We start from the raw sequence: 57,671 nt of genomic DNA, 5'->3' as shown, positions 1-57,671 counted from the left end.
CGACGGTGGTGTCGCTATTGGCGGGAAGTGAGGTTAGTGGCAGTGCGATAGTGACGTAGGTGTCGCTAATAGCGGGGGCAGCATTGAGCGCCCTAATTGGTTTGCACGCCCGATAGGGCGCGCAGCGCGCAGCTCCTCTTGATTTGTGCCCGCCCCCAGCCATTAGTCTTGGGACGGATTTCGAATTTGGTAAAGTGTGGTAACATATGGGAGGTGAACAGCGTCTGGTATATGATGGCGCAAGTGACGCTGATCAATCGAGTGCTGAAAAGGCAAGGAGGAATATTACGATGCGAAAGGCATTGCTGCTGGTAGCACTAGCCTGTATGCTGGCCGGCTGCGCCGCGAATAACGAGAGCGCGGACCCGCCGGCAGCGCAGCAGAATGGGCAAGCGGAAGGAGCGGACGCCGATTCCGCGGACCCGCCTGCCGGAGAAGAGGCGGTTGGAGGCTCGGACGAAGGTAGCGATTCGGAGGTTCCGGCCAGCACGGTGATGAGCAGGGAGAAGCTTGGCCAAGGGGCGTTCGCCTTCGCGGACGAGAGCGGCAAGCGGCTCATCACGATCGGCGACACGGAAGCGAAGCAGGATCATTATGATTTGGCGGTGGGCAGCAACGGTAACGTGCTGAAAGTGAAATTCGAGAAGAAGCAAGAATCGGATGCGAAGGATACGAGCAGGCAGAACATGTACAATTTCGACCATATCGCCGGACATGTCTATACCGTGGCCGAAGGGGAGGCGAAGGCGGACGATACGTACCTGATGACGACGTCGGACGTGTGGCCGCCGGGAGCAGGGCTTGCGATCAACACGGAAGGACGCGGACAGCCCGTGGACGAGAAGGTCGTGCAAGCGGTGGAAGCGAAGAAACAGCGAGGCGTGCTCCAAGGCAAGAAAATCGCGGAAATCGGCACCGTAGGCGCTTTGTACCTGATTCAGTTCGAGCGGCAGGAGGACGATATGCTGGCGAGTCTCGTGCTGACGCGCGGCGAGGAGCTGTTGTTTTGCGACTTTCCCGCGACGTATGAACCGAACTCGACATGGCGGGTGGACGACGGCGGCGAGATTAGCGCCGATCAGTTCGAGATGATGTTCGCGGCGAATACGGACAAAGGCCTCGTCTTATCGGTGAACTGGTATGGCGCGGAAGGCATCACGAGCTTCTTCGTCGGCGAAGAAGGCGAAAGCGGCTTGAAGCGGCTGGATTCGGGCGTTGCGCGTTATACGGCACCCTTGTAAACCAGGCATCCTTGTGCAAAAGAAGGCTCGGCAGCAATCGGCTGCCGAGCCTTTATTATGGTAGTCGCGTTAAGACCCGCGCAAGCTATGCGAGTTCCCGTCCTTCGATCCAATTCAAGCGGCTGATCTTCATGCCGGCCAGCTGCGATTCCGCCGTGGCATGCGCCGTCTCGGTTCGGCCGATCATCGCACGGACGCCGTATAGGACGCGGTGCGTTTCTTCAATGGCGTTCTGCATGCGCCCGTTAGCCACCCAGTCATGAATCAAGGCGTCGATCCAATCATCGGTCATTCGCAGCAGGCTGCTCAAATCGAGCTCAAGGTCTGACGTGCGTTTTACTTCGACGAGTTCATCCCGGAAGGCGGCGAGCAGATGCTGCACGTGATGAATGTGGCTTTTCGCCTCGTCGATAGGCGCATAGAGATGCGGTTTGCCGCCGAATCCGCCGCTTGCAGGCGTATCCCATCCGCCCCAATGATCTGTCTTCCCGAGCATGCGAGCGACGTCTTCCAGAGAGGCGGCTGCACGGCGTCCTGCGGTGCAAGCTTCCTGCAGCTCTTTGGCCAATGCCGCCTGTGTGGCGATCGATTCGTCCATCTCGGCCAATTCGTACGTAAAGGTGGGCGAGGTGCGAAGCAGCGACTCCTTCTCCGCCATCAGTTCATCGTATTCGCGCGCAGCGTTGCGATAGTGGCTTAAGTCGACGCCGACCTGGTGCAAATCCGACTCCGTATCCGCATGCAGCTGCCGAGCGGCTTGAAGGCGCAGCGCGGCCGTCAGCGTCTGCCGGCGTTCCGGCTTATGCTGCTCCACTTCGCTGCGCAGCAGCGTTCGGAACAGGTGCGCGACTGGCAGGCGCAGGAGCTTGCCGTACTCGGGCGTCTCGGCTTCAAGCGTCATCTCGTGCTGCATGATCAGCCTCTCCTGCTCCCGAATTCGCTTCTGGAGCTCCTCTTTTCTGCGCTGCGCTTTCTGCAGCCGAAAGACGCGTTCTTTCGCGCCGATCAGTCGTTGATGCACGGAATCCGACATGATGATCCCTCCCACACTAGACTTGGACTAACGATGTTTCCGATAGATGCTGCGATAGTCGGGCTTCGCGAAGCCCGCATATAGGTAAGTTTCCGCGCCGGGTTGCCGCTTTCCTTCTGCCTGGTGCCAAAATAGGAAGCATCTCCCGGATGCAGCTGCGGCCAAACAGGACTTGCCGCCTACGCGAGGGGCGGATCGTTCGATCGCGGAGCTGGCATACAGTTCGACTCGAAGGGATCTCCCCGACGTCAAATGAAGCACCTTTCATGGTTTCAAGCGGCGGAGAATCGAGGGCAGTCTTGATTAACGAGGAGAACGATTAGGGAGATAAGAGGTTTGCGGGAGAGCCACGTCGTGATCGTCTTTGGGGGGAGGATAGTAGAGAGGCAACGCCGTTTGATAGTCATCCGGCCCGGCAGGCCAGTTAGGCATTATGGCAGCGCGACCTTGCTAAGCATGCGATTTGGGCGGCCTGTCGAGGCCTGGCGGCCTAATTGTAACGCGACGATCGTTTCTCGTGAAAGTCGATAGCTTGGCCCATCTTAGAAGCCTCACACGTTCGAGAAACGCGTCTGCGCCGCCAAAAAGGAAGCGCTTTCTCCATTGGTCGTGCGAGAAACCAAGCATCGTGGCGAAATGGGACATGTATAGGTAAACCCCTGTCAGGAGCGCGGAATGATTTTGTCATTTGGGGCATTATTTCCCCGGAAATAGACAGCGTTCGTTCATTTTATCTTCATGTTCGCGTGATACGATGGTGGCAACACTATTTTCGACTCGAAGGGGACGGAGCATGAGACCGATCAAATTGCTTACAATCGACGACGACGAGCATGTATGCGAGCTGATTCGGCTGTACGCGGAGCTCGAGGGATACGAAGTGCTTGCCGCTCATGACGGTGCGGGGGGCTTGGAACTGGTCTATGACGAATCGCCCGATATGATCGTGCTCGACATTATGATGCCGGAGATGGACGGCTGGGCGGCATGCGAGCGGTTAAGGAAGGATTTCGCCACGCCGGTCATCATGTTGTCGGGCAAAGGCGAGAGCTACGACAAATTGCGGGGGTTCGAGCTGGGCGTCGACGATTACATCGTGAAGCCGTTCGATCCGAAGGAGCTGATGGCCCGCATCCGCGCAGTGCTGCGCCGCACGAACCCGTCGCTGTACCACGAGGAGATCGTCAAGCTGGACGAGCTGTTGTTCGACATGCGTCATTTGCAGCTGACGGTGAACGGGGAGAACGCGATGTTCGCGCCGAAGGAGATCGAGCTGCTTTATTTTCTGGCGTCCAACCGCAATCGCGTCTTCACCCGCCAGCAGCTGCTCGACCAGGTGTGGGGCTTCGATTACGACGGCGACCCGCGGACGGTGGACGTGCATGTGAAGCGGATTCGCGAGAAGCTGCGCCAATTCGGCATCGACTGCAAGGTCGAGACGATCCGGGGCATCGGCTATAAGTACGGGGAGGGCGGCGCATGAAGGTGAGGACGATTTTCGCCAAAATGTTTCTCAGCTTCCTGCTCATCACCTTCATCTCGTTCGGCTTGTCGAGCCTGCTGTCGGCGACGATCTTCAAGAGCAATCTGCGCAGCTTCATCCGCGCCGGCTCGGAGCAGATGCAGGATCGCGTCATTGATCGTATCAAATACGGCTACTCGAAAGGCTGGGACCAGGAGACGCTTGTCGAATCGCTGCAGTGGGGGATGGGCGGTCCGGAGCGAACGTACCAACTATACGGCGCGGATGGAAGGCTGCTGTATACGCTTGGCAATCATGGCAAGGCGATTCCGCTTGAAGCGGATATTGTAAGCGATGCGCTGAGCGGGACACCGGTGGCGGAGGAGACGTATTCCGATCAGACGCGCGTGCTGCTCACCGCGAAGGCGATTCCGGGGGCGGAAGGCATGGAGGAGAAAGCGATCGTGAGTCTTTCCTTCGAATTCGAGCGCGACGTGAATCGGTTCGTCCAGCCGTATTTGCTCAGTATGCTGGTGACGATCCCGCTCGCGGTAGCCATTTATTTCGTCCTCGGGCGGAGGCTGGCCAGGCCGCTGCGCGAAATGAGCCAGACAGCGCTGCAGTATGCGAAAGGGGATTTCTCTCGCAAGGTCGAGGTGCGCACAGAGGATGAGATCGGCCAACTCGGCGAAGCGCTCAACTACATGGCCGTCGAGCTGGGGTCGCTGGAGAACCAGCGGCGGGAGTTTCTGGCGAATGTGTCGCATGATTTGCGGGCGCCGCTAACATCTATCAACGGATTTCTGACCGCGCTCACCGACGGGGCGATTCCACAGGAGAAGCAGCGCCGCTATTTGGAGTTAATGAAGGAGTCGTCGGACCGGATGATGAAGCTGGTCGGCGATCTGCTCGACATGGCGCGAATCGAGGCCGGGCAGTTCCGGCTCGAGAAGGTCCGCTTCAATCTGTCGGAGCAGACGCGTAAGACGATCGCCCGCATGGAGCCGCTGTTCGCGCAGCACCGCGTGAGCGTCGGTCTCGACAATCCGGCAGAGGATTTGTTCGTGTTGGCGGATCCCGACCGGATTGATCAGGTGCTGGCCAATTTGCTGCAGAACGCGATCTTCTACTCCCCGTCAGGTAGCCGGGTTGATGTGTCGCTGCGTGAGGAAGAAGGCGCCGCGCGCATCGTCGTTCGCGATTACGGCATCGGCATCGCCCCGGAGGAACTGACGCGGATTTGGGAACGGTTCTATAAAGGCGACAAATCGCGCAGCCGCAAGGTGGGAACGGGCATCGGCCTGTCGATCGTCAAACATATCCTGGATCTGCATGACGCCCTGATCGAGGTGGAGAGCGAAGTCGGCCGCGGGACGACGTTCACGATCACGATTAGCGCTTAAGCATCCGAAAGGAAGCCGTCCTGCTGGGACAATGTCATTGAGTGAAATCTAAACTTCATGACATTGCCCGTCTGGAACGGCTTTTTGGCATGAACGCGCTCGATACCGGCCAAGGCAGCGCTGTCAGGTTAAGCGAATAGGGACAGGTGAAAGTGAAGGCCCACACCAACCGAAGGCTGCGCATTCTTCACCCGTACGACTACGCTTAACCTAACGACATTGCCCGCCAAGGAACGCGTAAGCATAGCTAGCTCTTGCCCAATCGACATGCGGCGAGGCAACGCTATGTTCACTGATCGTTCATATTGCCCTGCTATGCTAGGGACATAAATTCAGAGCGAGAGGTGGACATGCGCAAGTGGCGATACGAATGAAATGGACAAGCGTCGGGGCGGCGTTCGTGCTGACCGCCCTGCTCGCTGGCTGCGGTAGCGGGGATAGCCAGGCGGCTGGCACGAATACGGTGAACGAAGCCGGCATATCCGCGACGGCGGCAAGCGGTACGAAGGAAGCGGGCATGCCGGAGCGGGCGGGCGATCTGATGGGCAAAATCGTCAGCGTCACGGCCGATTCCGTTGTTATCCAGAAATCGAACATGCAGCCGTCGGATATGCCGGGCGGGGGCATGGGCGGAGGACGCCGCCCGAACGGGCAAGCCCCGGATGGCGCGGCTTCGGAAGGAAGCGGGACTGGCGCAACGGCTCCTTCCGGGCAGGAAGGAAATTCCGGGGCTGATGCTCCTACGGGGGACGGCGCGCAAGAACGGCCAAGCGGCGGTCCGAACGGCGAACCGCCGACGGATGGTCAAGGCCAGCGGCCGCAGGGCGGTCGCGGCGGCTTCGGCCAGATGGAATTCACCGATGAGCAGGTAACGGTAACGCTGAACTCCGAGACTTCGATTACCGCGATGAGCTTTGGTCCGGGCGGCATGTCGAATGCGCCGGTAGAGGCTTCGGCGCTCAAAGCGGGCGACATCGTGACCGTATGGCTGAATCCGGACCAAACGACAGCGCAATCGCTGCAAGTCCGGTCGATGCCGGCCAATAATGGAGAGGCGGGAGATCAGCAATGAGAAAGTGGTGGCTGCTAGGCATCGGCGTCGTCCTCGTGGGCGGGGCGGTAACGGCCTATTTCGTCATGAATAAGGAAGAGCAAGTCGTAGCGGCGCCCGTGGCGACGACGAAAGTGTTCAAAGGCTCCATTGAAGTAACGGTGTCAGGCTCGGGCAGCATCTCGCTGGCGAACCGGGAGACGGTGAAGGCCGGCAAGTCCGGGACGGTGACCGAGGTTAAGGTAAAAGAAGGCGACAAGGTGAAAGCCGGCGACGTGCTCGTCGTGCTGGCGGGCCAAGATAACGCCGATTCCATCAAGTCGAAGGAAGTCGACCTCGAGAAGAAGCTGATGGAGCTTACCAGCCTGCAGGAAAGTTACAAAACGGCGGCGGATGAAGCCGCGCAGCAGAAAATCGACCTGCAGATGAAGCAGCAGAAGCTGGATATCGAGCTTGCGCGTTCGTCGATCGCCGAGCTGAAGGAGAAGAGCGCGTCGGCGACGATTACGGCGCCGATCGGCGGCACGGTCGCGACGATGAACGTCGCCGTGGACGACGAGTTGAACAATACGGCGGAGATCGGCGAGATTGTCGATTACGACAACATGGAACTGGTCGTCTCTGTCGACGAGCTGGACATCCCGCAGGTAGAGCTCGGGCAGACCGCCGCGGTAGCGGTCGAGGCGCTGGAGGACGAGACCTTCACCGGCAAAGTAACGGATATCGCGAAAGAAGGTACCAGCAGCAATGGCGTCGCGTCGTTCGATGTCACCATCACGGTCGATAAAGGCAAAAGCACGACCATTAAGGCGGGAATGTCAGCGGAAGCCAGCATTACGATCGACAAGAAAGACGACGCGCTGCTGCTGCCGATCGACGCGGTTCAATCGATGGGCGACCGGTATATGGTTATCCTGCCGACGGCCGAGCAGTCGGCTGCCGCGGAAGCGGCCGCGGCTGGACGCCGCCAATGGGCGGGCCAAGGCGGCGCAGCAGGCGGTGCACCGACAGTTGGCCAAGGAGGCGCAGCGGGCGGAGCGCAAGCAGGCGGCCAAGGAGGCGCAGCGGGCGGAGCGCAAGCAGGCGGCCAAGGCGGCGCGGCAGGCGGAGCGCAAGCAGGCGGCCAAGGCGGTGCAGCAGGCGGAGCGCAAGCAGGTGGCCAAGGAGGCGCTGCGGGCGGAGCGCAATCAGGCGTTCAAGGTACTGGCGGACGCGGCAATCAGCAAGGCGGTCGGGGCAATATGCAGCTCATCGAAGTCGGACTGCATAATGAAGACTATATCGAGATCGTATCCGGGCTCAGCGAAGGCGACTCGGTCGTCGTTCCGACCGTCGTGACGAGCACATCTTCCAACCAGCAGCAAATGCAAGGCGGCATGGGCATCATGGGCGGCATGACGGGCGGCTTCCCTGGCGGGGGCGGCGGTTTCCAAGGCGGCGGAGGCGGCTTCCAGCGTCCATCCGGCGGTACTGGCGGCGGAGGCGGAGGAGGTCGGAACTAGATGGGTGCAGAGCAGAACGGGAACCAACCGCTCATTCGGATCGAACAGTTGAATAAGCAGTATAAAATGGGCGGCGAGATCGTCCACGCGCTCAGCGACATTTCGCTGGAAATCGCGTATGGCGACATGCTCGCGATCATCGGGCCGTCCGGTTCGGGCAAATCGACGCTGATGAATGTCATTGGCTGTCTCGACGGCCCGACTTCCGGCAGCTACTGGATGGACGGAGAGGAGGTCAGCCGGCTTCGGGAGAACCGGCTGGCCGAGATCCGTAATCGCAAGATCGGTTTTATCTTCCAAAATTTTAATCTGCTTAACAAATTGAGCGCGCTCGAGAACGTGGAACTTCCCTTGATCTATCGTGGCGTCCCGGCGAAGCAGCGCAAGGAAGCGGCAATGGAGGCGCTGGCGAAGGTCGGTCTCGATTCGCGCAGCAAGCACCGCCCGAACGAGCTGTCCGGCGGTCAACAGCAGCGCGTTGCCATCGCGCGTGCGCTGGCGGGCAATCCGCCGATATTGCTCGCGGACGAACCGACGGGGGCGCTCGATACGAAGACGGGCGTCGAGGTAATGGCGCTGATCAAGGAACTGAACGCGTCCGGACATACGATCATTTTGATTACGCATGATTTGTCGATCGCCCAGCAGGCGGGGCGCGTCGTTCGCATCCAGGATGGCCGGATCAGCGAGGAAGGCGGTGACGCGGGTGCATATCGGGCAAGCGTTTAGAATGGCCGCCAAGAGCATTCTTGGCAACAAAATGCGCGCGCTCCTGACGATGCTCGGCATCATTATCGGGGTGACGGCAGTCATTTCGCTCGTATCGCTCGGGCAAGGGGCGACGAAGTCCGTCACGGATTCCGTCGCCGCGCTCGGCACGAACTCGCTGACGGTCAACATCAGCGGGCGGGGCAGCACGACGACGATTGATTATACGGAAGCGACGGCGTTCGCGGACCTTGACGGCATCGAGCATTCCGCGCCGGCGAACCGGCAGAACGGCACGGTCAAGTTCGGCACGACGAGCGTGAACGTCAGCGTGCTCGGCGTGACGCCGGATTATACGAGCGCGCAGGATTATCAGGTATCGGCAGGACGGTTCATTTCCCAGATCGACCTGGACTTCTATCAGCGCATTGCGGTCATCGGATCGGGTACGGCGGAGGATCTGTTCGGCACGGAGAACGCGGTCGGCCAGCGGATCCTGATTAATGGCATCCGGTATAAGGTCGTCGGGCTGCTCGCGTCGAAGGGCTCCTCGCTGAGCGGGTCGAACGACGATATCGTCATGATTCCGATCACGAACTCCGAGCGGCTGTTCAAGTCGAAAGGCGTCAGCACAGTCTACGTTAAGGTCGAGGACGGCGCAGACATGGACGCGGTGACGCTGGAGCTCGAGAACGCGTTGTACAAGAAGTTCCGCGGCAACGAGAACGCCTACAACGTCTTCAACCAGGCGGACGTGCTCGAGACGTTCAGCAGCATATCGGATACGCTGTCGATCGCGCTCGGCGGCATCGCGGGCATCTCGCTGCTCGTCGGCGGGATCGGCATCATGAACATCATGCTCGTGTCGGTGACGGAGCGGACGCGCGAGATCGGCATTCGGAAGGCGATCGGCGCGAAGAAGAAAGATATTATGATTCAATTCCTCATCGAATCGGTCGCGCTCAGCGGGCTGGGCGGGCTGCTCGGCGTCGGCTTCGGCGTCGGCATCGCGCTCCTCGTCTCGAAGACGACGACGCTCGGCGTAGAGCTGTCGTATCCGATCATGGGCTTGGCCTTCGGCTTCTCGGTCTTCATCGGCATTATCTTCGGCATGTTCCCGGCCAACAAGGCCGCGAATTTAAAGCCGATCGACGCGCTGCGGTTCGAATAGCGACGGAGCCGGCATAGGGTATTGAATGGCATAGGTATTGAATAGCATTAGTTATGAATGGCATAAGTTGTGAAACACACCCCGGTCGGAAGATCGGGGTGTGTTTTTGCGTCGGGGGAAAGAACTGTGCAGGTTGGACGTTTGGGGACGAGAAGTGAAAATTGCGGGCTGAGCGCGGCTGCAGCCGATTGCTTAGCGGATGAGGGACTCAAAAGAGGGCTTGGTAACGCTATTAGCGGCGTTTTGATGGGTAAGGAGAGAAGTAGTGGGCTGAGCGCGACTATTGGAGGTGTCTGAGCGGATGAGGGACTCAGTAGTGGATTGAGCGCGACTATTCGAGGTGCTTGAGCGGATGAGGGACTCAGTAGTGGGCTGAGCCGGAAATTGGAGGTGTTTGAGTGGGTTGGACGTGACTAATGGCGATGTATCGACGGGTAAGGAGAACAATAATGAGTGGAGTGCAGCTGCTGGCGCGATTCAGCGAATGCGCGGCTCAACATGGGCTGCGGCCTGTCCGCCGCTAACGAGCAGCCGCAGCACGAGCAATAGCCCCTCACGTTCGACCCTAGGGGACGTCACGATGAGGGGCGGTTGCTTCGCGTTATGATTCGTCTACCGCGCTTCCGCCGGGGCGACAGCCGTCTGCCGAGCGCGCTGGCGCTTCAACATGATGGCCGAGCAGATAAGCAGGATGCCGTTGATGATGAACACCCAACGAATCGGGATGGAGCGCCCGAGCACGCCGCCGATCATCGGCCCGAGCATGGTGCCGACCTGGTTGGCGGACTGTCCAAGGCTGAAGGCGCGTCCGCGGAACTGCGGCTCGGTTACCTTGACGATCGTGGCGTTCAGCGATGGATAGACGCCAGCGAAGAACAGGCCGTACACGAAGCGCAGCACGCCGAATTGGGCATAATGCGTGACGAAGAACTGCAGCATGTTGCCGATCCCGCCGCCAAGCAGGCCGATGTAGAGCACCTTCTGGTAGCCGATCCGGTTGCCGATCTTGCCCCACTGCGGCGCAGCGATGAGCGTCGCGATGCCGACGGCCGAGAATACGATCCCTGAGGTGAGCGATGCCTCGCCTTGTCCGACGCCGAGCTGCAGCATGTATACGGTGAGCAGCGGCTCGAGAATCATGACCGAGAACGTCGTGATGGCCAGCAGCGCGAGCGTGCTCATGAACAGGCTGTTCTCCATCGCATGGCGCATGTCATCGCGAATGCTCGAGCGTACGGCGGAACGGTTGAACGTCTGCTCTTTCGCGAAGAAGGTCGCGATGAGCGCCGCGACGAGAACGACCGCGCCCGAGATCAGGAACGATTCGCGGTTGCCCATGTAGTGGCTGGCGACGCCGCCGACGAGCGGGCCCAGAATCCCGCCGGTCGCGCTGGCCGTCGCCATAATGCCGAGCGCATAGCCGGTCTTATGCTCGGGCGTGTTCGTGCCGACCAGCGCAATCGCAGCCGGCACGTAACCGGCCAGCAGCCCCTGAAAGATCCGCAGGATCAGGAACAAATACGGGTCGTGGATGAAATACGTTAACACGTACAGCGCCGCAAGCGAAAATCCGGAGCGGATGAGCATCGGTTTGCGCCCGTATTTGTCCGCGAGCGAGCCCCAGTAAGGCGCGATCAAGGCGCTGGCGAGAAAGGTGATACCAAACGCGAAGCCCGACCACAGCTCCAAATTCCGCTCGATGCCGAGGTCGTGATTAAGAAACAGCGGGATAAACGGGATGGAAATCGAATAAGCCGTACTGCAAAAGAACACGCCGGTCCATAACACGATGAGGTTGCGTTTCCACGAATATTCCATGCAGTCATCTCCTTATTTCCATCATACACCCCGAATGCAAGCGGGAAGAATGGACGTCTCTTCCGATTAACGCGATAAAATCCCGCGTATGCTCGTTTAAGCTGAGTTTGCTGCGGGATAATGATGCTTATGGAATCTTGCTTCATTGACGATTGGTTGAATTGGAAACGAAAGGGTGATTTTGCATGACTTATGACTGCATCATCGTCGGAGGCGGGTTGGCCGGGCTTCAGGCGGCGATCCAGCTGGGGCGTTATAACCGCAGCACGCTCGTTGTGGACGCGGGCGACGGACGATCTACGCTGTGCAGACGGTACAACAATATTTTGGGCTGGCCGGAAGGAGTCAGCGGGAAGTCGCTTCGGGAAGCGGGCAGAGAGCAGGCGCTTGCGCACGGCGTCCGCTTCGTGCAAGGCAAGGCGGCCCGCGCGGAACAAACGCAAGACGGCTTCCGCATCATGACCGAAGCCGGCGACATCGCGATTGGCCGTCGGCTGCTGCTGGCGACAGGCGTGGTCGATCGGCTGCCCGATCTGCCCGGGCTCGCGGAGTGTCTGGGCACCAGTATCTACGTGTGTCCGGATTGCGATGGGTACGAGGCAACCGGTCAGCCCTCGCTCATCCTCGGCGCCGGCGACGCGGGGGCGTCTATGGCGCTGACGGTTCGGTATTGGACGGACAAGCTGACCTATGTTAACCATGAGCGCAGCCCGGTGGATGCGGCGCTGCGGGAACGTATGGAGGAGCAAGGCATCCACTGCATTGAGGAGCCGATCGCGCGCATCGAGACGTCCGGCGCGGATGGTTCGGTCATGACGGGAATTACGCTGCAGGATGGCCGGCAGCTGCAAGCGTCAACCGGGTTCACAGCTTTCGGCGGCAATGAGGTGCGCGCCGAGCTTGCAGAGCAGCTCGGCGTTCAGCTGTTCAAGAACCGGCATATTCTGGTCGATGCCCGGACGAGAATGACGAGCGTGCCCGGCGTGTGGGCGGCCGGCGATATCGTCGCGCATTCGGAGCAGACGGTTATCGCAATGGGAGACGGGTCGCAAGCCGCGATCTGGATGCACAAAACGCTGCTGCATGAAGAGCTGCTGGCGCGTATTCCGCAGCCTGAGCCATTCGTTGACCTTCGAATCTAAGACGCTGCTCGCAAGGACAACCGCAGCTGGCGGTACTTGCCGATCAGCAGGTAAGCGCGTGCTCGCATGGCTTCATGATGCTAGCGAGGCGGGTTCTACCGACATGACGACGTATGTGAGGAGGCTTCCAACCCGCCAGGGAAGGAAGCCTCTTTGATCTAAAGCCGGGACGAAGGAAGCCGATTCCGGGCCTATTCGCAGCAGGCGGAGATACGCGAATCGTTGCCGCGCATAACAGTTGCCGCAGCTCGCGGAGGAATTGCCTGCCGCCCTTTGTGGAGATAACGCGGCTTCTCGCCTTCCGAGATGTTATTGCGGCGAGGATGAAAAGGTGCTAGGGTGAAACCAGCGAGTTTCACTAAACCAAGCGAAACAGGGGGATTGGACCGTGCTGCGGCGTTTTGCATCTTACTACTTTCCGTACAAAAAACTATTCCTGATCGACTTCGGCTGCGCCGTCGTCGCCGCGCTGCTGGAGCTGGCTTACCCGCTTGCGGTGCAGTGGATGGTCGACGATCTGCTGCCGCAGGGCAACTGGTCGATGATAGCCGCGGCGGGCGCCGCGCTGCTGCTCGTCTATCTCATGAGCATGGGCCTGCAGTTCGTCGTCAACTATTGGGGCCATAAGCTTGGCATCAACATCGAGACCGACATGCGCCAGCAGCTGTTCAACCACGTGCAGAAGCTATCGTTCCGCTTCTTCGACAACAACAAGACCGGCACGATCATGTCGCGGATGACGAACGATCTGTTCGAGATCGGCGAGATGTCCCACCACGGCCCGGAGGATGCGTTCATCGCGGTAATGACGTTCGTTGGCGCGTTCTCGATCATGCTAACGGTCAACTGGCAGCTGGCGCTCATCACGTTCGTCGTGGTGCCGTTCCTCATCTGGATCATCGTGTACTTCAACCGGAAGCTGGACCGCGCCGCGACGAACATGTTCGAACGCATCGCCGAAGTGAACAGCCGGGTTGAAGACAGCGTCTCCGGGATTCGCGTCGTGCAGTCGTTCACGAACGAGCCGTACGAGCAGGAGCAGTTCCGCATCAACAATCAGTTGTTCCGCGCGGCGAAGCTGCGCTCGTACCTGGCGATCTCGTTCAGCTCGTCGGGCATCTATATGATGACGAAGCTGATCTCGCTCGTTGTGCTTGTCTGCGGCGCCTGGTTCGCGCACGAAGGCAAATTGACCAGCGGGGAGCTGGTGGCGTTCTTGTTATACGTCAACATCTTCCTGAAGCCGATCGACAAAATCAACGCGCTGATGGAGTCGTACCCTAAAGGGATGGCGGGCTTCAAACGGTTCCTCCAGCTGCTGGACACCGAGCCTGACGTCAAGGACGCTCCGAACGCCAAAGCGGTGAAAGGTCTGCGCGGCGACATCGCCTTCCATAACGTGACATTCCGCTACGAAGGCCATGCCGACGTCCTGAGCGGCATTAACCTGAACATACGTGCGGGCGAGACGGTGGCGCTCGTCGGTCCGTCCGGGGCGGGCAAATCCACGCTATGCAGCTTGATCCCGCGATTCTACGAAGTAGACGGCGGAGAGATTGCCATCGACGGCATTCCGATTCGCGACATGCAGCTTCAATCGCTTCGCGCCCACATCGGGATCGTCCAGCAGGACGTGTTCCTGTTCGCGGGCACGATTCGCGAGAATATCGCGTACGGACGTCTTGGCGCTGGCGAGGAAGAGATCCGCGACGCGGCGCGGCGTGCGCATTTGCTGGAGATGATCGACGGACTGCCCGAAGGGATGGACACGGTGATCGGGGAGCGGGGGCTGAAGCTCTCCGGCGGTCAGCGGCAGCGGCTGGCGATCGCGCGGATGTTCCTGAAGAATCCGCCGATCCTCATTCTCGACGAAGCGACGTCCGCGCTGGACACGCAGACCGAGACGATCATCCAGCAGGCGTTGACGGAGCTCGCGCATAACCGCACGACGCTCGTGATTGCGCACCGGCTGGCGACGATCCGCCATGCGGACCGCATTCTCGTCGTGAACGAGAACGGGATCGCCGAGAGCGGCAAGCATGATGAGCTGCTGGCGAAGGACGGCGCTTACGCCAAGCTGCACCGCGCGCAATTTGGCCAGACCGTTACGGTCTAAGATGCAAAGACGGTCCAACAGACCTGCACCGGCAGATAAGCCGGATGCAGGTCTTCTTGTCGTACCGCAAATTAGCCAGGCACGATTCATCGCGGCATGCATGCGAATTATCAAATATTGACATACTATCCATAATTAAATGAACCTGATTTTACCAAGCGACGAAGGAATGATCACGATTTGAGCCGGGCTACTGCTATTCGCCGTCCGCAGACGTTAATTACCTCCAACGGGATCACGATGCTAACCCGCCATAATCCCTATGTTATTTTATGGTGGTCGGCATCGTTTCCGGGCTTTGGGCATTTCGTGCTTAATATGTACCTGCGCGGCGCGCTGTTGTCCCTCGGCGAGGTCATTACCAATACGCTCGCGCATGTGAACGAGGCGATGGTGCTGTCGTTCTGTGGACAGTTCGAACAGGCTAAGGCGGTCATCGATCCCACCTGGATATACGGGTATCTGATGATCTATTTCTGGGCCATGTACGACAGTTACCGCAGCACCTCCGAGGTGAATAAGCTGACCCGCCTGGCGGAGCTGGAGAACGCGCCGGTCCGCCCTTTTCATATCAGCCGGTGGAGCTTGCAATACATTGAGATCAAAAAACCGAACGTGGCCGCCTTCTGTTCGCTGATTTTCCCGGGTCTCGGTCAGCTCTATAATCATCGGCTCGATCTAGGGTTTTGGGGCATTATGTGGTGGTGGATTTACGTAGGCAAGTCCCACTTCTATGACGCTGTGCTTGCGCTCATTAACGGCAGTCTGCGTCATTCCACGGCGGTACTGAGCCCGCATTGGCTGTTATTTATGCCATCCGTGCTGGGAGGGGCCATTTATCACGCCCATGTTCAGGCCGGAGACCATAATCGGCTGTTCCGGATGGAGCAGCGCCAGTTTTTGACCAATCGTTATCAGGAGGCCGCTATCGAACGAATTTGGGAGGGGGAGTGAGCATGTTGGTGATCGGTTCATTTCAAATCACGACCGAGCTGGAACAGGTGCTTGCTCTACTGGAGAACACGGGGATCGGGCGGGATCGAATAATGGCCGTGCCGATGGATATCGACGAGACGAACGATGCCCTGGAGCCGATTCAATCCCGGGACCGCAGGGCGGGCGGGTTCGAGATGGCGATGGCTTGCGCCACCGCGTTCGCCGTCATCGGAACGAGCCGGGGATTCATTTGGGCGTGGGGGCCGATTATCTGGGGGATCCTATCGGCGATCATCGGCTTTGGTTTCGGCTTGCTGCTGCATATAGCGATCACGATGATCAAGGGCGGAAGACCGAGAAAGCCGGGGCAACTGCCGGAAGTCACGCTGCTCGTTCGCTGCCAGCCGGAAAGCGTAGAGGCGGTCAGACGCCTGCTGTGGCAGCATCAGGCGCTCAGCGTAGGCGTCGTGCATCAGCGGGAGAAGTTCCAACCATCGTCCTGATGAACGCGATACTATTATCCCGCCAAGCTTTTCCTATCTCCGCTCGACGAATCGGTTGCCGCCGCGTCTGGTTACGTAGTCGGTGAACGCTTTGACCATGCACGCCTGCAAGATGTATCCCAGGAAAGAATAATAGTGCTGCCACCTATACGCGTTATAGATGTCCAGCCAGATCAGAATAGGTTCCAGTACGAAAGCGAGGATGGCCGCCGCGCACACCGAGGCAGCAGCGAACCCTTTCCATGACTTGAAATACTGATAAAGCAAGCTAAGAATAATGCCCAGCCCCAAGTCCGCGCAGAACAGCCGGGCGCCCCAGGGCAGCAACATGTAAGGATAATCCCACAGCATTAATTCGGCGCCCGCCACGTCCAGCGAAACCGCAATCAGCAGCGTGATGCTGCCGTAAATCAGCAGCACCGGCTTCTCGTTCTTGCGCGCCAGCTTCAGCCATATCGCAATCATGATGAGCGAAATGGTCAGCAGCATCCACCACCGCCATGAAAAGACAACCTCCTGCCGCCAGTAGTTCCAGCGCAGATCGCTCAATTTCTCCTGGGCGTCATAAATATCTGCCATCGTGACTTCTTTCACGGCCAATGCCTCCAAATCCACGTCTCCACACGCGCCTTATGTTTCCCAAGGACCGCCCGATTTAGACGAAAAGCGACGTATCTGCAAGCGCCCGGCGTTTTCCATAACATGGATTGTCACGCTCGGCGGAGTGTGTTATCGTTGCTGTTATATTTTAGGGGAGCTTTCATGGAGGCGAGCCATGGAGGCGGGAAGGTGGCTGGCGGTAACATGAATACGTCTTTATCTTCTGCAAAAGGCAGCGTCATTCAAACCGGCATGGTGTACACGGTTTTACTTGCAATTAGTTCGGTTCATCTGCTGAACGATACGATGCAGGCTGTCGTGACGGCGATGTTCCCGGTCGTGCGCGAATCGCTGCATTTGACGCTCGGCCAGATCGGCTGGATTACATTCGCGCTCAATATGACCTCGTCGGTCATGCAGCCGGTCGTCGGATTGATCTCCGACAAACGCCCGGCGCCTTGGATGCTTCCGGCCGGTATGGGACTTAGTCTCGTAGGTGTCGCGGGGCTTAGCATCGCGCCGTCCTTCTTGACGCTTATGCTGGCTGTTGTGTTCATCGGACTCGGGTCGGCGATTTTCCATCCGGAAGGGTCGCGCGTCGTGTATTTCGCGGCCGGCGGACGTCGAGGATTCGCGCAATCGATCTACCAGGTCGGCGGCAATGCGGGCAGCGCCCTCGCGCCGCTCATGACGATGTTCATCTTCGAACCGCTTGGCCAGCCTGGCGCCATCTGGGGCACGCTGCTGGCAGTTACCGCCATCCTCATTCTGCTGCGGGTCGTACCTTGGTATCGTCAACAGCTCGCGGCGAACGGCAAGCCGGTCAAGAAGAAGGCCGCCGCGGCGGCAAGCGGCGAGACCAAGCCGCTAAGCCGGAATGTCATCGTATTCGCCATGACGCTGCTTGTCCTGCTCGTCTTCGCGCGTTCATGGTACTTCACGAGTCTTGGCACGTTCTATCAGATGTATTTGCATGACTTCAAAGGCTTGTCGGTCAAAGCGGCACAGCTGCCGATCTTCTTGTTCATGGCGGCCGGCGTGCTCGGCACGTTCTTCGGCGGGATGCTGGCGGATCGGTTCGGACGCAAGCGGATGATCCTCTTCTCCATCGCCGGGGCGGCGCCCTTCGCGCTCGCGCTGCCGCATTTGCCGCTGGGCTTCGTATATCCGGTCATCTTCATCCTTGGCTTCGTGCTTCTCTCCGGCTTCTCGGTCAGCGTCGTCTACGCGCAAGAGCTGGTGCCGGGCAAGGTGGGGATGGTATCGGGCCTCATTACGGGGCTTGCTTTCGGCATGGGTGCGCTTGGCGCGGTCGCGATCGGCAATGCCGGCGACCACTGGGGATTAGACCGCGTGCTTGTCTGGGCCAGCTTCCTGCCGCTGGCGGGCGTGCTCGCGGTGCTGCTGCCCGCGGATCGACAAGACTAGAGAAGCGGGCTTTGCCATCCGCCGGATGCACGCGGGTGTTGGCGCGTCAGCGGACTGTATAAGCGGGCTGCGGCAAGCCGAGCCAGCGCAGCGCGGACCATATGCCATGATCGGAAGAGGAAGCGGTGACATAGTTCGCCGCTTCTTTCGCTTCCGGGCATCCGTTGCCCATCGCGATGCCGATGCCGACGAACGACAGCATCTCCAGATCGTTCAGGCCGTCTCCGAACGCGGCGCATTCCTCGGCGGTCACGCCGAACGCCTGCAGCAGATAAGCGATGCCAGCGGCCTTGGAGCTTCCGACCGGCAAATAGTCGACCGCCTGTTCATGCCACCGGATGAAACGCAGCGACGGGAACCGGGTTATATAGAGCGCTTCTTCCTCGGCGGTCATGAAGATATTGCCTTGATAGACCGGCGAATGGCGATAATAATCGGGATCGACTTTCGGATGCGGCAAATTGACGGAGCTGAAGCTGACCGCCAGATGGGGTTCGGCGTGACGGCTGACGCATACTTCGCCTGAGCCGCAGTAGGCTGTCATATGGCCGGAAGCATCCGCGAATGCCGACAATTCGCGAAGAAGCTCGACCGGAATGCGGTTTTCATAGATGACTTCTCCTTCATGGACCACGTATTGGCCGTTGATCGAAACATAGGATCGGATGCCGAGCTCATCGCATACCCAGGTGAAATCGGAGGGACTGCGTCCGGTCGCGATCGCGGTATGGACGCCGGCGGCTTGCAGCAGCGCGACCGCTTCTTTCGTCGAAGCGGGAATTTGGTGGCTTCGATCAAGCAGCGTGCCGTCGATGTCGAAGAGAACAAGCTTAGGTAGGGATTGCATGCGTGAAATCCGCCTTTCGTGTTGGAGTCAAGCAGCGTCACGCCCTCTGATAAGAGGTAACGCCGCTGCTTGTGAGCAAGCGCATCCGAGCTTGAATCGCCTTTGCGATTAGCTCCTAGGAGCGCTTGCAAGACAAACGTAAATGATGAAACGCGTTTCAGGTCAAGCGGACGACGCAAAAAAAATCGAGAGGGGGATCGAACGTGGCGAACATCCGGCAGATCGCCAAGGAGGCAGGCGTATCGGTAAGCACGGTGTCGAGGGTGCTGAACGGCCATCCGTACGTATCCGCGGAGAAACGCCGGGCGGTGGAGGATGTCATGGCGAAGCTCAATTACTCGCGCAACATTAATGCCGTGCATCTGTTCCGCGGACGAACGGACATGGTTGGGATTATGCTGCCTTCCATTAATCATCCGTATTTCTCTCGGCTTGTCGAAGGCATGTCGGACGAAGCGCTGGATCTGGGGCTGCGGCTCGTTCTCTGCCAGACGGGGTATGACGAGAACGAGGAGCGCCGAGCGCTCGCGCTGGTGAAGGAGAAACAAATCGACGGCTTGATCGTCTGCTCCAAATCGCTTGGCTGGTCCGAGATCGCGGCGTATCGTTCGTTCGGGGCGCTCCTCTCGTGCGGCGAGGATGCGGGGGACCGGATCTCGTCCGTCTACATCGATCATTATCGTTCGTTCGAGACAGGGATTCGGCATCTCTTGAGCAAGGGCCATCGTAAAATCGGGCTGTGCATGAGCCGGTATGTCAGCAGCAGCAGCGAACGGCGGCGGGCCGCGTATATGGATGCGCTGCAGAAGATCGGGGAGCCCTATCGCGAAGCATGGACGTTCTACGATTGCTACGGGATCGAGAGCGGTGCGGACGTCATGCGCCAATTGAAAGCCATGGAGGACCGGCCAACCGCAATGATCGTAACGGGCGATCAGGTGGCCGTCGGCATGATGGCCGAGGCGGGCAAACACGGCTGGCGCGTGCCGGAGGACTTGGCACTGATGGGATTAGATAATCAGCCGATCGCGGAGGTGCTCGGATTGACGACGATTGACAATCATCTGTACGAGATGGGGCGCGAGGCGCTGCGAATGCTGCGGGTTGCCATGACCGGGCCGGAGGGCGGCGGCGAAGCGGGGATCCGACGTCAGGAGGTTGTGTACGAGTTGATCGCGAGATCGTCGGTTTGAAGATGAGCGTTGATAATCAGTTGATTATAAAGACCGAACAATATCGATTATCGTTTGGTTTTAATGGAGATTGTATTGAGCCGCAACAGCCGTTAGCCATAGAGGGCGAACGGCTTTTTTGTGCATTCCAGAAAAACAGTTGATTAATTTATATAGATGTTTTATTATTACGTCTATAATTAAACTAAACAATAAGTAAAAACATCTAATTAAAATGAAGTGAGGAGGTCTCCGGATGGAACAGTAGAAAAGAGCTTCAAAATGCTAAGTAGCTAGCGCAATTGCAGAACTGCGAGCCGGAAGGTTACAACCGTCGCAGAAGAGGCACGTGATCGCATTTTAATTCATGTTTAAGGAAGGGAGTTCTTTACGGTGTCAAACCCAGTTGTAGCTAAAAAAGGACCCGGTGTTCTGAGCAATCCATTCATCCGGACGGCCATGCTGTCGCATATGATGCTGCAAATCGGCATTTGGGTGCGGAACTTCGCCATCTTGCTATATGTGACGGAGCGGACGAATCATGATCCGGTCGCCATCTCGCTTATCTCCGTGGCGGAGTTCGCGCCAATCTTCGTCTTCTCCTTCGTCGGCGGCACCTTCGCGGACCGTTGGCGTCCCAAGTGGACGATGGTCAGGTGCGACCTGTTGTCCGCGATATCGGTCTGCGCGGTCTTGCTGACCTTGACATTCGAAGTTTGGGAAGCCGTATATTTCGCAACTTTCGTCTCGGCGGTGCTGTCGCAATTCTCGCAGCCGTCGATGATGAAATTGTTCAAGCGTCAAGTGCCGCCGGAGCAGCAGCAGGGCGCGATGGCGATGACGCAGACGCTGACCGGCGTGTTCATGGTGCTTGGACCCGCGCTCGGCGGGGCAATCTACGGCGCCTTCGGGATTGAGTCGTCGCTCGGCTTTACCGCTGTGGCTTTCCTGGCGTCCGCGCTTATCTTGATGCGTCTGCCGAAGGACGACGCGCCCTTGTCATCGGGCGGGGATCGGCGCCGGTTCGTGGCGGAGCTCGGCGACGGATTCCGGTACGTGATGCGCAGCAAAGTGCTTCGGACGCTTAGCATCACGTTCGCAATGGTCGGTCTATCGAGCGGCATCGCGAACACGCTCGGCATATTCGTCGTCACCGAGTTGCTCGGCAAGCCGGAGTCGTTCATGCAGTACTTCCAGATGGTGAACGGGGCGGCGGTGCTGGCCGGCGGGATTTCCGTGGCGCTCCTGGCCAAGAGAATGTCGCCGCCGCAGATGCTAATGCTCGCCCTCGTGTTCGATACGGCTGCCTTGATCGGCATGGGCTATTCGACGAACACCGCGCTCACGCTCGCGTTGAATGCCGTCGCGGGGTTCTTCTTCCCCGTCATTCAAGTGGCCATCAGCACGATGATGCTTCGGTGGACGGAAGGGGCTTTCATGGGGCGCGTCGGCGGTGTCATGATGCCGATGTTCACCGGCACGATGGTGCTCATGATGGCGGTCAGCGGGCCGATGCTCCATGTGTTCTCGCTGGGCACGATGGCGATTATTTCGGGTGCGTTCATGTTGATCGGCGGACTGCTGCAAGTGGTGATTATGAAAGAGCGCGAGCCTTCATTCGCGCAGCCGCCCCAGCCTTCGCAAGCATCGTCATCGGCCGTTTGAATGTTGCATCAAACGCCATCTAGGAAGACAAGGGCTAAGGGCTATCCTCCGGGATAGCCTTTTTTTGCTAATCCAATGGCAAAAGCTGTTTCTAAACAGAAGCTGGGAATCAACCGATATTTTATCCATCATCCAGAACATTCATCCAGAAGAGGAGATAAGCGATTATGAAACGTGTACGCCATATCGTAGTCCTGGCCTGCATCGCGCTGCTGCTGATTGCGTCGGGGTGCTCCGGCGGAGCGAATACCCCGTCCGCGCACGAGCAGAAGCAGTTGATCGGCCTTTCATTCCACAATCTGATCGACGAGCGCTGGCAGCGCGACCGCGACATGTTCGAAAGCAAGGCGGCCGGCCTTAGCGCGGACGTCATCACGGTCGAGGCGGGCGGCGACGAGCAGAAGCAGTTAAGCCAGATCGATCAGCTGCTCGAGCAGAATATCGACGTGCTGGTCGTCGTGGCCCAGAATACCGAGAACATGAAGCCCGCCGTCGACAAGGCGCGCGCCAAAGGCGTGAAGGTACTCTCCTACGCGCGCCTCATGAAGAACGCCGACGTTGATTTTTACGTGTCGATCGACAACGTGAAGGCCGGCGAAATGCAGGCGGAAGAGATTCTGAAGCTGGCGCCGTCGGGGAATTACGCTTACATCGGCGGCGGCGATACGGATAACAATGCCGTGCTGCTGCGCGATGGATCGATGAAAGTACTGAAAGCAAGCAGCGGCATTACGCTCGTTGGCGACGAATATTCGAAGGATTGGAACCCGGACGAGGCGCTCAAGCATATGCGGGAGATGCTCGCGAAGACGGGCGGCAATATCCAAGGCGTTGTCGCGGCTAACGATGGCACGGCCGGAGCGGCGATTCAGGCGCTCTCGGAGTATGGTCTGGACGGTAAGGTTCCGGTATCCGGCCAAGACGCCGAGCTGGCGGCGCTGCAGCGCATCGCGGCCGGCAAGCAGGCGATGACCATTTATCTCCCGATCGAGAAGATGGTCACCGCGACGGTAGAGGCGGCGGTCGAGCTGGCGCAGGGCAAGGAGCCAAAGGCGAACAACAAGGTGCCGAACGGGCTCAAGGACGTGCCGTCCAATCTGCTTGAGCCGGTCGTCGTCACGAAGGCCAATTTGAAGGAGACGGTTATCGATTCCGGATTTGCGCAGCTGGAAGACGTCTACAAGGATATCCCGAAGGATCAGTGGCCGGCTTCGTAACATCCGGCTTGCATCATTACACAGACAGGAGCTGACAACTTATGAGATTCACCATCCGGGCCAAATTGTTCAGCGGCTTCCTTGCCTGCGTCTGCTTGCTTCTGATCGGAAGCGTAACGGGGCTCTTGCAGATGAACGGTCTTGGCGCCACAGTATCAAAAGTAACCGGCACGAACTTGCAAAGCGTCATCCTCATCAACGATATGGGCCTGACCATGAAAAGCATGGAGAACAGCCTCCTTCAAATGATGAGCAGCACGAAATACAGCGAGCTTCAGGCGCTCAAGGCGTCTGTGCTCGAAGAGCAGAAGAAGATGGAATCGTTGCAGAGCCAGTACGCCGGATTCGCGCAGGACGAGACGATGAAGCGCGACTACTTCCAATTCAGCAGCGACTGGGAAGCATTCTCGGCTCAGCTGCCGTCGCTGCTGACGAGCCTTGCGTCGACGAACAAAGCCGACATCCCGGTGAGAACCGTCAACTACATGAAGTACTTGAGCAAAAAGGCGGGCGAATCGGTAAAGAGCCTCGTCGAGGTGAACCGCGCCCAGGCCTCGTCCGACGCGGATGCCGCGCAGAAGACGCTTAGCTCCGGCAAAACGATCGTGCTGATCATGGCCATCGCGGGCCTCGCGCTCGCCATGGTCGTCGCGACGTGGATCTCGATGCTGATCGGCGGCGCGATCCGGAAGATGAGAGCTTACGTCTCCCAGGTCTCGCAAGGCGATCTGACGGCGGTGCCGCCGGTAATTAAGACGCGCGACGAAATCAGCGACTTGGCCGAGTCTATGCAGATGCTCTCGACGAGCCTGCGCGAGAAGCTCTCGGATGTCATCATGGGCTCCCAACAGCTGGCCGCAACTTCGGAGCAGCTCACCGCATCGGCGGAGCAGACGGCCAAATCGACCGAAGTGATCACTCTTGCGGTGCAGGAGATCGCGCAGGGTGCCGAGCAGCAGGTGGGCACGATTCTGAAGTCGATCGGCTCTTCGGAGCAGCTGGCCGGCAGCGTCGATCATGTCAACGAATCGCTCGGCGCCGTATCCGAGAGGTCGACCCAGGCGATCAAGATGACCGAACGCGGCAATACGGTAATCGCGCAGTCGGTCGCCCAGATTGACGTCATCGCAAGCAAAGTGACGTCCTCCTCGGAGTATGTGTTCTCGCTCGGCCAGAAATCTGAACAAATCGGCAACATTGTCACGGTTATCTCCGGCATCGCCGGCCAGACGAACATGCTCGCGCTCAACGCGGCCATCGAAGCGGCGCGCTCCGGCGAGCACGGGCGCGGATTCGCGGTCGTAGCGGAAGAAGTTCGCAAGCTGGCGGTCCAATCCAGCGGCGCAGCCAGTCAAATCGCGGGCTTGATCCAGGAAATTCAAACCCAGATCCATCAAGCCATTCGCGCGATGGAGGAAGGCAATGACGCGGTGAAGGAAGGCATGGTCATCATCGGCGACGCCGGCTCCGCGTTCGAACAGATTCGCGCGTCCATCGTCGCGATGGACGGACGTTCGCAAGAGGCCGTGCGCGATGCGCATGCGATCCGCGCCGAGACGAATCAGGTCGCATCCGATCTGACCACGATCTCCAAGGTGGCGCAGGATGCTTCCCGCCATACGCAGGGCGTCGCGGCATCCGCGGAAGAGCAGAACGCTACAATGGAAGAGATCGCGGCAGCTTCGGCGATGCTCGCGCGGCTGGCCGAAGATCTGCAGGAGGCGCTCTCCACGTTCAAGCTGTAGATGGACGCGGGTGGTTGTCGCCGCGCAAGAACCGAGAATATCCATCAGGAAGTCCTCTTGTCCATCGAGACAGGCGGACTTTTTGTCGCTGCGTGAAGGGAGCGCGCTTTGCTGTTCGTGGAGGGACAAACATGTGCGTAGCGCGAAAGAAGGGTATTGTGCGAATGATGCAGGTTTGCGCCGATGGGGGCGTACTTGCTGCGGGATGCCGCACGTTGGCGATACACGCCATTTCGGCAAGCGGCTGCATCCCGTCTCCTCTTCGTGCTCAGGCCACTTTCAATATACCCAAATTCTACCATGAAACTGCATATTCCCTGTGCGATAATGACATCAAACGGAAGCGATTCCATCATAAAGGAGAAGATAGATGCCAACATTTACGATTCGAAAAATGCGCCAGCCCGAAGATTTCGCGGCCGCGGCGAAGCTGCTTAATTACGTCAACTCGGAGCCGACGACCGCCGAGCGGCTGGAAGAAGAAGAGAACCAAATCCCGCCGGGTCAGCTTCATTACGACGAAGAGGGCAAGTTGAAGGGATGGGATCGCCCGCAATGGGTAGCCGAGGATGAACAGGGAACGGTCATTGCTTATGCGATCGCATGGCGGGCGCCGTGGACCGAACCGGGCAGCCTTATTCATACGTTGGTCGTGCATCCCGATCATCGCAACGAAGGCGTAGGCGGCGCGCTATATGACACGGTGCGCGGATGGTCCGAAGAAGTGAAAGCTTCCCGCTTGATCGACTTCGGCATCCGGGAGACGGACGAGGTTTCGATCGCGTTCGCCGAACGCCGGGGATACGCGAAGGATCGGCATTCGTTCGAGTCCGTGCTGGAGCTGGCTTCGTTCGACGACGGACGGTTCGACGAAGCGATTCAAGCGGCGGAGCAGAGCGGCATCCGCTTCATTACGCTGGCCGACGAGCCGGGAGAGGCGAGCGAGCGGGAACTATACGAGCTATATAAGGTGACGCATCCGGACATCCCGGGCTATATCGGCGACTACCCATGGTTCGAGGAATGGAAGAAATGGAGTCTCGATCCGCCGGGCTTCCGTCCGGAATGGATTCACATCGCGAAGGACGGCGACCGCTACGTCGGCGTCGTCACGCTGCACCAGAACGAGCAGACGCAGGCGATGTATCACGACTACACATGCGTGCTGCCGGCGTATCGCGGGCGGCGCCTCGGACTCGCCTTGAAGGTGCTTGCCGCAAGGACGGCCCGCGCCCATGGCGTCCCTTACTTGCGGACGCATAACGATTCACTGAATGCGCCAATGCTGCGGATCAACCGGGATCTGCTGGGCTTCCGGGCGGAGCCTGGTTTGTACCGGATGGTGAGGGAGCTGCGTTCTTAGGCTCACCGCGAGGCGTTTGCGTTGAACGGATGGTTTTGCACGATGACCAAATGGAGCTTGCGATACACGGATGGACGGCGGCACACGACGACCATGGATGTTGGCATCGCACGGCATGATCGGCTGAACGTAAACGAACCGTCGGGCTTATTGCAGCTCGGCGGTGCGATTATGCGAAGCGGATTATCGGTACGACGAATTAGCAGAGAGCACCGGAAGCAGCGGGAAATCAGCAGGCTGAAGGAGAGTATAGGTAGCGAGAACACGGACTGGTCACCGCGAAAGACGCGGAGGGCGGTCCGTGTTTTTCGTCTTGAGTCGGTCGGCAGCGTCAGGATAAAATGGAATCTATGTCCAAATGGTAGATTCGTTGGAAGACTAGTGAGCAAAAAAATTTCGGGTAGAAGGGAACTATTTTCCACTCCACTCGTCTACTTGCCGAGGTGAACGAGTTGCAATTCGATTTTTTGAAGCATGTCACGGGCGGGCTGGACCGCGATGCCGTGCTGGGCGAGCTGATGCGAGAATACGGCAAGGACGTATGGAATTTCGCGTTCTTCCTGACGCGCAAGCGCGAGCTGGCCGATGACATCGCGCAGGACGTATTCGTGAAAGTATACGAGCGGCTGTATGATTTTCGCGGCCAATCTTCCGTGCGAACGTGGCTGCTGGCCATTACGCGCAATACGGCAATCGACGCGCTCCGCTCTTCGTGGCTAAAACGGGTGATTCTGCAGCCCGTCCGGATCGAACGGTCTGCCTCCCCGTCCGCTGAGGAGGAGACGATGCGGCGGCTTGCGGCGGACGAGCTGTGGGACACGGTGCTGAAATTGCCGCGCAAGCTGCGGGAGGTGCTGCTGCTTAGCAGCCACTACGGGCAGTCGATGCGCGAGATTGCCGAGCTGCTCGGCATCTCGGAAGGCACGGTTAAGTCGCGCTTGCACCGGGCCCGGGCGGCGGTCAACCGGAAGCTGGCGCGCGGCGCCGGCGGGGCTGCGGAGCGCGCGGGAGACCTTTCAGGAGAGGAGACGTGGACATGACCGAGCGGACGCTGGATTGGGAGAAGCGGCTCCGGGGAGAGCCGCCGATCGAGAACGGATTCACCTCGCAATCGGAACGAAAGGTGGGGGAGAAGATTCGCATGAAGACGAAAGAGCGGCGTTCGCCGTTTCGGATGGTCGCGGCCGCGATGAGCATCGCGCTGCTCGCTGGCGGCGGCTGGTATTTCAAGGACGATCTGCAGAAGTTGACGGCGCAGGAGGCCGCGCTGGATGTACCGGCCGCGCTTCGGAACGACCCGCTTGCGGATACGGCTGTGGAGCTGAAGGTGCAGCAAGATTCCATGTCAAGCTACCTGTTCGATATTTACGGGAAGAAGATGTTCATCATTCGCCACCCTTCGGTGAGCTTTCAGTCGCTAGAACCGCCGGCCACGGATGCATCGGGCGATGTGGCGAAGTGGGCCGAAGCTTTCGAGACATGGATGGATCAAGCCCGGCCGGACGTGCTCCAGCTGCCGTACAATCTGTATGCCGAGCTGGCGGCCAAAGGAAAGCTGCTATCCCTCGAATCGCGTATCCAGCGCACGGACGTCGATCTGGATGCTTATTACGAGCCGGTCACCGAGCTGCTGCGGTTGGGCGGAGGCGGCGAATTGTACGGACTGTCCGCCCGGTTCGATACGAACGTCGTCTACGTCAACAAGAAGCTATTCGCCTCTCGCGGCGTCGCGCTTCCTTCCGAGGACGGCATGACGGTGGATGAGATCTTGGCGACGGCGGCTCGATTCAGCGGGACGGGGGAAGCCGGCTTGTACGGACAGAACGGCAATCAGACGTATCAAATCGTGAATTTCTTGGGCGAGACGTCGGGTCTGCAATCGGTCGCGTACCAAGACGGCGCTTGGCGGGCGACGGTCGGCACCGATGCCTGGCAGGACCTATGGCGGAAGATGGCCGAAGGCGCCAAGGCGGGATGGCTGCAGCATGCGAAGCCGCTCGGGGACAATTACACGTTCGATGATCGAATGAAGCAGGATGCGTTCGCGCAGGGACAAGCGGCGATGACGATCGGCGGCGCGGCTTATGCGCATCTGCTGGAGGAATACAAGCAGCTGGTTCAAATTCAGGACGATTGGATCGCCGTGCCGATCAAGATCGCTTCCGGCGCGCCCAACGAAGATACCTTCCTTGAGCCGGGCACCGTCTATGCGGTGAACGCGGCTTCCCCGAACCAAGAGGCGGCTTGGGAGGTCGTGAAGTTCATGACCGGCCGGGAGTTCGGCAAGAAGCTGCTGTCGACGGGCGTCCAATCGGATCTGCTCAGCAGCCGGCTGGATGTGCTGGACGCCGCCGATCAGAAGCGTTGGGAGGCGTTCTATGCAGACTCGGCAGATCCGGCTCAAGCCTACAAGCAGCTGACCGCCGCGAAGCCGGGTTACTGGAGCGCGGCTGGCTTGCTCGCAGAGGCAGGCGCCAAGTATATGAAAGCCGTGGCGGATGACGAGCTGACGGTGGAGGAAGCGCTCAGACGCATGCAGGCCGAGTTGGATTCGGCGCTCGTCTCGCTCGGCGGGAAGGGTGCCATCCGATGACGGATGCGAAGCGGAGACGATCCAGTGCCGGCGCGTTACTCGCGATGCTGCTGGCGGCTGCGCTGCTCGGGGGTTGTGTAGAAGAGCGCGCGCCGGCGACGAAGGCGCCGATTAAGATCGCGGTCAAGAACGAGAGCTGGTATAGCTATCTCTACGGGGACTACATCGAAGCCGCGTTTCCCGACCAGCCAATCGAACTGATCGTGACGGAGCCGGACGACAGGCAACCGCCGACCTATGAGCAGTACAAGCGGCTGCTTGCGGAAGCGCAGCCGGATTTGATCATGGACGACCGGGATTTCTACCGAAGGCTGGCCGAGGATGGATTGTTGGCGGATTTATCGGCCCGGATGAAGGCGGACGGCATGGACGAAGCGCGGTATTTTCGCGGCATGACCGAGGGCATGCGGATCGGCGGCCAGCTTTACGGGCTGTCGCCTTGGTTCGATGCGTCGTTCCTGACGTACAACGAGGAGCTGTTCCGCCGGTACGGCATCGATCCGCCGCGAAGCGGGATGACGATGGCGGAGGTGCTGGCGCTCGCGGACGAATTCTCGCGGGCGGGCAGTGCGAAGGACGGGATCTACGGGTATCACGAGAATTTGCAGAGCATGCCCTATGATCACCTCTTCCTGTTTGCCTTCTGGGAAGGAATTCGGATGTACAATGTCGACTCGGGACAGGTGACGCTGAACACGCCGGCCTGGCAGCGCATTGCCGAAAGCATTGTCGACGCCTACCGTTCGGGGACGTTCTTCATGCAGAACATCGAGGGACGGGTGGAGGACGGCCGTACGTATTTTGATAAAGAGATGATGGAGGCGGGCGATCTGTTCGGACAGGGCAAGGCGGCGATGACGATCGGCAGTTACCGTTCGAGCGGGGCGTCGTTCAAGATCGGACAGGTCGCGGGACCGGTCAGCTCGGCGAATCCCGGACAATCGTCGACGATTACGCTGCATCAGTTCATGGGCGTCTCCTCATCGGCGGAGCAGCCCGATCGCGCGTGGGAGATGATCCGGTTCATGATGAGCGATTACGTCGCCAAGGCGAGCGCCGCCGTTGACGAGGACCGATTGTCGTCTAACCGGGCGTATTTGAACTACCGGCCCGATCCGGTCTTGTCGGCGGCGTACGAGCTGCTGCCCATGCCTTACGTCGAGACGAACCGTGAGGCGATGGACCGCTATGATTGGAGCTCGTTCGAAAAGTCCTTCGAGACGCTGATCGATGAGGAGTTCGCGAAGGCGATCAACGGCGAGCGGACAGCCGCGCAAGCGATGGCTACCATTCAGAAGGAGGGCCAGGCGCTGCTCGACGGCGCACGGCGCGACTAAAGGGATGGCTGGCGTCGGTCGGGAGTACCTGTTGGCGGGGCGGTGGGAAGTAGGGTTGATGCCGTACCGCGGCAGGACAAAAGAAGCATCCCCCAGGAGCGGCTATTAACGGAAGAACGGGCGGAGTTGAGGGGGATTGGGCTTGACGCTGCTGCGCGGCAGGACACAAAGTGATGCCGCCCGGGAGCGACTACTAGCGAAAGATCGGGCGGAATCGAGGGGGACTCGAGGTTAGGCGGATGGGCGAATGGAGCTGGAGAAGGAGTAACAGGGATGCGGACAAGCTGGCGATTGAACGAATATAGAGGGGTGAGCGGCTCGAAGGCATGGTTGCCTTTATGCGGAAGAGCGGCGCTGACCGCAGTCATGAGCGCGCTGCTGCTCATGCTCGCGACCGGATGCACCGAACAAGCGGCCATGCGGGAGCGGCCCGTGCTCAAGGTAGTTGCCGCGAGCCAACAAGAGTACGACCAATATTACGGGGATTACGTCGCAGCGGCTTTTCCGGAGCTCGAGGTGAAGATCATCGAGACGGCAGCGGCGTATCCGGACGGCATAACCGAGGCGCAGTATGAGCAGCTCCTTCAAGCCGAGCAGCCGGATTTGCTCTGTCTGTGGTTTAATCCGGCGATGTACCGGAGTCTGGCGGAGAACGGCGTGCTCGCCGATCTATCGGCGAGGATGCGAGCGGATGGCCTTGCGGAATCGGATTATTACGGCGGCATGATCGAAGAACTTCAGGTCGCCGGAACGCTGTATGGCTTCGCGCCGACGTTTCAGACCTCTTCGCTGGTGTACAATGAGGAGCTCTTTCAGCGGTATGGCGTAACCCCGCCGCGGGACGGCATCACGTCGGAGGAGATGTACGCGCTGGCGAACGAGTTCGCGATGGCAGGTAGCGGTAAGGATGACGTGACTGGGCTGCATTTGGATCATGTGGGCCAGCCGTTCGACCATCTGTGGAACTTCGGCATGCGGGAGGGCATGACGCTCTACAACATGAAGACCGGGAAGGTGACGATTGATACGCCGCACTGGGAACGTTTCGTTGGGACGCTGCTGCAAAGCTATAAGCTCGGTACGTTCTCGCTGTTGCCGGATGAAAATGGCATCGGCCTCGATCAGACTTTTAACGAAGGGCGGGCTGCGATGTCGATCGAGGTGTTCAACACGTCGGAGCTGTACACGTTCGCAGGCGTGGGAGCGGAGCGGGCTTTTCACGTCGGGAAGGCGGTAGGGCCGCTCAGTATGGACAGCCCGAATCGGAGCGACGACGTTTATTTCCCTGGCGTGGTGGCGATACCGGCATCCGCGAAGGAGCCGGAACTGGCCTGGACGGTGATGAAATTCCTGATGAGCGACTATATGGCGAAGGTGTGGAACGCCCTCTCGAACTCGAATCTTCCGACGAATCGCGCCTATATGAAGTATAACGACGACCCCGTGCTGCCGGCGCTGTACGAGCTGCTGCCGAAGCAGGCTTTCCCGCTGGATACGCTCAATGGCGATTATGATCCGAAGTTCTTGACGCGCTTCGGCGAATTGATTAATCGCGAATTCGAGAAGGCGGTCGCTAAGGGAAGTGGCGCGAAGGAAGTGGTGCAGACGCTCCAATCGGAGGGGCAGAAGCTGATGGATGCGCATAAGCTGGCGCCTGGAGCGCGAAAGAGCGGGGGATAGCGACTGAAGGGAGCGAGAAAGAGGGCTAGAGGTGCGATAGTGGCGCTAAGCCCTCTACAGGTTGCAAGCCCCCTAATGGCCGCACGATGAGAAAAAGCTGTACCGTAGGCGCAAACGTCCCGGGTACAGCTTTTATTCGTATTTTTGCTATAGGAGCGGTCGGTTCCGGGCCAAACGCCCGTCCCTATCAAAGCGGCTAACCGCCGGCATGTCCGCCTTTCATCCGCGCGATGAATCCGCTAATCGCGTAATAAGCCGCGCCTCGGACGGCCGATTGATCACGCAGGTCCGCGAACAGAATGCGCATCCGCTCCCGATGGAACGAGAGCGTGCGTGCGTTGACGGTCTCGGTCAGCGCATCCTCGATCCAGCGCTGCGCCCGGCTCATCCGGTTGCCGATAATGACCGCTTCCGGATTGAAGACGTTGACGATGTTGGCGATGCCGATGCCGAGCGATTCGCCGATTCCGCGGAACAGGCGAAGCACATCGGCGTCACCCGCTTCCGCGGCGCGGAGCAAGGCGCCCAAGTCGGCGTGTCCGAGCGCGGCGGCCTGCTCGAGCAGCGCGTTCTCCGAGGCATACAGCTCCCAGCAGCCGTGATTGCCGCAGCGGCAAGGCTTGCCGCCGCGTTCGATGGACAGGTGGCCGAGCTCGCCGGAGAAGCCGGAAGCGCCTTTGTACAGATCTTTGTGCAAAATGATGCCCGTGCCGATGCCGATGCCGACGCTTACGTAAATCTGATGCGCGATGCCGCGGCCTGCGCCGTATTTCTGTTCGCCCTGCGCGCCGGCGTTCGCTTCGTTGTCGATTGTCACCGGCACTCCGAAGCGGTCCGCCAGCCGGCGCTGCAGCGGCATATCCCGCCAGCCGAGGTTCGGCGCGAACAGGATGGCTCCCGCATCGTCCACGACGCCAGGGACGCCGACGCCAATGCCGACCAGACCATAAGGGCAGGCGGGGATGCGGCTTCGGAGGCTGTCGATGCAGTCCTCCAGCTGGCGAACGACGGTTGCTTCGTCCTTCGTGTCGACCGCCTGCTCGTGCTCGGCGACCACCGTTCCTTCGAGATCGGTCAGCACGCCGCGGATATAATTGACGCCGAGGTCGATCCCGACGGCGAAACCGGCCCTGGCGTTGAAGAGAAGAATGACGGGTTTGCGGCCGCCGCTCGATTCACCGGGCCCGGTCTCCACGACGAGACTCGCATCGATCAGATCCTGTACGAGGCTGGAGACGGTTGCTTTGTTCAATCCGGTCCGCTCCGAGATTTGCGCGCGAGAGAGCGGCGCATGCTTGAGCACGGCTTCAAGCACGATAGCGGTATTTATTTTTTTGATCATGGCGAGATCGCCGGTAGCTTTGGCTTTCATATTCGAAACACGCTCCATCGTTTATGACGCAAGGATGACCTAATGAAAGATTTGATGAAAAATCGAACGCTTGCGATCGAACATTACTAGTCGTATCGCGTACGGCAGCCTTATCGGCCATGCCGCTCATTGTAACATAGATTCAGCATAAAAAAAGTGTAACATAAACTTAGTTTGTTTAATAGACAAACTAAGTTGGTTCATGCTATGCTAAGTGCAGATCATAGAAAGACAGCGTTTTCAACAACGAGCAAAATACGCAAGCTTACCCGATCATTCCATCATCCCAAGGAGGCTATTCAAGATGTCGTACTTCAAAAATATCAACAAAATTCAATACGAAGGCAAAGGAACGGACAATCCTTTCGCGTTCCAACGTTATAATCCGAAGGAAGTCGTGCTCGGCAAAACGATGGAAGAGCATCTTCGTTTCGCGGTCGCTTACTGGCACACGTTCACGTACGGCGGCGCGGATCCGTTCGGCGTAAGCACATCGGTGCGCGGCTGGGATTACAGCGACGCGATGGACCAAGCGAAAGCCCGCGTCGAAGCCAACTTCGAATTCCTCGAGAAAATCGACATTCCGTTCTACGCCTTCCATGACCGCGACATCGCGCCGGAAGGCGAGACGCTGCAGGAGACGAACAAGAACCTGGACGTCATCGCGGATCTGCTGGAATCCAATATGAAATCCACGGGCAAGAAGCTGCTCTGGAACACGGCGAACATGTTCACCAATCCGCGGTTCGTCCATGGCGCGGGCACGACTTCCAATGCCGACGTATACGCATATGCCGGCGCGCAGCTGAAGAAGTCGCTTGAGATCGGCAAACGCCTTGGCGCAGAGAACTATGTATTCTGGGGCGGCCGCGAAGGCTACGAGACGCTGCTTAACACGGACATGGCCCTTGAGCTCGACAACCTGGCGCGCCTGCTCCACATGGCGGTAGCTTATTCGAAGGAAATCGGCTTCGACGCCCAATTCCTGATCGAGCCGAAGCCGAAAGAGCCGACCAAGCACCAATACGACTTCGACGCGGCGACGACGATCGCGTTCCTGCAGAAGTATGGCCTGAAAGACTACTTCAAGCTGAACCTCGAAGCGAACCACGCGACGCTCGCAGGCCATACATTCGAGCACGAGATCCGCACAGCCGCGATTAACGGCATGCTTGGCTCGCTCGACGCGAACCAAGGCGACCTGCTGCTCGGCTGGGATACCGACGAGTTCCCGACTGACCTGTATGCGACGACGCTCACAATGTTCGAAGTGCTCAAAGCCGGCGGTATCGGCCGCGGCGGCGTCAACTTCGACGCGAAAGTTCGCCGCGGTTCGTTCGAGAACGAGGATCTGTTCCTTGCGCATATCGCGGGCATGGATTCGTACGCGTGGGGCCTCAAAGCCGCTGCCAAGCTGATCGAAGAGAAGGTGCTCGACAATATCGTCGACAACCGCTACCGCAGCTTCAAGGAAGGCATCGGCGCGGACATCGTCTCCGGCAAGGCGACGCTGCACACGCTGGAGCAATACGCGCTGCAGAATAACCCGATCATCAACGAGTCCGGCCGCCAAGAGCGCATCAAACTGCTGCTGAACGAAGTCATCTTCAGCGTCTAATAGGGGGCGAAACGCGCATGTCTTACGTCATCGGCATCGACCTTGGCACAAGCGCGGTGAAGGCGCTGCTCCTCGATCGGAGCGGCGCGCTCGTCGCCGAAGCTTCGCGCAGTTACCCGCTCTTCCATGAGCATGCGGGATGGAGCGAGCAGCGTCCTGACGACTGGGTGGAGGCGACGCTTGCCGCCCTGGCGGAACTGGCGCAAGCCCCGGGGGTGACCCCCGAGGCGATCGAAGGGATCAGCTTCTCCGGCCAAATGCACGGCCTCGTGCTGCTGGACGCGGCAGGCAATCCGGTGCGCAATGCGATTCTGTGGAACGACACGCGCACGACGCGGCAGTGCCGCCAGATCGAAGAGACGCTCGGCGAGAAGCTGCTGCGCATCACGCGCAATCCGGCGCTCGAGGGCTTCACGCTGCCGAAGATTCTGTGGGTGAAGCAGCATGAGCCGGAGGCGTTCGCTAGCTCCGTCTCGTTCTTGCTGCCGAAAGATTACGTCCGCTACCGGCTGACCGGCAAGCTGCATATGGACTACTCCGATGCGGCGGGCACGCTGCTGCTGGATATCGGGGCGAAGACGTGGAGTGGCGACATTCTTGCGGCGTTCGAGCTGCCGGACGGCTTCTGCCCGCCGCTTGCGGAATCGCACGGGCTGGTCGGCACGCTGCTGCCGGAGTCGGCGAAGGCAGCCGGTCTGCCGGAGACGACGAAAGTGTTCGCCGGCGGTGCGGATAATGCGTGCGGCGCGATCGGCGCGGGCATTCTGTCCGAAGGGCTCACGATGTGCAGCATCGGCACCTCCGGCGTCATTCTCTCCTATGAACCGGATGCAAGCGCGGATTACAAAGGCAAGGTGCATCTGTTCAACCACGGTAAGGAGAACGCCTATTACGCGATGGGCGTGACGCTCGCCGCCGGTTACAGCCTGAGCTGGTTCCGCGAGACGTTCGCCAAAGGCGAGCCGTTCGACTCGCTGCTCACGGGCGTCGGAGACATTGCGCCGGGCTCGGGCGGCCTCTTGTTCGCGCCGTACTTGGTCGGCGAACGGACGCCGCACGCCGATTCGCAGATCCGGGGCAGCTTCATCGGCATCGATGGCTCGCATACCCGGGCGCATTTTGCCCGCGCTATTATGGAAGGGATCACGTTCTCGCTGCATGAGTCGGTTGATATGTTCCGGGCGGCCGGCAAGACGATCGACAAGATCGTCTCCATCGGCGGCGGCGCGCAGAACCCGGTATGGCTCCAAATGCAGGCGGACATCTTCGGCGCGGACGTCGTGGCGCTCGCAAGCGAGCAGGGACCGGGGCTTGGCGCCGCGATGCTCGCGGCTTATGGATGCGGCTGGTTCGCAAGTCTGGACGATTGCGCGCAAGCGTTCGTCTCGCATGCAGCCGTCTATCATCCGCAGCCGGAGGCGTCGGCGCAATATGCCGAATTGTTCCGTCTTTACCAGCAAATCTATGCAACCACGCGCGATCTCAACCACGCGTTGAGTCAATTCCGCTAACGTTTGTCAAGTCTCGTCTACCGCTTTGGGAGCAGGGAAAACTTCCTGCTTCCGAAGCGGTTTTCTTTTATCCGATACTCTAACTTCTGTCGATCGCGTTGTCGATATTCTCCCTATGAGATGAACAAGTCGCAACTAGATGGGAGCAGGAGGAGACTTAGAATGAAGCGGATTACTATCAAAATGAAGGTCGGAACGAAGATTTCGCTGTCCTTCGTCGTCGTGATCGGACTAATGGGCACGATGGCGTACAGCGCGTATAACAGCAGCCAGAATACGGAAGATCAAATGATCCTGTTCGCCAACAACCGGGTGCAGGCGGTGGAGAGCGTACACGAGATGAAATACGGTCTCGAGCGGCTGCAAGCGATCGGGATGATGGCGGCTAACGCGAAGGACGAAACGCAGGCGAAACAACTGATGGAAGAGCGCGGCGAGCTGTTCGCCTGGATGGGCGAGCAGATCGAAACGTACAAGAAATACGCGATTGGCGATAACGAGACCAAGCTCATCGGCCAGATCGAAGAGACCTATAAGGGATTGACGCAGATGCTGTCCAGCGGGCAACATATCTCCATCGAGGATAGCATGGCGACCTACAAAACCTACCAGGAAATCATTCAGAAGCTGGATGACGAGAACGGCACCAATACGGAAGCGATGCTCGCAGATGCGATCAAGGGCTCGGATGAAGGCCAGGTGTCCACGTTGGCGTTCGGCGGTATCGCGGTAGCCGTGGCCATTCTTATCGTGCTTATCCTGACGCGCAACTTGATCCGTCCGCTGCGCATCGTACGCGACCGGATGCTCGAAGTCGGCGATGGCATGCTGACATCGGAGCCGCTGCAGCTTACGCGCGTCGATGAATTCGGCGAGCTGGCCGAAGCCGCGGACAAGATGGTCGCGAATCTTCGTACGATCGTTCTGAAGACCGCCGATTATTCCAGCGAGCTGGCCGTTGCGGCAAGTATGCTGTCCGAGAGCGCGGAAGGCACAAGCAAGTCCGCGGCTGGCATTAAGGACACGATCGGCCAAGCGGCGGCAGGCGCCGAGCAGCAAGGACACGGCGCAGGCGAGACGGCGCGCGCGATGGAAGAGATGTCGCTCGGCGTGCAGCGCGTGGCAGAGTCTGCTGGCGACGTCAGCGACAAGTCCACTGAAGCGAAGCAGGATGCCGAGCAAGGCCAGCGTTCGATCGTCAATGCCGGCGACCGCATGGATGCGGTTATCGCGGCGACCGACCATCTCTCCCAGCTGATCAAACACCTGGAAGAGCGCAACGAGCAAATCGGCAGCTTGGTCGATCAAATCAACAACATTGCCCGTCAAACCGGCGTTCTGGCGCTGAATGCGGGCATCGAGGCGGCGCGCGCAGGCGAGCATGGACGCGGATTCGCGGTCGTCGCGGGCGAAGTTCGCCAGCTGGCGGCGCAATCGCAGACGGCGGCGACATCGATCGTCGAAGTGATCGGCGAGATTCAAGAGAGCACGAAAGCGGCCAGCGAAGCGATGGACAAGGAGCTAGGCGAAGTGAACGAAGCCAGCCGCGCCGTGAAGCTCGCGGGCGCTCAATTCGCGAAGATCGTGAAATCCGTGCAAGAGATGGGTACGCAGGTCGAAGAGACGCTGGCGGTTGCGGAAGAAATGTCGGCCAGCTCGCAAGAGGTCAGCGCGTCGGTGAACGAGCAGGCTTCGATTGCGACCCAGCTCTCCCGTTCCTTCAAATCCGTCACGGACCGCGCCGAGGAGCAGGTGTCCTCGATGACGCAGATCAGCGCGTACACGCAAGAGTTGACGCGCATCGCGAAGGAGCTGCAAGCCACGGTTCACCGTTTTCAACTGAAATAAGGAATTTTCCGGAACTTACTGTGCCCCGGCCTCGTTTAAGGATTATCTTGAACGTTAGGACGGGGATTGCCATGAACGTATTGACCGTAAACATCGCGGAAGCAGGCTACGAGCAAGATAAGCCTGTCATTCGCGATGTTTCTTTTTGTGTCGGGGCAGGCGAGCTGGTCGGCTTGATCGGTCCCAACGGGGCGGGCAAAAGCACGACGGTTAAGGCGCTGCTCGGCCTGCTGCGGAATGTGAGAGGGGAGGTTGCGTTCGGCGGCGGAGAGCGCCGCTGCGCTTACGTGCCGGAGCAGCCGGTGCTCTACGAGTACATGACGCTATGGGAGCACATGCAGCTGGCGGCTAGCGTGCACGGCCTGGAAGACCGCGTCTTCACGGCGCGCGCGTGCGAATTGCTTCGCTTATTCCGCATGGAGCAGGACCGCGACCGTCTGCCGACCGGTTTCTCGAAGGGGATGCAGCAGAAAATGATGCTCATCATCGGGTTTATGCTGAAGCCGGATCTCTACGTCGTCGATGAACCGTTCGTCGGCTTGGATCCGCGGGCGACGAAGGACTTCTTGACGCTGCTAAGCGAAGAGCGGAAGCGGGGAGCCGGCGTGCTTATGAGCACGCACGTATTGGATACGGCCGAGCGCATAAGCGACCGGTTCGTGCTCATTAATGAAGGGACGGTCGTGGCGGGCGGCACGCTGGCCGAGGTGCGGAATCAGGCGGGCTGCGGCACGGATGCGCCGCTGTTCGACTGCTTCTATGCGCTCACTTGACCGGGGAAGGAGCGATCAAGCATGACAATGGCAGGCAGTGATTCCATGGCGCATGCATGGACGATTAAACGGCTATTTTATAAAAGGGTATCGCGTTATTGGAAAGAACAACGGCGAGTATGGGGAACCGTCGTCGATTGGGTCGTGTTCTGTTATTTGTTGTTCCCGCTGCTGATAGCGGGCGTGGTCTATGCGGGATGGTGGGCGGACCCGCCGGCATGGATGGCCGCCGCGCCGCTCTGGGCGGCTCAGCTGCCGCCGATGCTGCTCGCGCTTGGCGCAAGGTTGCGTACATTCGCGGAAGACGCCGACGTGCTGTTCCTGCAGCGGAGTGCGTGGAGGCGCGGACTGCTCACCTATGGGTTCGCTTATACGGCAGCAGTGTTGGCCGTGCCCGTAATATTGATCTATGCGCTCTTGTTGCCGTTCCTGATAGGTGTGCATGGTCTACAGATTCCCGAGGTCGCGCTGCTGCTCGTGGCTACCTGGTCAGTCTCGCTTGCTGGGGGGCTGTTGCGCAATCGCATACTCGGGCGATTCCGAGGCTTCCGAAAGGTAATAAGCATCGGGGCGGCAAATGTGCTGCTTCTGCTGGCGCTGCTGTTCCCCGCATTCCTGACCGGCGGGGCTCAGAATGCGGCGTGGCTGGGCTGTACGCTCTGCGGCGTGGCGACAGCAAGCCTTCTACTGCGCGGCAAGCTGCGCCAAGACGGCGACTTCGCCTCCGATGTGCAGCTCGAGCATGCGGCCAAACTCTCCAGTACGGCGTTCCTCGTTCGCGACGCCGTGGCGCGCAAACCGCTCATCCGGCTCGATAAGCCGCTGCTCTTCCGGCGATCGCAGCGGCTGTTCCGATCCACCGCGCCGTCTGTCGTGCTGGCGGAGCATGCGCTCAAATGGTTTCTGCGTCAATGGATGATGATGCGGTATTGGTTCGGCTTTCTGAGTCTAGGGATGTTCGCCGTCAGCCAATCTCCGTTGTTCGCTCAGATTGCGCTGGTGCTGGGGATTCCGCTGCTCGTTAACATGATGGTCCATAACTATCCGCTTAATTTCACGGGCGAAGCTTTCGTTAGGCAGTTTCCCTGGGAGGATCGAGATCTTCGCGCGGCAGGCGAACGCACGAGACTGCTGCTTGTTGCCCCCATTGCGGTGGTGCTCGGCGCCGTCGCGGGCTATGATGGTTTCGGACTGCTGGGCATGACGGGGGGCATTCTCTTCTCGGCGATCTATATCTGGCTCGTCAATAATCTGACCGCTGCCTTCGGGCAGCTGCGCGCGATGCGGAACAGTTGAGCGTCCTCGAGCGTCACCCACGGCATGCATGGGTTTGGCGGCGCGCGGGTACATTAAGGAAGATGGAATAAGGGCAAGAGATACCCCACGCGGAAAGGAGTCAAGCTCGCATGCAACATGATACTGCTTTGCTGTTTCAATTCCCCGACGAGGCGATGGCCGCGCTTGCGGCCGATACGTTGATGGAGCTTGGCTACGAACCGGACGTGCGCGGAGGAACAGAGGTCCACATCCACCTGCATGGGAGCGACCTGACGTCCGCGCTCGAGATCGCGCAGTCGCACGGAGGCGTCATGAGCGGCCAAACGAGGTTGGACGAGAACGCCATCACGGCGAGCGCCTACAGCCTCGACGCGATTACGATTCCGGCGCATATCGTCAATGAGGATCTGATCGCCCGCGAGGAGGCGGAGATGGGACTTCGCAACCATGACGAGGATGCCGTCGATCCGGACATATTCACGCCCGATGCCGGAACGTACGACCATTTCTCCGGAGACGTACATACCTGAGCGAGCGGGCTAATACGCAAACCCCCGGCAAGGCTGACGCCTTCCGGGGGTTTGCTGCTGCTTATGGGGTTATTTCCGCTTGGCCGCGCGGCGGCCTTTGGATTTGGGATTCGCGCTGGATTTGTCGCCGGCGATGTTCGCGTGGCCGCGACCATCGTGATGGCCATGGTGATGACCGTGGTGCGTACAGTCCTCTTCACGCTCGACGACTTGGACGACTTTCTCGAATACCGGCACGCAATGATGGCGGTTAACGACCTCCACGATCTGCACGACTTGGACGCGCTGCGGGTGGAAGAAGTCGCGAACGACGCGGATCGGCGGGTCGAATACCGTTTCGGTCGGACATACCGGGTTGCAATGATGATGGTTGCAGGACATTCAGGCAGGGCTCCCTTCCATTTGGATTACTATACGATATGTAATCCCTATGGACAACGCTTGTGCAGCTGCCTTGATGGCTATTCGCGGAGCCGCGCCGCGCTCAGTCCCGCCGCGTAACCGGACGAGAACGCGGCGGTAATGTTATACCCGCCGGTGTACCCGTGAATATCGAGAATTTCACCGCAGAAGTACAGTCCTCTCACCAGCTTGGAGCCCATCGTCTTCGGGTCGATCTCCTTCAGATTCACGCCGCCGCCGGTTACGAACGCATCTTCGATGGATAGCGTGCCGTAGGCGCGGAGCGGGAACGCCTTCGCCAATTTGGCCAGCTCCATCCACAGCTGCTTCGGGATATTATCATACGTGACCTGCTCGTCCAAGCCAGCCTGCGCAAGCAGCAGCGGCACGAGCCGCTCGGGCAAATAGTTCTTGAGGACGTTCTTCACGGCTTTCTTCGATTCCGCTTGCGCAAGCGTCAGCGTCTCCTTGTAGATCTCGTCCGCGCTCTTGTCCGGCAGCAGATCAATCGTCATCTTGACGTTGCCGGTGCCGAACTGCTTCAGCGCCTTGACGACGAACTGGCTGCAGCGCAGCGCCGTCGGCCCGGAGAGGCCGAAGTGGGTGAAAATCATATCGCCGCGGTGCTCGATGATCCGCTTGCCCTTCGGATTCCAGACGGAGAGCCCGATATCCCGCAGCGACAGCCCTTGCAGCTCTTTCGTCTGGATGAACGGCTCGTTCGAGGTAATCGGCACTTCCGTCGGGAACAGCTCCGTAATCGTATGGCCGGCTTGCTCGGCCCAAGCGTAGCCGTCGCCGGTCGAACCTGTATGGGGAACCGACTTGCCGCCGGAGGCGACGATGACGGCGGTGCTTGAGATCGTCTCGCCGTTCTTCAGCCGAACGCCGCGGACTTCCCCGCCATGATAGAGCACTTCCTTCACGGGGGCGTTGACCTTAATCTGCACGCCGAGCTTGCGTACCTGTCCGACCAGCGCGTCGACGACGGTCTTCGCCCGGTCGGAGACAGGGAACATCCGTCCGTTGTCTTCTTCCTTGAGCGCAATGCCCAGACTCTCGAAGAACGCGATAATATCCTTATTGCCGAAGGCGTTCAGCGCGCTGTATAGAAACTTCCCGTTGCCGGGAAGATGGCGGATCAGCTCGTCCAGCTCTTTATTGTTCGTCACGTTGCATCTGCCTCCGCCGGAGATGCCGAGCTTGCGCCCCAGCTTGTCCCCTTTGTCCAGCAGCAGGACGCGGGCGCCCCGGCTGCCCGCCGATACGGCGGCCATCAGCCCGGCGGAACCGCCTCCGATGATGATTACGTCATAGTTCAATTTGCTCACCTGCTCGTTAGAAATCCTACTCATCATACTATCCGGATTCGCTAGCGTCCACTCTTCTTAAACTTGAATAATTGTATTTATTTGTATGCCGATAGGTTGTATAGTAGGGGCATGGAGAAACGGCGCTTGTATAGCGCCAAAGACCAACCGCCAATATGCATGGAGTGCAGGCTAATGATCATCCCCGTAACGCGCGACCGGAACAACGAATCCCCGGTCGTTCTGCTGGAAGCGGCCGATATTCTGTATATCGAATCCGCGAACGGCGCGCTCGTTTTCCATACGTTGACCGACAGTTACTATCCTCTGGCCCCCTCGCTTACAACGTATGTCAAGCATCTTCAATCTTGCGGATTCCACAAGCTCGACCGGATTAACCTCGTCAACAAGCGCAAAGTCGTCCGATACGATCATGAGCAGGGCAAAGTATTCTTCTCCTCTCCCGAGGGCGCGCCCGCCAAGTCCACGACAGTCGCCTACATGCGCCGGGGAAGGCTGCGGCACGAAATCCAGCGATGGATCGACCGCAATACGCAAGACACGTAAAGGGCCATATTGAACGTTTCTGAGGGGGAGACCTGATCTAACGTGTGGAAGCAAACCCTATTGCAAATGATCGCGGCCTCGGTGCCCTACTTCGCTTTTCAAATCTGGCACGACCGGACAGCTTTGCGAAGAAGCAAACCATTCTACCTGGCAATGTTCTCGATTTGCTCCCTACTCGTCGGTTTCGTCGTCTGTACGGCGGAGAATCGGCTGGATATGGGTTTTCCGTTCATCCCCCTGTTTATCGGCTCCCTATACGGCGGTCTTGGCGCGATGACGGTTCTCGGTTCTGTATTTGCGGGCGCAAGGCTGCTTCACGACGGGCTAGCCGCCTGGTCGCTGATGGAACTGGCGGGCTCGGCGGCGCTCGTCATGCCGTTGTTGTTCTACTGGAGCGGACCGGCTTTCAGGAACAAAAGCAGGCGCGGCAAGCAGCTCATCCTCGCCGCCTTAATGACGGGGGTGATCGTCGTGCATCTGACGGTATTCACGTTGTACCCGGATGCATCGGGACTGTCATTCCCATCGCTTGCAGCTCCGCATGGATGGACGTATATCTTCCTCTATTACGCAACCGCATCGATGATCGTCTACTTAATCGAGAATTACATGGAGCGGTTGCAGCTGCACGAGAACTTGTCGCAATGGATGGCGCAGTACCGCATCGAGTCGCAGAAGTTGAAACAGTTCGTCGAGGAGCATCCATTCGGCGTTATTTTCGCGGAACGAAGCGGGATGATCTCCCATCTGAACGAGCGGGCGAGGAAGATGCTTCAGGCGCGGGAGACGGACGGCGAGCTGCTCGGCAAGCCTTTCGCGGCGCTTGGCAGTTATGCATCGGGCCCGGTGCTGACCAAGCTGCTGGAACAGTCGCTGGCCGGGCGTGCGGGGGCAACGGAATACGCGCGGGAGCAGAGCAAGATTTACGCGTGCACGGGTATCAGCATTCGCGATCCCCGCGGCGATGTCATCGGCGCGGCTGTGCTCGCCCAAGACGTAACGGAGCTTCGTCTGCTGCAGGGCGAGGCGGAGCGAATGGAGCGGCTCAGCCTGGTCGGCCAAATGGCGGCGAGCATCACCCACGAAATCCGCAATCCGATGGCGGTCATCCGCGGCTTCATTCAATTGATGCGGGAGCGCAGTCCGGAGAATCAGCGGGACTACTTCCGCATCGTGATGGACGAGCTGGACCGGGCGAACGGCATCATCAACGACTTTCTCTCGATGGCTCAAACCCGGCTTAGCGAGCGGGCCCCCGTGTCGCTGCATGAACTTGTCGCCGAGCTGCTGCCGCTGCTGATGGCCGATGCCAACATGAGAGGGCTGCAGGTCGAGCTGGAGCTGGCCGGCGAGATGCCGCTGTTGATGCTGAACGCGAAGGAAATCAAGCAGCTCATCCTCAATTTGTGCCGCAACGGCATGGAGGCGATGGAGCAGCAGAAGGGGACGCTTCGGATCCGCACGCTCGTCACCGCGGCCGATATCGAGCTGCAGGTGGCCGACGAGGGGCACGGCATCCCGCCTGATCGGCTGGAGCGGCTGTTCGAGCCGTTCTTCACAACCAAGACGCAAGGGACGGGCTTGGGGCTTGCGATGTGCCTGGGCATCGCCGAGCGTCATGGCGGCACGATCCGGGTCGAATCCGAGCCGGGCGTCGGCACGACGTTCACCGTGCGCTTCGATCGTACCGCCGGCGGATAGTTCCCCTTTGCGGCGCGCATAATAGCCGTTGGAAGGGGGTGCCAACCATCATGGCAAACAATGACAAGTCCCGCGCGCCGCAAAGCGCGAACAGCGCGGCATCGCAGCGCGGCCAGAAACAGCCGGAGCAAGAAGGCTTTGACAAAAAGCTGGACGGTCCGAACCGGCCCGCGGAATAAGGCGGGATCGGCATGACGAACGATCGCACGCCGAAGTCGGTTGACATGACGGCAGGCGCAGCGGACAAGGCGCCGCTTGTCAGTGCCGATGATCCGGCGCTGGACCCGTTCGAAATCAATTTCCTTCCCGAGTTGAGCGAGGGGCGCGGGCCACGCGCGCCGTATACGAATTCGCACGGCGTCGTCATCGGCGATCATGAGTACGAATCGGCGAACTCGCCGCTCTCGAACTGGACGGAAGACACCGACCCGGCCATCATGGCTGGCGACGAGTGGGTGCATCCTTACAAGGACATCGGATTTCTGACAGACGAGAACCGGGATTATTTCGAGCGGGGCATCGCGCCGGCTGCCGGCATATTCATGCACCCGGACAAAAATACGAGCTATGCCGCCGCGGAAGCGGACGAGCCGGACAGGGCGGAATGACGCCGCGCTATCGGCGCAATCATCAAGCAATCGGAGCGATGCGCGCCGGTTGCTTTTTCTTTGCTTTCATTTTAGACGGGCGGTATAATGGGTAATAAACGTTAGTGATAAGGAGTGGTAACGAATGTCAATGTCGTTCGAAAGATATATGCTGGATATGGTGCAACCAATGAGAGACGATCTGACGCGTCTTGGTATCGAGGAGCTGCGGACGCCCGAGGACGTAGAGGCGAAGCTGCCGGATGCCAAGGGAACCGCTCTTGTCGTCGTCAACTCCGTATGCGGCTGCGCGGCCGGCCAATGCCGTCCGGGCGTGGCGCAAGCGCTGCAGCACGATATTACGCCGGATCACTTGTACACCGTCTTCGCCGGTCAAGATAAGGAAGCGACGGCTAAGGCGCGCGAATATTTCGCTCCATACCCGCCTTCGTCCCCTTCGATCGCGCTCATGAAAGACGGCGAACTCGTTCACTTTATCGAACGCCATCAAATCGAGAACCGTTCGGCCGCCGACATCGCTGCAGATCTGACGTCTGCGTTCGACCGTTTCTGCCGTTAAGAGGTGACCTGGGATGAGCATGCAGCAGGAGATTATTGAACGTCTCGGCGTGAAGCCCGAGATCGATGTGGACCAGGAGATTCGCAAACGCGTCGACTTCTTGAAGGAATACGTCCGCAAATCGGGCACGACCGGCCTCTTGATTGCAATCAGCGGCGGGATCGATAGCGCGGTGGCGACGGGCCTATGCAAACAAGCGACCGACGAGCTCTCCGCAGAGACCGGCCAAGCGTACATTACGCTCGGCGTGTTCCAACCCTATGGCGAGCAGGTCGATATCTCCGATAGCTACGCGGTCGCCGAAGCGTTCAAGCTGACGCACAAGGTCGAGACCAACATCCAGGAGGCGGTCGACGAGATCGCGCTGGAAGTGGAACACAGCCTGAAGTCGATCGGTATCTCCCGTCATATCAGCCGCGGCGGCAAAGGCAATGTCAAAGCCCGCACGCGGATGGTGACGCAGTATGCGCTGGCGTTCGAGCTTAACCTGCTCGTCGTCGGCACCGACCACGCGTCGGAAGCCATTACGGGCTTCTACACGAAGTGGGGCGACGGCGCGGTCGACATTACGCCGCTCAGTACGCTGAACAAGCGTCAAGTCCGTCAGCTGGCTGCCCGTCTGGGCGTGCCGCAGAGCATCCTCGACAAAGCGCCGACTGCCGGTCTTTGGGAAGGACAGACGGACGAAGCGGAGCTTGGCATTACGTACGACGAGAACAGCGCGTACCTCGAAGGCAAGGCAGTGGGCGATGCGGCCCGCGAGAAGCTGGAGAAGCAATATGTGAAGACCGCGCACAAGCGCGAACCGATCCCGGGCATCTAACCGGGAGCGGCGAGAGGGAAGACGACCGGACAGTTGGCCGGGGCTTCCCTCTTTTTGCGTAAACGCGCGGCTTAAGGAGGCGGACGAGCATGATCATCGGCATCGGACATGATATGGCGTCGCTGACGCGAATCGCGTCCATCCTGGACGGGGAGATCGGCGAGAAGTTCCTGCGGCGTATCTTGACGCCGGGTGAACGTGAGACGATCGCGGGACTCGGGGGCTTACGCCGAGCCGAATACGCGGCAGGGAGGTTCGCAGCGAAGGAAGCGTTGTCGAAGGCGTTCGGGTGCGGCATCGGCAAGGAACTCTCGTTCCAGGATATGGAGATCGGTAGGGACGCATCGGGCAAGCCGGGCGCGGCGTTAAGCGCAGCGGCGTGGAGCCGGCTGGGCAGAGACGCTTCGCGGACGCGCATTCACGTGACGATTACGCACGAGCAGCCGTTCGCTTCGGCCTTCATCGTTGTCGAAGAGGTTAAAGAGTCGGTAAAATAGGCGTGTGCCCACGCACTTTCTGGTTTGGTTTTGTCACCAAACGCTCATAATGTGAATACACCGTTATGTACGCAATCAGGGAGAGGAGATGGCACAAGTGCCTAATGTTTTGACGATTCAAGAGTCCCGGGCGAAGTGGACATTCATCAGTGGTCAGGAGGTCGCTTACGACGGCATGTACACGAATGTATGGGGGAGCAAGCTTCCGCTCTTGCAGGGGGACCGGTTCCCGATGCACCCTCAGATGGGAGCCTGTCGTTGGACGTATTCCGGACCGCTGACCTCGGGACTGCCGAAAGACGGGCGCAGCGCGAAGCGTCGTGATGATTATCGATAATTCGGACTGGACACCAACAGAGGATCTGCCCCGCGCAGCTTGCCGTCGATCGTACGGTAAGGCGGGTGGCGGATCCTCTTTATTTGCGCGTCTTGACGATCGGGCGGCGCGGCGCCGTGCCACTACTTGTGCCCGGCAAGCCACGATGCGAGCGCCTTGATCTCCTCTTCGCTCAGACGCTCGGCGAACGCGGGCATCGCGCCGGATCCGGCCTTGATCTGCGCTTGGATCTCAGCTTCGCTCAGACGGCTGCCGACTTCGGCCAAATTCGTGACGGCGCCCATGCGGCCTTGCAGTTCGGCCCCATGACAGTTGACGCAGTTGTTCCGGTAGAGGGTGAGGGTCTCGGCCGGACCGCTGAGTTCGGCGGAAGAGGGGCCGTCTTGTCCGCTGGATCCGCCGCCGCAGCCGGACGTGAGCAGCAGCGCCGCGGCGGCCATTGCGGTCAGGGTCAGTCGGACGACTGCGGGGGCGTGTGGACGAATGCGGAATGAATACTTGCGATAAATCATGTACGTGCTCCTTTCAGTTGGCAGTCAATCAACACAGTGCCAATTAGTAACATGTCCTTTTTATCCGATACGGCTTATAATAGTAGTTGGTATATAGATTTCGAGATAGTGGGAGTTTACATGAATTCTACCTATAAGACCATATTACAAAATAATTTTCACCGCTTTCAAGCTGATGTGTCTATGGCTACTATTTCGCAGCTGAATACCGGGTTCCACCGCGAGGACACGCCGGACTACTATCGACTCTGGTATGTGCGAAGCGGAATGGGATGGCTGATTCTGGACGGCGTAGCGTATACGCTCGAGCCTGGATATATGTATATGCTCCCGGCGGGCGCATCGCAGCAGTTCGGCAACGACAACCCGGAGCCGGTGGAGGTGTACTGGTGTCACTTTCGCCCGTCGGCGGGCACGCTGCCGCTGGACGAATTCCCGGTGGCGGTGGCGCCGTTCGTACAAACGGTGGCCGAGCAGGACTTCGCCCGGCTTGTGCAAGCATTCGGATCGGATCTGTTCACCAGGGAGCTGCGCGTGCGCGCGGCGTTCCTCGATTTGGTGGCGGCCTATCTGGAGGTATGCGACTTCTGCCAAAACACGCCCATGCACGATCATGAGCTGATGGGGAAGCTGGAGCCGGTGCTCGCGTACATCGATAGTCATTTGGCATCGAACATCGGCGTGTATGATTTGGCCAAACTAGCGTTTCTGCATCCGAATTATTTCATCGGGTATTTCAAGTCCGTTACCGGCTGCTCGCCAATCCAGTACGTCAACAACCGCAGACTGGAGGAGGCGCGTCGGCTGCTTCAGGATACGGACGTGCGCGTGGCGGAGGTGGCGCGAGCGGTCGGGATGCAGAATCATTACCTCTCCCGCTTGTTCCGCCAGCATTATGGGCTGACGCCAAGCCGTTACCGGCAGATCTCGCAGCAGCAGCGGGGCAGGCACGACGAGGATGAGAAGAGCGAGGTGTAGGGATGACGGAGCGGAGGAAGACGGCAGAAGCGAGCGCGGACAAGGCGGCGCCGAACCGGACCGCGGTACTCGGCCAGACGCCTGAAGGTGCGGCCTTGGGGCGCGATGAGCAGGCCGCGCGGGGAGCAGCGGGTGAAGGCGATCGGGCGCGTGCAAGCGTAAGCGAGCTGGCAGCCGCGAATACGGAAGCGAAGGGATATTTCAGCCGCGAGCTGCTGGATTGGTACCGCGCGAACAAGCGCGTCTTGCCGTGGCGGATCAACCGGGATCCTTACCGGATCTGGGTATCCGAGGTCATGCTGCAGCAGACGCGGGTGGATACGGTCATCCCGTACTACGAGCGGTTCATGGCGAAATTCCCGACGATTAACGCGCTCGCCGAAGCGCCGGAAGAGGAAGTGCTCAAGCTATGGGAAGGCTTGGGCTACTACTCCCGGGCGCGGAACTTGCAGGCCGGCGCGCGCGAAGTCGCGGAGCGTCACGGCGGCATCGTGCCTGACGATAAGGAGATGGTCTCGGCGCTGCGCGGCGTCGGACCGTATACGACGGGCGCGATCATGAGCATCGCGTTCAACCGGCCGGAGCCGGCCGTCGACGGCAATGTCATGCGGGTGCTGTCGCGCTACTTCTGCCTCGAGGACGACATTGCCAAGCCGTCGACGCGCATCGGCATCGAGAAGCTGGCCGCATCGCTCATTCCCGAAGGCGCGGCGGGAGATTTCAACCAAGCGCTCATGGAGCTGGGCGCGCTCGTCTGCACGCCGAAGTCGCCGGGCTGCCTGACCTGTCCGGTTATGGCCTACTGCGAAGGACGGGCAGAAGGCAAGGAGCACATCCTGCCGATCAAGACGAAGGCGAAGCCGCCGCGTCCGGAGACGCGCCTCGCCGCGCTGATCGTTGGCACCGGCGAGCACGCGGGCAAGCTGCTCGTCCGCCAGCGTCCGGAAAGCGGGCTGCTTGCCCGCATGTGGGAGCTGCCGCATGTGCTGGCCGAAGGCGCGGAGCCGAAGAAGAAGCCTGCGCGCGGCGCGCGAGCGAAGGCGGACCAGCTTGCGCTTGGGGCGACCGATGCGGATGCGCAGGCAATCGGCGGAAGCGGGTTAGCGCTTGGCACAGCTGCCGGGAAAGAAGCGCAGATGGACGCGCTGTGCCGGCAGCTGGCGGCGGAAGACCGCGTGCTGGTGCGCCCGGTCGGCTGGTGGGGCGAAGCCGAGCACGTGTTCAGCCATATCGTGTGGGATGTGCAGGTGTATAAGGCGGCATTCGGTTTCGTGCTGGAGGAGGCCGAGGCACAGGCTGCTGCGGAAGCTGCGATGCGGTTCAAGGTGGCGGAAGGCGGAGAGGCGTATACAGCCGCGACCGTTGAGACCGCCGCGACCGCGGGAGAGCCAGTGACGGAGAGCGCCGCGCTGCCGGCGAACTACCGGTGGATCGGCCAAGCCGACATGGAGGAGCTGGCGTTCCCGAACGTGTTCCTGCGCATTCTTCGCGACTATTGGGAGATTGCGGCGGCACGTTGACGGGAGCCGAGGACGACCGGCGTTGAAGCGCGAACGATTCGCTAGCTTGCTAGTTTGGCTGATGCGAGTGGAATGAGAATAAGAAGTATGGCAATAAGAAGATCGGCAGACTTAAGCTAATCGCTGCAACCAGCCAGCTGAGCGTTCTACACCAAGAGTAAAGCACGCGATAGCAAGTGCAAAGATGGGGAGCTGATTGCGATGAGCGATATGCTGGAGAGATTGCAGCGCGAGCGGATCGTGGCGATATTCCGCGGCGTTGAGGATCGTTATGCGGATGATGCCGCGCGCGCCTTGATTGATGGCGGAATCCGCATGATGGAGATTACATTGAATACCGACGGGGCGCTCGGCATGATTAGCCGCTGGCGGGAGAAGTTCGGCGCCGAGGCGGGGATCGGCGCGGGCACGGTGCTCGATCTGGACATGGCGAAGGAAGCGGTCGCGGCCGGCGCGCAGTATTTGATCTCGCCGAACCTGGATGAATCCGTCGTCGTCTATGGCAACGAGCAGGGCGTGCCCGTCTGGCCAGGCTGTATGACGCCAACGGAGGTCGTACGTGCGTGGAAAGCCGGCGCCGAAGCGGTGAAGATCTTCCCGATGGCGTCGCTCGGCGTCAAATACCTAGCCGAGATTCGCGCGCCGCTGGACCGGATTCCGATGATCGCGACCGGCGGCGTCGACCTGGATAACATCGCGCACTATTTCAAGGCCGGCGCCTGCGCGGTCGGCATGGGCAGCAAGCTCGTCAACCTGACGTGGGCGCGCGAAGGCAAGTTCGATCTGCTGACGGCGCGGGCGAAGCAGTTCGCGGAGGCGGCACGGGGATTGTAAGGTTGGTGCGAATAGTCGTAACGATTCGAGAGAAATGTTACAAAACGAAGGTTTGTAAGAAAACGCGGCGAGCGCCGCGTTTTTTATTTTGCCTCCGAAATCTTACACAAAAAAAGGAGCCTGCGGCAAAAATCCGCAGGCTGCAAGAGAGAATATATAATAAAGGGGGGTCATGAGTACATTATAGCGGGTTTAGATGAAAGAAACATGAAGAGATTATTACAGTTTTATTACATTGTGGTAAGCGGTTACATAGGTTGGCCGCAACAGCAGGTGTGGCTATCTGGCTTGTTCCGTTACAAGCCATGTGAATTATGCCCGTGTTACAAGGATACCTTTTCATTAGCGGCGAAGTTCGACTTCGACTCACATTCCCGGAATGCGGCGTGTGTGCAGCCCCTGCATTTGGCTGGGCTCATTAGCGTTAGTGCGTGATTTATCGCCTCGCCTGTATGCGCAAAGAAACGGTCTTCTCGGATAAGGGAGTACAAACCTGTTGACTTCGCTATGTCCATAGGCTGCCGCTGAATGCCCGAGATCAGGACCACCCCGCCTGATTTCTCCATTTCTTTGATCAATTGCACGAGTCGGGCCTCGCCTGTTGTATCCATATAGGGTACTTTCGACATGCGTAATAGAAGAATGTTAGGCTTCTGAGGCGTCATGTCCATGACGGATCGTTCAAACTTACTGGCGGTACCAAAGAACAGCGGTCCCTCAAGGGTGAATATGTTGAACTGGGGACAGTCATGATGCTCACTGACCATATATGCTTTCACCTTATTGGATTTGTGCGCCGAGTCGGGCAGAACCTTGACCACCTTCAATTGCTCACTGATTCGCTTGACGAACAGAAGAATAGATAAGACTAAGCCGACTTCAACGGCTGTCGTTAAATTTGTGAGCACGGTGAGCAAAAAGGTGATGAGCAGCACCAAGGAATCGCTTGTTCTCGATTGCAAGATATGGGCGAATTCCTTGCGTTCACTCATATTCCACGCAACCATCATTAGGATTGGGGCCATACTTGCAAGCGGAATATCAGACGCATAGGGAGCAAATAAAATCAGAACAAGAAAAACGACAATGCCGTGTATGATGCCGGAGAAAGGCGACACCGCTCCATTCTTAATATTGGTCGCTGTTCGCGCAATGGCTCCAGTCGCAGGAATGCCTCCGAATAGGGGCGTGACCATGTTCGCGATGCCCTGCCCGATAAGCTCACGATTGCTGTTATGGCGAGTACCGGTCATACCATCGGCCACGACTGCCGATAATAGGGACTCTATTCCCCCTAACAGCGCAATGGCAAGCGCGGGCTGAATTAATGTGCCCACGCGATCCCAGGTGATCGTGGGGAAGTGAAAATGGGGCAGTGTACTCGGAATTACGCCGAATGAAGAGCCGATTGTCGTGACGTGCCCTTTGAAGAACAAGGCTGCGATAACGCTGGATAAGACAAGTCCAACCAATGAACCGGGAATCTTAGGCAGAAACCGCGGTGAAATCAAGATGGCCGCTAAACAAATGGCCGCCGTTAACACGCTGTAGCCATTAAGAGATGCCAGATGAGACAGGATTTCGTTCATGTTAGGCAGAAAATTTTCATGCTTCTTGGTCCCGGTAAGTCCGAGGAAATTAACGATTTGACCGCTGAATATGATAACGGCGATCCCGGCCGTAAATCCGGTCGTGACGGGACGCGGGATAAATTTGATTAATACACCAAGCTTGAATACGCCCATGAGGACAAGAATTATGCCAGCTAAAAACCCGGCGATGAGTAAGTTCTCATACCCATACTGTAAGACGATGGCGAAAAGAATGGGAATAAAGGCACCGGTCGGACCGCCAATTTGGAATTTGGAGCCGCCGAGCAAGGAAATCAATATACCGGCAATGATGGTGGTATAGATGCCGTACTCAGGCTTTACCCCAGAGGCAATAGCAAATGCCATCCCCAGCGGAATGGCGATAATACCTACAATTAGCCCGGAAATTAGATCCTTGCGGAAGGCCGCTGCATCATATTGCTCATATCTTCCCGTCCACTTCATTCGAGCACCTTCTATTATTATATATTTGATTATTTGAATATATAAGAAATGTACTCCCGTGGGCTTAAGAAGTCAAACGTAAAAAAAGATGAGGTTTCTCCAAAAATGCGGCGGAAAACAAAGAAAACAAGGTGCACCTTGAAAATGCTCATGGATGCCCTTGTTTTGCCGGTTATGGCTCATTGCGAATGACCTCAAGCAATGAAATCGCGTTGACGAGATGATTATCGAAGATCTGCTTCGCAACGACCAGCAGGTCTTTAATCAGCGGATCTCTTAAGGAATAAATCACGGATGTCCCCTCTTTTATGGTGCTCACCACGTTCTTATTCCGAAGCACGGACAGCTGCTGAGATACGGCAGAGCCCTCTGAGCCCAAGATGGTTTGCAATTCGTTGACGTTTTTGTCGCCTTCAGATAGAACTTCAAGTATTCGAATTCTCATCGGGTGAGCCAATGCTTTAAAAAAGTCGGCTTTGAACTGTTGTATCGTTTGATTCTGATTCATGGCCCATACTCCTTAACTCCTGAACTTTTGAATATATGAATATGATAGCACATTTCACATCAATCATCTGTAAAGGACAAGGTGCATGAATTGTGATTTAGAGGGATCTGTCTTATAATGCATTTATATTTGAATCTTTGAATATTTGGATTTTGTGCAGAATAGGAAAGAGAGGGAATGCGTGATGGAGAATTACCCAAGTTGTCCTCAATGTAACTCGGATTACACGTATGAAGATAGAGGATTATATATTTGTCCTAGTTGCAGTCATGAGTGGTCAGCACAATCGAATATCGAGGCGAGCGAGGCGCAGAAGACGATTAAAGATGCCAATGGCAATGTATTAAACGATGGCGATGCCGTAACCATCATTAAGGATCTGAAAGTCAAAGGCAGCTCATCTGTTCTGAAAGTGGGCACAAAGGTGAAAAGTATCCGTCTTGTGGAAGGCGATCATAATATCGATTGCAAGATTGATGGTTTTGGAGCGATGAAGTTAAAATCTGAATTTGTAAAAAAGGCATAAGTAAATCCGAACTACGAAGGGCACCCAATACGGTGCCCTTTTTTGGCGGCATTTGATGATCCAGCTGCCCATGTCATTAAACAACTATATTGCCTGTCACCAACCATTGGTTAAGGATAGTCTCATGGTTTCTGAAAATCTGACCTTTTTCTTTAGTGTTGGGATAGAATGGATGTTCCGCTTTGTATTAGTTGTTTTTAGTTATTTTTACAATTTACCAAATCATACAACTATATTTTAATGGCCGTTTTGCCGATAAATAGACCTAGGAGTATAGAACCATACACAGAAGAGGTGGAGAGGTTGCATTTTCAAGGCAGAAAGAAATGGATAATCGGTCTCATCCTTCTCGTAACCGCCGCGCTGATCAGCGGCTGCGGAACCGAGCAGGCATCGCCATTATCGGACAAAACGAAAATCGGCATCATGCTGTCGGACGTAGGTCTTGGGGACCAATCTTTCAGCGATGCTGCCTTCCGCGGGCTGATGAAGGCGCGTGACGAGAACGGCATTATTTTCGATTATAAAGAAATCTCGAAGGACAAGACGTACGATGACGGCTTCGAGGAGCTCGCGCAAGAAAATTGTGACCTGATTGTCGGTCTGGGCTTTATGGTGAAGGACAGCATGGAGAAGTCGGCGAAGCAGCATCCCGATCAGCAGTTTCTGCTGATTGACGAAACCTCGGATTTGCCGAATATCGCTTCGATCACTTTCAAAGAGGAAGAGGGCAGCTTTCTGGCCGGCGCTTTGGCTGCGATGGCAAGCCGAACGAATCACGTCGGCTTCATCGGCGGAGTGGATGCACCCGTTATCCATAAATTCCAAGCCGGCTTTGAGCAGGGTGTGAAGATGGTCGATCCGGACATGGCCGTTGACGTCAAGTATGCAGGGGATTTCGGAAAGGCCGATCTGGGGGCGAGCATAGCCAAGCAGATGATCGGCGAAGGGGCTGACGTCATTTATACGGCGGCCGGCTTCACTGGCGTCGGCGCGCTGCAGGAAGCAGTCAGGCACGGCGCTTATGCAATCGGCGTCGATTCTGACCAATATTTTGTCGCAGAAAAAGCGGTCATCAGCTCCATGATGAAGAATGTCGACGTTGCTGTCTACAAAGCAGTGATAGACTTCGAAAAAAACGGCGGGAAATTTGCCGAGCAGCATATGGTATTCGGTCTGATGGACAATGGAGTGGGACTTGCTCCCATCCGGGTCATAAGCCTTATGCAGCACGAGCAGAAGCAGTTGGACGAGCTAAAGCAAAAACTGGTTTCGGGCGAAATCACCGTCCAAATTCCTTAGACGGGATAAGAAAGGAGCACTCATGAAACTTCAAGGCAAACTACTCACCAACGCGCTGCTCTCTCTGCTCGCTTCACTGGCGCTGGTCGCTTATATTATCGTGCAGTTGTTGAATATGAACGCGCAAAATAAGGACCTCGTGCCGGCCATGCTTACGATCCAGGATCTGAAAAGCGAATTCATTCAAACTAGCCAAGCGCTCGGCAATTTTTCTTTCTCGATGACGGATAGCAACAAGACCGATGTGTCCACCGTTTTGGAAGCGACGAAGGCGACGATCAAGAAGCTGCAGACCAGCATTCAAGATGTGGAGCAGCAGAAGCTGCTCGCAACCGTTGCAAAGAAGAGCGAGGAGCTGTCTTCGGCCGCCGAGAAGGCAATGAACGAGAAGCTTAGTCCGGAGGCTAAGCGGCAGTCGCTCCGTACACTGGGGATTCAAAATGACGTCTACATGCTCGATCTGCTCGCTAAAGCGAAGTACGATCAATACACGGCTGAGCTGGCTAACAATATCCGGCTCACCTGGCAGCTGGCGCTTGCGGGAGCTGTACTGCTCCTCGTCGCTGTCGGCGCTTATAATGCATGGACAGCCCGAAAGCTGGTGCGGCGCATCCGGAGTTTGAACGAAGCCGCGCAGCAGATGGCGCAGGGGAATTTGGCGATTACGGTGTCCCCCGCCAAGGGCCGAGACGAGATCGAAGAGCTAAGTGGCGCATTCCAGATCATGGTCCGGAACATTCGCGGCATTATCCAATCGGTAGAGGAAGCCGGTGAGCGCGTCGAACAGATGGCCAAAGATATCGACGACCATAATGGGAATATGAAGGAAGTTGTCTCCCAAGTGGCCACGTCCACAGAGGAGCTGGCCATCGGCAGCCAGCGCATTGCCGAGGATGTAACGACGACCGTAGTATTGGTCGACGACATGGAGCACAAGTTCTCATCCAATCTTACGATGATGCATACCTCCGAGCGGCGCAGCGAGGAAGCTGTGGAGGCGATTCAGCAGGGCGGAGATATGATGGATGAGCAGCTTCGGATCGTAACGGGTAACCGTGAAGCGATGACGGCCGTAGAGCGAACGGTGCGGGAGCTTGCGTCCAGCACAGAAGAGATCTCGAAGATGGCGGGCACCGTGTCCGACATTGCTAAACAGACGACCATGCTGTCGCTGAATGCATCGATTGAGGCAGCGCGTGCGGGCGAAGCCGGTAAAGGCTTTGCCGTCGTGGCATTCGAAGTCAAGAAGCTTGCGGATCAATCGACGCAAGCGGTAAAACAGATTTTCAGCGCGGTTAACGCAATTACGGCTTCGATGGGGAATGTTCGCTCGTCCGTGATGGAGAGCATGGAGCAGTTCCGGGTACAAGAGGCGGCTGCGGAGAAGACGCATGAAGCGTTTGCCCACATCCGCGAGAAGGTGCAGCAGATCGCAGAGCAACTGGGCAGGATGTCGGGGGATATGGAAGCTTCGCGGCGGACATGTGCGGAAGTGCAGGAGGCGATGACAAGCATTAGCGCAATTACCGAGCAGTCGGCGGCGGGCAGCGAAGAGATTACAGCTTCGACCGTGACGCAGCAGAGCGCGTTCGAGGAAGCGGCAGGCAAGGTGAAGGCACTGCGCAGCATTGCAGCGGATATGCAGTCGGAGCTGAGACGTTTCCAACTGTAAAGCGTGGGTTGGCATGAAGTTGAAAAAGGCGGCTTGACTGAAGGCACTACGCTGCCGGGAACGGTCACTGAAAAGATGGAGCAGGCTTTCACGACCATGATCAGGAGCTGGCCGCCTTTATTCACGCGAATTACGAGCAGGTGAGCGTATCGTACAGATTGTGCTTCCATAATAAAGTTGAGTGAGAGTAATTGAGGTTGAACAAAAGAAGGGCTGTCCGATTATCGATGATGATTCGGATAACCCTTTTATTATGTTTCGGACTGTGATTCAGCGAGGCGATGAATACTGCTTC

The 57,671-nt window shown here is 58.4% G+C and carries 51 protein-coding genes; 41 read left to right on the top strand and 10 right to left on the bottom strand.

What is annotated here, in order from left to right:
- Positions 1–290 precede the first annotated feature (290 nt).
- Complete coding sequence (locus tag ACFFSY_RS02430; RefSeq protein ID WP_377489340.1) at positions 291–1,241, top strand: putative periplasmic lipoprotein; 951 nt, start codon at positions 291–293, stop codon at positions 1,239–1,241.
- Positions 1,242–1,326: 85 nt separating this feature from the next.
- Here the strand turns inward: ACFFSY_RS02430 and ACFFSY_RS02425 are convergent, their stop codons facing one another.
- The gene (locus ACFFSY_RS02425; protein ID WP_377489337.1) at positions 1,327–2,274 is read right to left on the bottom strand and encodes a hypothetical protein; all 948 of its coding nucleotides are present in this window, start codon (positions 2,272–2,274) and stop codon (positions 1,327–1,329) included.
- Positions 2,275–3,067: 793 nt separating this feature from the next.
- Between ACFFSY_RS02425 and ACFFSY_RS02420 the strand changes: the two genes are divergently transcribed.
- From ACFFSY_RS02420 to ACFFSY_RS02395, 6 genes are all read left to right on the top strand, one after another.
- Complete coding sequence (locus tag ACFFSY_RS02420) at positions 3,068–3,757, top strand: response regulator transcription factor (protein WP_377489334.1); 690 nt, start codon at positions 3,068–3,070, stop codon at positions 3,755–3,757.
- A complete protein-coding gene (locus ACFFSY_RS02415; RefSeq protein WP_377489331.1) occupies positions 3,754–5,139 on the top strand; it encodes a sensor histidine kinase in 1,386 nt (461 codons plus the stop codon). The genes ACFFSY_RS02420 and ACFFSY_RS02415 overlap by 4 nt, the downstream gene beginning before the upstream one ends.
- A gap of 370 nt (positions 5,140–5,509) precedes the next feature.
- A complete protein-coding gene (locus ACFFSY_RS02410; protein WP_377489328.1) occupies positions 5,510–6,211 on the top strand; it encodes a hypothetical protein in 702 nt (233 codons plus the stop codon).
- Positions 6,208–7,692 (top strand): efflux RND transporter periplasmic adaptor subunit, encoded by a 1,485-nt coding sequence (locus ACFFSY_RS02405; protein WP_377489325.1) that lies wholly within the window; start codon positions 6,208–6,210, stop codon positions 7,690–7,692. Before ACFFSY_RS02410 ends, ACFFSY_RS02405 begins: the two co-directional genes overlap by 4 nt.
- Positions 7,693–8,421: an ABC transporter ATP-binding protein gene (locus ACFFSY_RS02400; RefSeq protein ID WP_377489322.1), complete on the top strand. Its 729-nt coding sequence runs from the start codon at positions 7,693–7,695 to the stop codon at positions 8,419–8,421.
- The gene (locus tag ACFFSY_RS02395) at positions 8,399–9,571 is read left to right on the top strand and encodes an ABC transporter permease (RefSeq protein ID WP_377489319.1); all 1,173 of its coding nucleotides are present in this window, start codon (positions 8,399–8,401) and stop codon (positions 9,569–9,571) included. The genes ACFFSY_RS02400 and ACFFSY_RS02395 overlap by 23 nt, the downstream gene beginning before the upstream one ends.
- A 612-nt stretch (positions 9,572–10,183) precedes the next feature.
- Here the strand turns inward: ACFFSY_RS02395 and ACFFSY_RS02390 are convergent.
- Positions 10,184–11,389, bottom strand: a complete 1,206-nt coding sequence (locus ACFFSY_RS02390; RefSeq protein WP_377489316.1) for an MFS transporter — start codon at positions 11,387–11,389, stop codon at positions 10,184–10,186.
- Between the two features lie 185 nt (positions 11,390–11,574).
- Between ACFFSY_RS02390 and ACFFSY_RS02385 the strand changes: the two genes are divergently transcribed.
- The 4 genes from ACFFSY_RS02385 (at position 11,575) to ACFFSY_RS02370 (ending at position 16,086) form a co-directional block, all read left to right on the top strand.
- The gene (locus ACFFSY_RS02385; protein ID WP_377489313.1) at positions 11,575–12,531 is read left to right on the top strand and encodes an NAD(P)/FAD-dependent oxidoreductase; all 957 of its coding nucleotides are present in this window, start codon (positions 11,575–11,577) and stop codon (positions 12,529–12,531) included.
- 388 nt (positions 12,532–12,919) lie between these two features.
- Entirely contained in the window at positions 12,920–14,647 is a 1,728-nt protein-coding gene (locus tag ACFFSY_RS02380) for an ABC transporter ATP-binding protein (protein WP_377489310.1), read from the top strand.
- A gap of 180 nt (positions 14,648–14,827) precedes the next feature.
- On the top strand, positions 14,828–15,601 hold the full coding sequence (locus ACFFSY_RS02375) for a hypothetical protein (protein WP_377489306.1): 774 nt from the start codon (positions 14,828–14,830) through the stop codon (positions 15,599–15,601).
- Between the two features lie 2 nt (positions 15,602–15,603).
- Positions 15,604–16,086, top strand: coding sequence for a hypothetical protein (locus ACFFSY_RS02370; RefSeq protein ID WP_377489303.1), 483 nt, complete (start codon positions 15,604–15,606; stop codon positions 16,084–16,086).
- Between the two features lie 33 nt (positions 16,087–16,119).
- Here ACFFSY_RS02370 and ACFFSY_RS02365 read toward each other — a convergent pair whose 3' ends face one another.
- Positions 16,120–16,680: a CBO0543 family protein gene (locus ACFFSY_RS02365; protein WP_377489300.1), complete on the bottom strand. Its 561-nt coding sequence runs from the start codon at positions 16,678–16,680 to the stop codon at positions 16,120–16,122.
- 210 nt (positions 16,681–16,890) lie between these two features.
- Here ACFFSY_RS02365 and ACFFSY_RS02360 point away from each other — a divergent pair, with 210 nt between their 5' ends.
- Positions 16,891–18,114 (top strand): MFS transporter, encoded by a 1,224-nt coding sequence (locus ACFFSY_RS02360; RefSeq protein WP_377489297.1) that lies wholly within the window; start codon positions 16,891–16,893, stop codon positions 18,112–18,114.
- A gap of 46 nt (positions 18,115–18,160) precedes the next feature.
- Here ACFFSY_RS02360 and ACFFSY_RS02355 read toward each other — a convergent pair whose 3' ends face one another.
- Complete coding sequence (locus tag ACFFSY_RS02355) at positions 18,161–18,961, bottom strand: Cof-type HAD-IIB family hydrolase (protein WP_377489294.1); 801 nt, start codon at positions 18,959–18,961, stop codon at positions 18,161–18,163.
- Positions 18,962–19,164: 203 nt separating this feature from the next.
- Between ACFFSY_RS02355 and ACFFSY_RS02350 the strand changes: the two genes are divergently transcribed.
- The 9 genes from ACFFSY_RS02350 to ACFFSY_RS02310 all read left to right on the top strand — a co-directional run bounded on the left by ACFFSY_RS02350 (position 19,165) and on the right by ACFFSY_RS02310 (position 31,733).
- Entirely contained in the window at positions 19,165–20,154 is a 990-nt protein-coding gene (locus ACFFSY_RS02350) for a LacI family DNA-binding transcriptional regulator (RefSeq protein ID WP_377489291.1), read from the top strand.
- A gap of 372 nt (positions 20,155–20,526) precedes the next feature.
- Entirely contained in the window at positions 20,527–21,798 is a 1,272-nt protein-coding gene (locus ACFFSY_RS02345; protein ID WP_377489288.1) for an MFS transporter, read from the top strand.
- A 167-nt stretch (positions 21,799–21,965) separates the two neighbouring features.
- Positions 21,966–23,015, top strand: a complete 1,050-nt coding sequence (locus ACFFSY_RS02340; RefSeq protein ID WP_377489285.1) for a sugar ABC transporter substrate-binding protein — start codon at positions 21,966–21,968, stop codon at positions 23,013–23,015.
- Between the two features lie 41 nt (positions 23,016–23,056).
- Positions 23,057–24,760, top strand: a complete 1,704-nt coding sequence (locus tag ACFFSY_RS02335) for a methyl-accepting chemotaxis protein (RefSeq protein WP_377489282.1) — start codon at positions 23,057–23,059, stop codon at positions 24,758–24,760.
- A 370-nt stretch (positions 24,761–25,130) separates the two neighbouring features.
- Positions 25,131–26,123 (top strand): GNAT family N-acetyltransferase, encoded by a 993-nt coding sequence (locus ACFFSY_RS02330; protein ID WP_377489279.1) that lies wholly within the window; start codon positions 25,131–25,133, stop codon positions 26,121–26,123.
- Positions 26,124–26,566: 443 nt separating this feature from the next.
- Positions 26,567–27,163, top strand: coding sequence for an RNA polymerase sigma factor (locus ACFFSY_RS02325; protein ID WP_377489276.1), 597 nt, complete (start codon positions 26,567–26,569; stop codon positions 27,161–27,163).
- Positions 27,160–28,716, top strand: coding sequence for an ABC transporter substrate-binding protein (locus ACFFSY_RS02320; RefSeq protein ID WP_377489273.1), 1,557 nt, complete (start codon positions 27,160–27,162; stop codon positions 28,714–28,716). Before ACFFSY_RS02325 ends, ACFFSY_RS02320 begins: the two co-directional genes overlap by 4 nt.
- Positions 28,713–30,053: an ABC transporter substrate-binding protein gene (locus ACFFSY_RS02315; RefSeq protein WP_377489270.1), complete on the top strand. Its 1,341-nt coding sequence runs from the start codon at positions 28,713–28,715 to the stop codon at positions 30,051–30,053. The genes ACFFSY_RS02320 and ACFFSY_RS02315 overlap by 4 nt, the downstream gene beginning before the upstream one ends.
- A gap of 273 nt (positions 30,054–30,326) precedes the next feature.
- Positions 30,327–31,733 carry an ABC transporter substrate-binding protein gene (locus ACFFSY_RS02310; RefSeq protein WP_377489267.1) on the top strand — a complete coding sequence of 469 codons (1,407 nt, stop codon included), beginning with the start codon at positions 30,327–30,329 and terminating at the stop codon, positions 31,731–31,733.
- Between the two features lie 196 nt (positions 31,734–31,929).
- Here the strand turns inward: ACFFSY_RS02310 and ACFFSY_RS02305 are convergent, their stop codons facing one another.
- A complete protein-coding gene (locus tag ACFFSY_RS02305; protein WP_377489264.1) occupies positions 31,930–33,105 on the bottom strand; it encodes an ROK family protein in 1,176 nt (391 codons plus the stop codon).
- A 304-nt stretch (positions 33,106–33,409) separates the two neighbouring features.
- Here ACFFSY_RS02305 and xylA point away from each other — a divergent pair, with 304 nt between their 5' ends.
- From xylA to ACFFSY_RS02275, 6 genes are all read left to right on the top strand, one after another.
- Positions 33,410–34,723: a xylose isomerase gene (gene xylA, locus ACFFSY_RS02300; protein WP_377489261.1), complete on the top strand. Its 1,314-nt coding sequence runs from the start codon at positions 33,410–33,412 to the stop codon at positions 34,721–34,723.
- Between the two features lie 17 nt (positions 34,724–34,740).
- Positions 34,741–36,234 (top strand): xylulokinase, encoded by a 1,494-nt coding sequence (xylB, locus tag ACFFSY_RS02295; protein WP_377489258.1) that lies wholly within the window; start codon positions 34,741–34,743, stop codon positions 36,232–36,234.
- 162 nt (positions 36,235–36,396) lie between these two features.
- Complete coding sequence (locus tag ACFFSY_RS02290; RefSeq protein WP_377489255.1) at positions 36,397–38,082, top strand: methyl-accepting chemotaxis protein; 1,686 nt, start codon at positions 36,397–36,399, stop codon at positions 38,080–38,082.
- A gap of 71 nt (positions 38,083–38,153) precedes the next feature.
- Complete coding sequence (locus tag ACFFSY_RS02285; protein ID WP_377489252.1) at positions 38,154–38,855, top strand: ABC transporter ATP-binding protein; 702 nt, start codon at positions 38,154–38,156, stop codon at positions 38,853–38,855.
- A gap of 21 nt (positions 38,856–38,876) precedes the next feature.
- The gene (locus ACFFSY_RS02280) at positions 38,877–40,151 is read left to right on the top strand and encodes an ABC transporter permease (protein WP_377489249.1); all 1,275 of its coding nucleotides are present in this window, start codon (positions 38,877–38,879) and stop codon (positions 40,149–40,151) included.
- A gap of 110 nt (positions 40,152–40,261) precedes the next feature.
- A complete protein-coding gene (locus tag ACFFSY_RS02275) occupies positions 40,262–40,663 on the top strand; it encodes a hypothetical protein (RefSeq protein ID WP_377489246.1) in 402 nt (133 codons plus the stop codon).
- A 69-nt stretch (positions 40,664–40,732) separates the two neighbouring features.
- Here the strand turns inward: ACFFSY_RS02275 and ACFFSY_RS02270 are convergent, their stop codons facing one another.
- Complete coding sequence (locus ACFFSY_RS02270) at positions 40,733–41,044, bottom strand: hypothetical protein (RefSeq protein WP_377489243.1); 312 nt, start codon at positions 41,042–41,044, stop codon at positions 40,733–40,735.
- A gap of 80 nt (positions 41,045–41,124) precedes the next feature.
- The gene (locus tag ACFFSY_RS02265) at positions 41,125–42,387 is read right to left on the bottom strand and encodes a BaiN/RdsA family NAD(P)/FAD-dependent oxidoreductase (RefSeq protein WP_377489240.1); all 1,263 of its coding nucleotides are present in this window, start codon (positions 42,385–42,387) and stop codon (positions 41,125–41,127) included.
- 183 nt (positions 42,388–42,570) lie between these two features.
- Here ACFFSY_RS02265 and ACFFSY_RS02260 point away from each other — a divergent pair, with 183 nt between their 5' ends.
- The 8 genes from ACFFSY_RS02260 (at position 42,571) to ACFFSY_RS02225 (ending at position 47,467) form a co-directional block, all read left to right on the top strand.
- A complete protein-coding gene (locus tag ACFFSY_RS02260) occupies positions 42,571–42,942 on the top strand; it encodes a LytTR family transcriptional regulator DNA-binding domain-containing protein (protein ID WP_377489237.1) in 372 nt (123 codons plus the stop codon).
- 42 nt (positions 42,943–42,984) lie between these two features.
- Positions 42,985–44,643, top strand: coding sequence for a two-component system sensor histidine kinase NtrB (locus ACFFSY_RS02255; RefSeq protein WP_377489234.1), 1,659 nt, complete (start codon positions 42,985–42,987; stop codon positions 44,641–44,643).
- A gap of 50 nt (positions 44,644–44,693) precedes the next feature.
- Positions 44,694–44,822, top strand: a complete 129-nt coding sequence (locus ACFFSY_RS02250) for a hypothetical protein (RefSeq protein ID WP_377489231.1) — start codon at positions 44,694–44,696, stop codon at positions 44,820–44,822.
- Positions 44,823–44,867: 45 nt separating this feature from the next.
- Complete coding sequence (locus tag ACFFSY_RS02245; protein WP_377489696.1) at positions 44,868–45,251, top strand: DUF3905 domain-containing protein; 384 nt, start codon at positions 44,868–44,870, stop codon at positions 45,249–45,251.
- A 124-nt stretch (positions 45,252–45,375) separates the two neighbouring features.
- Positions 45,376–45,810, top strand: a complete 435-nt coding sequence (locus ACFFSY_RS02240; RefSeq protein WP_377489228.1) for a BrxA/BrxB family bacilliredoxin — start codon at positions 45,376–45,378, stop codon at positions 45,808–45,810.
- Positions 45,811–45,823: 13 nt separating this feature from the next.
- Positions 45,824–46,633: an NAD(+) synthase gene (gene nadE / locus ACFFSY_RS02235; protein WP_377489225.1), complete on the top strand. Its 810-nt coding sequence runs from the start codon at positions 45,824–45,826 to the stop codon at positions 46,631–46,633.
- A gap of 89 nt (positions 46,634–46,722) precedes the next feature.
- On the top strand, positions 46,723–47,130 hold the full coding sequence (acpS, locus tag ACFFSY_RS02230; RefSeq protein ID WP_377489222.1) for a holo-ACP synthase: 408 nt from the start codon (positions 46,723–46,725) through the stop codon (positions 47,128–47,130).
- 97 nt (positions 47,131–47,227) lie between these two features.
- The gene (locus ACFFSY_RS02225; protein ID WP_377489220.1) at positions 47,228–47,467 is read left to right on the top strand and encodes a hypothetical protein; all 240 of its coding nucleotides are present in this window, start codon (positions 47,228–47,230) and stop codon (positions 47,465–47,467) included.
- A gap of 122 nt (positions 47,468–47,589) precedes the next feature.
- Here ACFFSY_RS02225 and ACFFSY_RS02220 read toward each other — a convergent pair whose 3' ends face one another.
- Positions 47,590–47,979 carry a c-type cytochrome gene (locus tag ACFFSY_RS02220; protein ID WP_377489217.1) on the bottom strand — a complete coding sequence of 130 codons (390 nt, stop codon included), beginning with the start codon at positions 47,977–47,979 and terminating at the stop codon, positions 47,590–47,592.
- Positions 47,980–48,162: 183 nt separating this feature from the next.
- Between ACFFSY_RS02220 and ACFFSY_RS02215 the strand changes: the two genes are divergently transcribed.
- From ACFFSY_RS02215 to ACFFSY_RS02205, 3 genes are all read left to right on the top strand, one after another.
- Positions 48,163–48,957, top strand: a complete 795-nt coding sequence (locus tag ACFFSY_RS02215) for a helix-turn-helix domain-containing protein (protein ID WP_377489214.1) — start codon at positions 48,163–48,165, stop codon at positions 48,955–48,957.
- Positions 48,958–49,124: 167 nt separating this feature from the next.
- On the top strand, positions 49,125–50,477 hold the full coding sequence (mutY, locus tag ACFFSY_RS02210) for an A/G-specific adenine glycosylase (protein WP_377489693.1): 1,353 nt from the start codon (positions 49,125–49,127) through the stop codon (positions 50,475–50,477).
- Between the two features lie 201 nt (positions 50,478–50,678).
- Positions 50,679–51,311: a bifunctional 4-hydroxy-2-oxoglutarate aldolase/2-dehydro-3-deoxy-phosphogluconate aldolase gene (locus tag ACFFSY_RS02205; protein ID WP_377489211.1), complete on the top strand. Its 633-nt coding sequence runs from the start codon at positions 50,679–50,681 to the stop codon at positions 51,309–51,311.
- Positions 51,312–51,634: 323 nt separating this feature from the next.
- Here the strand turns inward: ACFFSY_RS02205 and ACFFSY_RS02200 are convergent, their stop codons facing one another.
- The gene (locus ACFFSY_RS02200; RefSeq protein WP_377489208.1) at positions 51,635–53,368 is read right to left on the bottom strand and encodes a SulP family inorganic anion transporter; all 1,734 of its coding nucleotides are present in this window, start codon (positions 53,366–53,368) and stop codon (positions 51,635–51,637) included.
- 172 nt (positions 53,369–53,540) lie between these two features.
- Positions 53,541–53,876 (bottom strand): ArsR/SmtB family transcription factor, encoded by a 336-nt coding sequence (locus ACFFSY_RS02195; protein ID WP_377489205.1) that lies wholly within the window; start codon positions 53,874–53,876, stop codon positions 53,541–53,543.
- Between the two features lie 184 nt (positions 53,877–54,060).
- Between ACFFSY_RS02195 and ACFFSY_RS02190 the strand changes: the two genes are divergently transcribed.
- The 3 genes from ACFFSY_RS02190 to ACFFSY_RS02180 all read left to right on the top strand — a co-directional run bounded on the left by ACFFSY_RS02190 (position 54,061) and on the right by ACFFSY_RS02180 (position 57,376).
- Complete coding sequence (locus ACFFSY_RS02190) at positions 54,061–54,402, top strand: zinc ribbon domain-containing protein YjdM (protein ID WP_377489690.1); 342 nt, start codon at positions 54,061–54,063, stop codon at positions 54,400–54,402.
- Positions 54,403–54,705: 303 nt separating this feature from the next.
- Positions 54,706–55,704, top strand: coding sequence for a BMP family lipoprotein (locus tag ACFFSY_RS02185; RefSeq protein WP_377489202.1), 999 nt, complete (start codon positions 54,706–54,708; stop codon positions 55,702–55,704).
- Between the two features lie 22 nt (positions 55,705–55,726).
- Complete coding sequence (locus ACFFSY_RS02180; protein ID WP_377489199.1) at positions 55,727–57,376, top strand: methyl-accepting chemotaxis protein; 1,650 nt, start codon at positions 55,727–55,729, stop codon at positions 57,374–57,376.
- The last annotated feature ends 295 nt before the right edge of the window (positions 57,377–57,671 follow it).

It is taken from the genome of Paenibacillus aurantiacus (assembly GCF_042431225.1).
Lineage (GTDB): Bacteria > Bacillota > Bacilli > Paenibacillales > Paenibacillaceae > Paenibacillus_Z > Paenibacillus_Z aurantiacus.
This window is presented reverse-complemented; position numbering and strand designations above follow the sequence as displayed.

What these genes read in the sequence shown, in the direction of transcription:
- ACFFSY_RS02420 (WP_377489334.1), top strand. Translation starts at nt 3,068, where the DNA reads ATGAGACCGATCAAATTGCTTACAATCGACGACGACGAGCATGTATGC.
- ACFFSY_RS02250 (WP_377489231.1), top strand. Translation starts at nt 44,694, where the DNA reads ATGGCAAACAATGACAAGTCCCGCGCGCCGCAAAGCGCGAACAGCGCG.
- acpS (WP_377489222.1), top strand. Translation starts at nt 46,723, where the DNA reads ATGATCATCGGCATCGGACATGATATGGCGTCGCTGACGCGAATCGCG.
- ACFFSY_RS02245 (WP_377489696.1), top strand. Translation starts at nt 44,868, where the DNA reads ATGACGGCAGGCGCAGCGGACAAGGCGCCGCTTGTCAGTGCCGATGAT.
- ACFFSY_RS02330 (WP_377489279.1), top strand. Translation starts at nt 25,131, where the DNA reads ATGCCAACATTTACGATTCGAAAAATGCGCCAGCCCGAAGATTTCGCG.
- ACFFSY_RS02425 (WP_377489337.1), bottom strand. Translation starts at nt 2,274, where the DNA reads ATGTCGGATTCCGTGCATCAACGACTGATCGGCGCGAAAGAACGCGTC.
- ACFFSY_RS02335 (WP_377489282.1), top strand. Translation starts at nt 23,057, where the DNA reads ATGAGATTCACCATCCGGGCCAAATTGTTCAGCGGCTTCCTTGCCTGC.
- ACFFSY_RS02360 (WP_377489297.1), top strand. Translation starts at nt 16,891, where the DNA reads ATGAATACGTCTTTATCTTCTGCAAAAGGCAGCGTCATTCAAACCGGC.
- ACFFSY_RS02415 (WP_377489331.1), top strand. Translation starts at nt 3,754, where the DNA reads ATGAAGGTGAGGACGATTTTCGCCAAAATGTTTCTCAGCTTCCTGCTC.
- ACFFSY_RS02270 (WP_377489243.1), bottom strand. Translation starts at nt 41,044, where the DNA reads ATGTCCTGCAACCATCATCATTGCAACCCGGTATGTCCGACCGAAACG.
- ACFFSY_RS02370 (WP_377489303.1), top strand. Translation starts at nt 15,604, where the DNA reads ATGTTGGTGATCGGTTCATTTCAAATCACGACCGAGCTGGAACAGGTG.
- ACFFSY_RS02340 (WP_377489285.1), top strand. Translation starts at nt 21,966, where the DNA reads ATGAAACGTGTACGCCATATCGTAGTCCTGGCCTGCATCGCGCTGCTG.
- ACFFSY_RS02305 (WP_377489264.1), bottom strand. Translation starts at nt 33,105, where the DNA reads ATGAAAGCCAAAGCTACCGGCGATCTCGCCATGATCAAAAAAATAAAT.
- ACFFSY_RS02320 (WP_377489273.1), top strand. Translation starts at nt 27,160, where the DNA reads ATGACCGAGCGGACGCTGGATTGGGAGAAGCGGCTCCGGGGAGAGCCG.
- ACFFSY_RS02280 (WP_377489249.1), top strand. Translation starts at nt 38,877, where the DNA reads ATGACAATGGCAGGCAGTGATTCCATGGCGCATGCATGGACGATTAAA.
- ACFFSY_RS02315 (WP_377489270.1), top strand. Translation starts at nt 28,713, where the DNA reads ATGACGGATGCGAAGCGGAGACGATCCAGTGCCGGCGCGTTACTCGCG.
- ACFFSY_RS02275 (WP_377489246.1), top strand. Translation starts at nt 40,262, where the DNA reads ATGCAACATGATACTGCTTTGCTGTTTCAATTCCCCGACGAGGCGATG.
- ACFFSY_RS02205 (WP_377489211.1), top strand. Translation starts at nt 50,679, where the DNA reads ATGAGCGATATGCTGGAGAGATTGCAGCGCGAGCGGATCGTGGCGATA.
- ACFFSY_RS02285 (WP_377489252.1), top strand. Translation starts at nt 38,154, where the DNA reads ATGAACGTATTGACCGTAAACATCGCGGAAGCAGGCTACGAGCAAGAT.
- ACFFSY_RS02200 (WP_377489208.1), bottom strand. Translation starts at nt 53,368, where the DNA reads ATGAAGTGGACGGGAAGATATGAGCAATATGATGCAGCGGCCTTCCGC.
- ACFFSY_RS02260 (WP_377489237.1), top strand. Translation starts at nt 42,571, where the DNA reads ATGATCATCCCCGTAACGCGCGACCGGAACAACGAATCCCCGGTCGTT.
- ACFFSY_RS02405 (WP_377489325.1), top strand. Translation starts at nt 6,208, where the DNA reads ATGAGAAAGTGGTGGCTGCTAGGCATCGGCGTCGTCCTCGTGGGCGGG.
- ACFFSY_RS02195 (WP_377489205.1), bottom strand. Translation starts at nt 53,876, where the DNA reads ATGAATCAGAATCAAACGATACAACAGTTCAAAGCCGACTTTTTTAAA.
- ACFFSY_RS02240 (WP_377489228.1), top strand. Translation starts at nt 45,376, where the DNA reads ATGTCAATGTCGTTCGAAAGATATATGCTGGATATGGTGCAACCAATG.
- xylB (WP_377489258.1), top strand. Translation starts at nt 34,741, where the DNA reads ATGTCTTACGTCATCGGCATCGACCTTGGCACAAGCGCGGTGAAGGCG.
- ACFFSY_RS02190 (WP_377489690.1), top strand. Translation starts at nt 54,061, where the DNA reads ATGGAGAATTACCCAAGTTGTCCTCAATGTAACTCGGATTACACGTAT.
- ACFFSY_RS02290 (WP_377489255.1), top strand. Translation starts at nt 36,397, where the DNA reads ATGAAGCGGATTACTATCAAAATGAAGGTCGGAACGAAGATTTCGCTG.
- ACFFSY_RS02390 (WP_377489316.1), bottom strand. Translation starts at nt 11,389, where the DNA reads ATGGAATATTCGTGGAAACGCAACCTCATCGTGTTATGGACCGGCGTG.
- ACFFSY_RS02180 (WP_377489199.1), top strand. Translation starts at nt 55,727, where the DNA reads ATGAAACTTCAAGGCAAACTACTCACCAACGCGCTGCTCTCTCTGCTC.
- ACFFSY_RS02215 (WP_377489214.1), top strand. Translation starts at nt 48,163, where the DNA reads ATGGCTACTATTTCGCAGCTGAATACCGGGTTCCACCGCGAGGACACG.
- ACFFSY_RS02400 (WP_377489322.1), top strand. Translation starts at nt 7,693, where the DNA reads ATGGGTGCAGAGCAGAACGGGAACCAACCGCTCATTCGGATCGAACAG.
- ACFFSY_RS02410 (WP_377489328.1), top strand. Translation starts at nt 5,510, where the DNA reads ATGAAATGGACAAGCGTCGGGGCGGCGTTCGTGCTGACCGCCCTGCTC.
- ACFFSY_RS02355 (WP_377489294.1), bottom strand. Translation starts at nt 18,961, where the DNA reads ATGCAATCCCTACCTAAGCTTGTTCTCTTCGACATCGACGGCACGCTG.
- xylA (WP_377489261.1), top strand. Translation starts at nt 33,410, where the DNA reads ATGTCGTACTTCAAAAATATCAACAAAATTCAATACGAAGGCAAAGGA.
- ACFFSY_RS02385 (WP_377489313.1), top strand. Translation starts at nt 11,575, where the DNA reads ATGACTTATGACTGCATCATCGTCGGAGGCGGGTTGGCCGGGCTTCAG.
- ACFFSY_RS02430 (WP_377489340.1), top strand. Translation starts at nt 291, where the DNA reads ATGCGAAAGGCATTGCTGCTGGTAGCACTAGCCTGTATGCTGGCCGGC.
- ACFFSY_RS02310 (WP_377489267.1), top strand. Translation starts at nt 30,327, where the DNA reads ATGCGGACAAGCTGGCGATTGAACGAATATAGAGGGGTGAGCGGCTCG.
- nadE (WP_377489225.1), top strand. Translation starts at nt 45,824, where the DNA reads ATGAGCATGCAGCAGGAGATTATTGAACGTCTCGGCGTGAAGCCCGAG.
- ACFFSY_RS02220 (WP_377489217.1), bottom strand. Translation starts at nt 47,979, where the DNA reads ATGATTTATCGCAAGTATTCATTCCGCATTCGTCCACACGCCCCCGCA.